Origin of the sequence: Tateyamaria sp. Alg231-49 (assembly GCF_900143535.1) — a bacterium.
Classification (GTDB): Bacteria; Pseudomonadota; Alphaproteobacteria; order Rhodobacterales; family Rhodobacteraceae; genus Tateyamaria.
On the sequence record NZ_FRFA01000005.1, the window covers coordinates 282,231 to 332,179 of the forward strand.

The 49,949-nt window shown below is 57.5% G+C and carries 53 protein-coding genes and 1 pseudogene (1 of these 54 only partly in view); 24 read left to right on the plus strand and 30 right to left on the minus strand.

The window, feature by feature from the left end; all coding sequences use genetic code 11:
- From ccoO to fnrL, 4 genes are all read right to left on the minus strand, one after another.
- Window positions 1-684 carry the 5' portion of a cytochrome-c oxidase, cbb3-type subunit II gene (gene ccoO, locus DHN60_RS10370; protein WP_108837213.1) on the minus strand. The gene continues 42 nt to the left of window position 1, outside the view, so 684 of the gene's 726 nt are visible here — the first part of the coding sequence; the start codon lies at window positions 682-684; the stop codon falls past the left edge of the window.
- A gap of 12 nt (window positions 685-696) precedes the next feature.
- Entirely contained in the window at window positions 697-2,307 is a 1,611-nt protein-coding gene (ccoN, locus tag DHN60_RS10375; protein WP_108837214.1) for a cytochrome-c oxidase, cbb3-type subunit I, read from the minus strand.
- 118 nt (window positions 2,308-2,425) lie between these two features.
- Entirely contained in the window at window positions 2,426-2,833 is a 408-nt protein-coding gene (locus DHN60_RS10380) for a universal stress protein (protein ID WP_108837215.1), read from the minus strand.
- 82 nt (window positions 2,834-2,915) lie between these two features.
- Window positions 2,916-3,656, minus strand: a complete 741-nt coding sequence (gene fnrL / locus DHN60_RS10385; protein WP_108837216.1) for a transcriptional regulator FnrL — start codon at window positions 3,654-3,656, stop codon at window positions 2,916-2,918.
- Between the two features lie 60 nt (window positions 3,657-3,716).
- Here fnrL and hemN point away from each other — a divergent pair, with 60 nt between their 5' ends.
- Window positions 3,717-5,069 carry an oxygen-independent coproporphyrinogen III oxidase gene (gene hemN, locus DHN60_RS10390; protein WP_159089169.1) on the plus strand — a complete coding sequence of 451 codons (1,353 nt, stop codon included), beginning with the start codon at window positions 3,717-3,719 and terminating at the stop codon, window positions 5,067-5,069.
- Window positions 5,070-5,165: 96 nt separating this feature from the next.
- Window positions 5,166-6,089: a kelch repeat-containing protein gene (locus DHN60_RS10395; protein ID WP_159089170.1), complete on the plus strand. Its 924-nt coding sequence runs from the start codon at window positions 5,166-5,168 to the stop codon at window positions 6,087-6,089.
- Window positions 6,090-6,098: 9 nt separating this feature from the next.
- Here DHN60_RS10395 and DHN60_RS10400 read toward each other — a convergent pair whose 3' ends face one another.
- From DHN60_RS10400 to DHN60_RS10420, 5 genes are all read right to left on the minus strand, one after another.
- Window positions 6,099-6,305: a hypothetical protein gene (locus tag DHN60_RS10400; RefSeq protein WP_108837218.1), complete on the minus strand. Its 207-nt coding sequence runs from the start codon at window positions 6,303-6,305 to the stop codon at window positions 6,099-6,101.
- Window positions 6,302-7,549, minus strand: a complete 1,248-nt coding sequence (locus DHN60_RS10405; protein WP_108837219.1) for a Tm-1-like ATP-binding domain-containing protein — start codon at window positions 7,547-7,549, stop codon at window positions 6,302-6,304. The genes DHN60_RS10400 and DHN60_RS10405 overlap by 4 nt, the downstream gene beginning before the upstream one ends.
- Window positions 7,546-9,033 carry an aldehyde dehydrogenase family protein gene (locus DHN60_RS10410; protein ID WP_108837220.1) on the minus strand — a complete coding sequence of 496 codons (1,488 nt, stop codon included), beginning with the start codon at window positions 9,031-9,033 and terminating at the stop codon, window positions 7,546-7,548. Before DHN60_RS10410 ends, DHN60_RS10405 begins: the two co-directional genes overlap by 4 nt.
- A gap of 90 nt (window positions 9,034-9,123) precedes the next feature.
- Window positions 9,124-11,436: a TRAP transporter fused permease subunit gene (locus DHN60_RS10415; RefSeq protein WP_108837221.1), complete on the minus strand. Its 2,313-nt coding sequence runs from the start codon at window positions 11,434-11,436 to the stop codon at window positions 9,124-9,126.
- A gap of 56 nt (window positions 11,437-11,492) precedes the next feature.
- The gene (locus DHN60_RS10420) at window positions 11,493-12,548 is read right to left on the minus strand and encodes a TAXI family TRAP transporter solute-binding subunit (RefSeq protein ID WP_159089171.1); all 1,056 of its coding nucleotides are present in this window, start codon (window positions 12,546-12,548) and stop codon (window positions 11,493-11,495) included.
- 142 nt (window positions 12,549-12,690) lie between these two features.
- Here DHN60_RS10420 and DHN60_RS10425 point away from each other — a divergent pair, with 142 nt between their 5' ends.
- Entirely contained in the window at window positions 12,691-13,200 is a 510-nt protein-coding gene (locus DHN60_RS10425; RefSeq protein WP_108837223.1) for a MarR family winged helix-turn-helix transcriptional regulator, read from the plus strand.
- Window positions 13,197-14,867, plus strand: a complete 1,671-nt coding sequence (locus DHN60_RS10430) for a sulfatase-like hydrolase/transferase (RefSeq protein ID WP_108837224.1) — start codon at window positions 13,197-13,199, stop codon at window positions 14,865-14,867. Before DHN60_RS10425 ends, DHN60_RS10430 begins: the two co-directional genes overlap by 4 nt.
- Window positions 14,868-15,338: 471 nt before the next feature.
- Here the strand turns inward: DHN60_RS10430 and DHN60_RS10440 are convergent, their stop codons facing one another.
- Complete coding sequence (locus DHN60_RS10440; protein WP_108837226.1) at window positions 15,339-16,127, minus strand: hypothetical protein; 789 nt, start codon at window positions 16,125-16,127, stop codon at window positions 15,339-15,341.
- A 12-nt stretch (window positions 16,128-16,139) separates the two neighbouring features.
- On the minus strand, window positions 16,140-17,186 hold the full coding sequence (locus DHN60_RS10445) for a hypothetical protein (RefSeq protein WP_159089172.1): 1,047 nt from the start codon (window positions 17,184-17,186) through the stop codon (window positions 16,140-16,142).
- A gap of 269 nt (window positions 17,187-17,455) precedes the next feature.
- On the opposite strand from DHN60_RS10445, the gene DHN60_RS10450 reads away from it, so the two are divergent.
- From DHN60_RS10450 to murJ, 3 genes are all read left to right on the plus strand, one after another.
- Window positions 17,456-19,066 carry a hypothetical protein gene (locus DHN60_RS10450; RefSeq protein WP_108837228.1) on the plus strand — a complete coding sequence of 537 codons (1,611 nt, stop codon included), beginning with the start codon at window positions 17,456-17,458 and terminating at the stop codon, window positions 19,064-19,066.
- A gap of 15 nt (window positions 19,067-19,081) precedes the next feature.
- Window positions 19,082-19,564, plus strand: coding sequence for a hypothetical protein (locus DHN60_RS10455; protein ID WP_108837229.1), 483 nt, complete (start codon window positions 19,082-19,084; stop codon window positions 19,562-19,564).
- A gap of 85 nt (window positions 19,565-19,649) precedes the next feature.
- Window positions 19,650-21,188: a murein biosynthesis integral membrane protein MurJ gene (gene murJ / locus DHN60_RS10460; protein ID WP_108837230.1), complete on the plus strand. Its 1,539-nt coding sequence runs from the start codon at window positions 19,650-19,652 to the stop codon at window positions 21,186-21,188.
- On the opposite strand, the gene DHN60_RS10465 is transcribed toward murJ, so the two are convergent.
- Together DHN60_RS10465 and DHN60_RS10470 are read right to left on the minus strand one after the other, a co-directional pair.
- Entirely contained in the window at window positions 21,185-21,388 is a 204-nt protein-coding gene (locus DHN60_RS10465) for a DUF6434 domain-containing protein (RefSeq protein WP_108837231.1), read from the minus strand. The genes murJ and DHN60_RS10465 overlap by 4 nt on opposite strands.
- Window positions 21,389-21,391: 3 nt before the next feature.
- Complete coding sequence (locus tag DHN60_RS10470) at window positions 21,392-22,075, minus strand: rhomboid family intramembrane serine protease (RefSeq protein ID WP_108837232.1); 684 nt, start codon at window positions 22,073-22,075, stop codon at window positions 21,392-21,394.
- Window positions 22,076-22,143: 68 nt separating this feature from the next.
- On the opposite strand from DHN60_RS10470, the gene trpS reads away from it, so the two are divergent.
- The 3 genes from trpS (at window position 22,144) to DHN60_RS10485 (ending at window position 24,987) form a co-directional block, all read left to right on the plus strand.
- On the plus strand, window positions 22,144-23,166 hold the full coding sequence (gene trpS, locus DHN60_RS10475) for a tryptophan--tRNA ligase (protein WP_108837299.1): 1,023 nt from the start codon (window positions 22,144-22,146) through the stop codon (window positions 23,164-23,166).
- Between the two features lie 164 nt (window positions 23,167-23,330).
- A complete protein-coding gene (locus DHN60_RS10480; RefSeq protein ID WP_108837233.1) occupies window positions 23,331-24,026 on the plus strand; it encodes a hypothetical protein in 696 nt (231 codons plus the stop codon).
- A gap of 280 nt (window positions 24,027-24,306) precedes the next feature.
- Complete coding sequence (locus DHN60_RS10485; RefSeq protein WP_108837234.1) at window positions 24,307-24,987, plus strand: hypothetical protein; 681 nt, start codon at window positions 24,307-24,309, stop codon at window positions 24,985-24,987.
- A gap of 176 nt (window positions 24,988-25,163) precedes the next feature.
- Here the strand turns inward: DHN60_RS10485 and DHN60_RS10490 are convergent, their stop codons facing one another.
- The gene (locus tag DHN60_RS10490) at window positions 25,164-26,306 is read right to left on the minus strand and encodes a lytic murein transglycosylase (protein ID WP_108837235.1); all 1,143 of its coding nucleotides are present in this window, start codon (window positions 26,304-26,306) and stop codon (window positions 25,164-25,166) included.
- A gap of 95 nt (window positions 26,307-26,401) precedes the next feature.
- Window positions 26,402-26,866, minus strand: a complete 465-nt coding sequence (locus tag DHN60_RS10495) for a cupin domain-containing protein (protein ID WP_108837236.1) — start codon at window positions 26,864-26,866, stop codon at window positions 26,402-26,404.
- Window positions 26,867-27,013: 147 nt separating this feature from the next.
- Here DHN60_RS10495 and DHN60_RS10500 point away from each other — a divergent pair, with 147 nt between their 5' ends.
- The 4 genes from DHN60_RS10500 to DHN60_RS10515 all read left to right on the plus strand — a co-directional run bounded on the left by DHN60_RS10500 (window position 27,014) and on the right by DHN60_RS10515 (window position 30,170).
- A complete protein-coding gene (locus tag DHN60_RS10500) occupies window positions 27,014-27,499 on the plus strand; it encodes a VOC family protein (RefSeq protein ID WP_108837237.1) in 486 nt (161 codons plus the stop codon).
- Window positions 27,500-27,707: 208 nt separating this feature from the next.
- Window positions 27,708-28,814 (plus strand): class II histone deacetylase, encoded by a 1,107-nt coding sequence (locus DHN60_RS10505; protein WP_108837238.1) that lies wholly within the window; start codon window positions 27,708-27,710, stop codon window positions 28,812-28,814.
- Window positions 28,815-28,875: 61 nt separating this feature from the next.
- Entirely contained in the window at window positions 28,876-29,454 is a 579-nt protein-coding gene (locus DHN60_RS10510; protein ID WP_108837239.1) for a nitroreductase, read from the plus strand.
- Window positions 29,451-30,170 carry an EI24 domain-containing protein gene (locus tag DHN60_RS10515; protein WP_108837240.1) on the plus strand — a complete coding sequence of 240 codons (720 nt, stop codon included), beginning with the start codon at window positions 29,451-29,453 and terminating at the stop codon, window positions 30,168-30,170. Before DHN60_RS10510 ends, DHN60_RS10515 begins: the two co-directional genes overlap by 4 nt.
- On the opposite strand, the gene DHN60_RS10520 is transcribed toward DHN60_RS10515, so the two are convergent.
- Window positions 30,127-30,402, minus strand: coding sequence for a DUF1467 family protein (locus DHN60_RS10520; protein ID WP_108837241.1), 276 nt, complete (start codon window positions 30,400-30,402; stop codon window positions 30,127-30,129). The two genes, DHN60_RS10515 and DHN60_RS10520, sit on opposite strands and share 44 nt — an antisense overlap.
- The gene (mce, locus tag DHN60_RS10525; RefSeq protein ID WP_108837242.1) at window positions 30,402-30,806 is read right to left on the minus strand and encodes a methylmalonyl-CoA epimerase; all 405 of its coding nucleotides are present in this window, start codon (window positions 30,804-30,806) and stop codon (window positions 30,402-30,404) included. The genes DHN60_RS10520 and mce overlap by 1 nt, the downstream gene beginning before the upstream one ends.
- Before the next feature lie 133 nt (window positions 30,807-30,939).
- Between mce and DHN60_RS10530 the strand changes: the two genes are divergently transcribed.
- Entirely contained in the window at window positions 30,940-31,659 is a 720-nt protein-coding gene (locus DHN60_RS10530) for a response regulator (protein WP_108837243.1), read from the plus strand.
- Window positions 31,660-31,666: 7 nt separating this feature from the next.
- On the opposite strand, the gene DHN60_RS10535 is transcribed toward DHN60_RS10530, so the two are convergent.
- From DHN60_RS10535 to katG, 3 genes are all read right to left on the minus strand, one after another.
- Window positions 31,667-32,392: a GNAT family N-acetyltransferase gene (locus DHN60_RS10535; protein ID WP_108837244.1), complete on the minus strand. Its 726-nt coding sequence runs from the start codon at window positions 32,390-32,392 to the stop codon at window positions 31,667-31,669.
- 232 nt (window positions 32,393-32,624) lie between these two features.
- On the minus strand, window positions 32,625-34,475 hold the full coding sequence (gene aspS / locus DHN60_RS10540; protein WP_108837245.1) for an aspartate--tRNA ligase: 1,851 nt from the start codon (window positions 34,473-34,475) through the stop codon (window positions 32,625-32,627).
- 147 nt (window positions 34,476-34,622) lie between these two features.
- Window positions 34,623-36,800 carry a catalase/peroxidase HPI gene (gene katG, locus DHN60_RS10545; protein WP_108837246.1) on the minus strand — a complete coding sequence of 726 codons (2,178 nt, stop codon included), beginning with the start codon at window positions 36,798-36,800 and terminating at the stop codon, window positions 34,623-34,625.
- A gap of 216 nt (window positions 36,801-37,016) precedes the next feature.
- Here katG and DHN60_RS10550 point away from each other — a divergent pair, with 216 nt between their 5' ends.
- The 5 genes from DHN60_RS10550 to DHN60_RS10570 all read left to right on the plus strand — a co-directional run bounded on the left by DHN60_RS10550 (window position 37,017) and on the right by DHN60_RS10570 (window position 40,720).
- On the plus strand, window positions 37,017-37,907 hold the full coding sequence (locus DHN60_RS10550; protein WP_108837247.1) for a hydrogen peroxide-inducible genes activator: 891 nt from the start codon (window positions 37,017-37,019) through the stop codon (window positions 37,905-37,907).
- Between the two features lie 557 nt (window positions 37,908-38,464).
- Entirely contained in the window at window positions 38,465-39,103 is a 639-nt protein-coding gene (locus DHN60_RS10555; protein WP_108837248.1) for a hypothetical protein, read from the plus strand.
- On the plus strand, window positions 39,093-39,971 hold the full coding sequence (locus DHN60_RS10560; RefSeq protein ID WP_159089173.1) for a CPBP family intramembrane glutamic endopeptidase: 879 nt from the start codon (window positions 39,093-39,095) through the stop codon (window positions 39,969-39,971). The genes DHN60_RS10555 and DHN60_RS10560 overlap by 11 nt, the downstream gene beginning before the upstream one ends.
- Before the next feature lie 57 nt (window positions 39,972-40,028).
- Entirely contained in the window at window positions 40,029-40,328 is a 300-nt protein-coding gene (locus DHN60_RS22285) for a hypothetical protein (protein ID WP_159089174.1), read from the plus strand.
- Between the two features lie 65 nt (window positions 40,329-40,393).
- Window positions 40,394-40,720, plus strand: a complete 327-nt coding sequence (locus tag DHN60_RS10570; RefSeq protein ID WP_159089175.1) for a hypothetical protein — start codon at window positions 40,394-40,396, stop codon at window positions 40,718-40,720.
- A 251-nt stretch (window positions 40,721-40,971) separates the two neighbouring features.
- Here DHN60_RS10570 and DHN60_RS10575 read toward each other — a convergent pair whose 3' ends face one another.
- From DHN60_RS10575 to DHN60_RS10595, 5 genes are read right to left on the minus strand one after another with little or no spacing between them, the layout of a single operon-like run.
- A complete protein-coding gene (locus tag DHN60_RS10575) occupies window positions 40,972-42,699 on the minus strand; it encodes a SulP family inorganic anion transporter (protein ID WP_108837252.1) in 1,728 nt (575 codons plus the stop codon).
- Window positions 42,700-42,726: 27 nt separating this feature from the next.
- On the minus strand, window positions 42,727-43,155 hold the full coding sequence (locus DHN60_RS10580) for a TIGR01244 family sulfur transferase (protein WP_108837253.1): 429 nt from the start codon (window positions 43,153-43,155) through the stop codon (window positions 42,727-42,729).
- Between the two features lie 21 nt (window positions 43,156-43,176).
- A complete protein-coding gene (locus DHN60_RS10585; RefSeq protein WP_108837254.1) occupies window positions 43,177-44,061 on the minus strand; it encodes an MBL fold metallo-hydrolase in 885 nt (294 codons plus the stop codon).
- Window positions 44,062-44,072: 11 nt separating this feature from the next.
- Entirely contained in the window at window positions 44,073-44,504 is a 432-nt protein-coding gene (locus tag DHN60_RS10590; RefSeq protein ID WP_108837255.1) for a YeeE/YedE family protein, read from the minus strand.
- A 4-nt stretch (window positions 44,505-44,508) separates the two neighbouring features.
- On the minus strand, window positions 44,509-44,943 hold the full coding sequence (locus DHN60_RS10595; protein WP_108837256.1) for a YeeE/YedE family protein: 435 nt from the start codon (window positions 44,941-44,943) through the stop codon (window positions 44,509-44,511).
- 119 nt (window positions 44,944-45,062) lie between these two features.
- Between DHN60_RS10595 and DHN60_RS10600 the strand changes: the two genes are divergently transcribed.
- Both DHN60_RS10600 and DHN60_RS10605 read left to right on the plus strand, forming a co-directional pair.
- Window positions 45,063-45,365: a helix-turn-helix transcriptional regulator gene (locus DHN60_RS10600; RefSeq protein WP_108837257.1), complete on the plus strand. Its 303-nt coding sequence runs from the start codon at window positions 45,063-45,065 to the stop codon at window positions 45,363-45,365.
- Between the two features lie 45 nt (window positions 45,366-45,410).
- The gene (locus DHN60_RS10605; protein WP_234423602.1) at window positions 45,411-45,998 is read left to right on the plus strand and encodes a hypothetical protein; all 588 of its coding nucleotides are present in this window, start codon (window positions 45,411-45,413) and stop codon (window positions 45,996-45,998) included.
- A gap of 403 nt (window positions 45,999-46,401) precedes the next feature.
- Here the strand turns inward: DHN60_RS10605 and DHN60_RS10610 are convergent, their stop codons facing one another.
- The 3 genes from DHN60_RS10610 to DHN60_RS10620 form a co-directional block, all read right to left on the minus strand.
- The gene (locus DHN60_RS10610) at window positions 46,402-46,677 is read right to left on the minus strand and encodes a hypothetical protein (RefSeq protein ID WP_108837258.1); all 276 of its coding nucleotides are present in this window, start codon (window positions 46,675-46,677) and stop codon (window positions 46,402-46,404) included.
- 193 nt (window positions 46,678-46,870) lie between these two features.
- On the minus strand, window positions 46,871-47,077 hold the full coding sequence (locus DHN60_RS10615; protein ID WP_159089176.1) for a hypothetical protein: 207 nt from the start codon (window positions 47,075-47,077) through the stop codon (window positions 46,871-46,873).
- Window positions 47,078-47,290: 213 nt separating this feature from the next.
- The gene (locus DHN60_RS10620; RefSeq protein ID WP_108837260.1) at window positions 47,291-47,947 is read right to left on the minus strand and encodes a Crp/Fnr family transcriptional regulator; all 657 of its coding nucleotides are present in this window, start codon (window positions 47,945-47,947) and stop codon (window positions 47,291-47,293) included.
- Window positions 47,948-48,359: 412 nt separating this feature from the next.
- Here DHN60_RS10620 and DHN60_RS22650 point away from each other — a divergent pair.
- Window positions 48,360-48,692: pseudogene (locus tag DHN60_RS22650) on the plus strand (IS3 family transposase); the annotation flags it as partial.
- 43 nt (window positions 48,693-48,735) lie between these two features.
- On the opposite strand, the gene DHN60_RS10630 reads toward DHN60_RS22650, so the two are convergent.
- The gene (locus DHN60_RS10630; protein WP_108837262.1) at window positions 48,736-48,960 is read right to left on the minus strand and encodes a hypothetical protein; all 225 of its coding nucleotides are present in this window, start codon (window positions 48,958-48,960) and stop codon (window positions 48,736-48,738) included.
- Between the two features lie 273 nt (window positions 48,961-49,233).
- Between DHN60_RS10630 and DHN60_RS10635 the strand changes: the two genes are divergently transcribed.
- Entirely contained in the window at window positions 49,234-49,569 is a 336-nt protein-coding gene (locus DHN60_RS10635; protein WP_159089177.1) for a hypothetical protein, read from the plus strand.
- Between the two features lie 35 nt (window positions 49,570-49,604).
- Here the strand turns inward: DHN60_RS10635 and DHN60_RS10640 are convergent.
- A partial coding sequence (locus tag DHN60_RS10640; RefSeq protein ID WP_159089057.1) for an integrase core domain-containing protein occupies window positions 49,605-49,949 on the minus strand: 345 nt, incomplete at its 5' end.

The following is a 49,949-nucleotide window of genomic DNA, read 5'->3' on the forward strand; positions in this document are numbered from 1 at the left end:
TGTGCCCAGCATTTGCAGGTAAGCGATCAGCGCATCCATCTCGGTCAGTTCAGGCTGACCATCAAAGTTGGACACGACCGCACCGGGATACCGCTCAACAGTAGCATCCCAATCCGAGTCCGGATCACCCTGCGCCTTGAAGTCGAACAGCGCGTTTTCGATCATCTCTTCGGTGTAGGGAACGCCGACGAATGCATGCGTGCGCACCAGATCTTCGATGTGCTCGCCATCGATCCGCGTGCGTCCAAGGAACTCATACTTTGGCATGATCGATTCCGGCACGACGGATTGCGGATCGTTCAGGTGATCCACATGCCATGCGTCCGAATACCGCCCACCCACGCGCGCCAGATCAGGCCCGGTGCGTTTGGATCCCCACTGGTGCGGGTGGTCGTACATCGACTCCGCGGCCAGTGAATAGTGCCCATAGCGTTCCACCTCGTCGCGCATGGGGCGGATCATCTGCGAGTGGCACACATAGCACCCCTCACGGACATAGATGTCCCGTCCCGCCAGCTCCAAGGGGCTGTAAGGGCGCATGCCTTCCACCTCTTCGATTGTGTTTTCGAGGTAGAAGAGGGGCGCGATTTCCACGATCCCCCCGATGGAGACCACCAGAAGCGAACCAACGAACAAGAGCGTTGGGCTGCGTTCAAGGGCTTTGTGTTTGTCCAGAAAGGCCATTTTCGCTCTCCTTTACGCAGCTTGAGGGGTTTGTGCGGGTGGGGTGGCCACTGCGACGGGTTTGCCGCCGCGAATGGTCATCCACATGTTCCACACCATGATGATACCGCCTACGAGATAGAGAACCCCGCCCAGACCACGCACAACATACATCGGGAACTTCGCGCTCACGGTGTCAGCGAAAGAGTTCACGAGGAACCCTTGGGCATCAACTTCACGCCACATCAGGCCTTCCATGATACCGGTGACCCACATGGACGCCGCATAAAGCACGATGCCAATGGTCGCGAGCCAGAAGTGCCAGTCGATGGCCTTCATCGAGTACATCTGTGCCCGGCCCCACAGTCTTGGTGTGAGGAAGTACAGAGCCCCAAAGGTGATCATGCCGTTCCAGCCAAGTGCGCCAGAATGAACGTGACCAATCGTCCAGTCGGTGTAGTGCGACAGCGAGTTCACAGCGCGGATCGACATCATCGGACCTTCAAAGGTGGACATGCCGTAGAACGCGAGGCTGATCACCATCATCCGGATGATCGGATCGGTGCGCAACTTGTCCCACGCGCCTTGCAGCGTCATCAGACCGTTGATCATACCACCCCAGCTCGGCATCCACAGGATGATCGAGAACACCATGCCAAGGGTCGACGCCCAGTCTGGCAGGGCGGTGTAATGCAAGTGGTGCGGACCTGCCCAAATATATAGAAAGATCAGCGCCCAAAAGTGGATGATGCTGAGCTTGTAGCTATAAACAGGACGCTCAGCCTGTTTGGGGATGAAGTAGTACATCATTCCCAGAAACCCGGCTGTCAGGAAGAAACCAACCGCGTTGTGGCCATACCACCACTGTGTCATCGCATCCTGCACACCCGAGAACACTTGCACCGATTTGGAGCCCAGAAGGGAGACCGGAATGCTCAGGTTGTTGACGATGTGCAGCATCGCAACGGTGATGATGAACGACAAAAGGAACCAGTTGGCGACGTATATGTGTTTCTCTCGCCGCTTGAAGATGGTGCCAAGGTAGACCGCCAGAAAAGAGACCCAGACGACAGTCAGCCAGATGTCGACATACCACTCAGGCTCGGCATATTCCTTGGATTGCGTCGCGCCCAGCAGATACCCGGTGGCGGCCAGCACAATGAACAGCTGATAGCCCCAGAACACGAACCACGCGAGGTTGCCGCCCCAAAGGCGCGCACCGCACGTCCGTTGGACGATATAGAACGAGGACATGATCAAAGCGTTGCCCCCAAAAGCAAAAATCACCGCACTGGTGTGCAGTGGGCGCAATCGTCCGAAATTTGTAAAAGGTTGGCCCCAGTCAAAATTGAGCGCCGGAAAGGCCAGCTGGAAGGCGATAAAAACCCCCGCCAGAAACCCGACGACCCCCCAGAACCCCGTGGCGATAACGCCTGCGCGTACAACGCTGTCAAGGTAACCGGTGTCGTCTACAACCGCTTTTGTGTTTCCGATCTGGCGTACCTGCCAGATGAACATTCCGCCGGCGATCACCATAATCAGCGCAGCGTGCACTTTGTAGGCCAGATCATGTCCCCAGTCCGCTGCAATAGCAGCAAGAATGGCAATCAAGCCAAGTGCAATCAGTTTGACATAATCTAACATGAGACTTCCTTTGTCGTTTTGCGCGGCCCCTGAATGAGGGGCTGCACACCTGTTCGCAATTATCGGTGATAAAGCGGTGCAGGAACACCCGCGTTGATCTGGATCAAGGCGGTGTCGATTAACGGATCACATGCACCGCGCAATGTGCATGACGCACGACCCAAGCCGCCGTCGATCCAAGCAGAATGTCGGACATGACAGGTCGGTGCGAGGGGATGACGATGCAGTCGACCCCGGTTTCATCGGCCCAGTTTGTGATGCTGCGCCCTGTGGGTCCGTCAATGACCACAACACGGGCGTTCGCAACATCGCCCAGCAATTCGGTCAGTTTGGCGCGTGCTGCGTCGCGAGTCTCAGACACGAACGTGGCTGGAACATAGTCGGTGACGTAGACGGGCACTTGCTCCATGACGTGCAAAAAGGTGATTGTCGCCCCTTCGCCTGCGATCCGGTTGGCGATGTCGATGGCACCGGCCACGTCCTTTTGTGCGTCAAACGCAACTGGAATCAGAATGTTTTTGTACACGGAAGTCCCCTTCGTCCTTAGCTTTGGTCAAAAGGGATAGAACGTGGTGGGCGCGCTTGCGTTGATGTGAATCAATCAGGGATCAGAACAGCGTTCCGCCATCCCCATCATCGCCAGTTTCAAACAGCAGCCCTTCCAGGTCGGGAATGCGGACAATCCGGTTTCCATCCAGATCGATCACCCCATCTTTGCGCAAACCGGTGAACTGACGGCTGACAGTTTCAATGGTCAAACCCAGAAAGTTCGCCATGGTCTCACGACTGATTGGCAACTCGATCCGGCTGACGTCACCCATCACCTTGCCGTCTTGGTTCATGGTGCGCTTGGCGATCAGCATCAGCAGGCTGGCGATCTTTTCGCGCGCTGTCTTGCGGCCCAAAAGCAGCATCCAATCGCGCGCCGCGTCCAGTTCATCCAGCGCCATTTCCAACAGGCGCTGTTGCACGGCCGGGATCTCCATCAACAGCGTTTCAAACGGTTTGCGCTGAAAACAGCACAACGTCACGTCCGACACAGCCGTCACATCGTACTGCAACGTTTCGCGGCCCGGGCGACCAATAAAGTCCGAGGGCAGCAAAAGGCCCACCATCTGCGTGCGCCCATCCTCGATCACCCGTTCCAGCGTGGCTGTACCCTCCACGACGGAGGCGACGACGTCCAACGCATCACCCCGCATCGCGATAGTTTGGCCCGCGACGTATGATTTGTAGAACTTGATCTCGTTCAGCCGCCCCAATTCATCTTCGTCACAGCGCGCGCAAACCGCCCGATGACGGATCGGACAGGACGAACAATTTTGGGTGGCAATGAGCTCTCCGTTCATTCCTCAGATCCTTTGATCTGCATCAAGGAAAGGTTCGGGATCAACGGTCATCGTACCTCTATGAAACATGTATCCGACCTTTCCCGTCTAGGCTTGTTTGACGCAAAGGTCCCGCGCTTCACCAGCTATCCACCTGCCAACTGGTTCAGTGACAGTGTGGATGCAAGCTGCACGCGAACTTGGCATTCCGATGCCTCTAAGAATGCAGAGATTTCGCTCTATGTCCACATTCCCTTTTGCCGCAGACTCTGCTGGTTCTGCGCATGTCGCACGCAAGGGACCCGCAATGACGCGCCTTTGGCCCCTTACGTGGACCGGGTTTTGGCCGAAGCGCGCGACGTGCGCGCGCAGTTTGTAAATGGAGTTCAGCCACAACGGCTGCACCTTGGCGGGGGAACGCCAACAATCTTGTCGGCCGACCTGCTCGACACATTGCTCAGCGGCCTCGCGGACATTTGGGGGCTCGAAAATCTCCAAGAATTCTCGGTCGAGGTCGATCCGACGGATGTGGGCCCTGCCCGACTTGATATGCTCGCATCACATGGCCTCAGCCGTGCCAGTCTCGGCATTCAGGACTTTGACCCGCAGGTGCAGGACGCAATCGGGCGGGTCCAATCACGTGAGTTGACCCAAAAGGTTGTCGACCAGTTGCGCGACCGTGGGATTGAGGCTCTGAACTTCGATCTTCTCTATGGCCTGCCGTTCCAAACGGCCCGGACATTGGATGCAACGCTCGAGGCCGCGCTTGACATGCAGCCCAGTCGCATTGCCCTGTTCGGCTATGCCCATGTTCCGTGGATGTCCAAACGTCAGGTGCTGATCCCCAGCGATGCCCTGCCCGATCCCGAAACCCGCCTTGCCCTGTTTGATCAGGCGCGGCGCAGGCTTTTGGGACGGGGATACATCCAAATCGGGATCGACCACTTTGCCCTGCCCCACGATCCAATGGCGCAGGCCTATTACGCCAAAACGCTAAAACGCTCGTTTCAGGGATACACAGATGACACCTCACCCTGCCTGATCGGGTTGGGCGCATCCGCGATTTCGACCTACCCAGACGGTTTTGCCCAAAATATCCCGGTGACCGGGCAGTATGCGAACAAGATCGACGCTGGCGAGGCCGCCACGTGGCGCGGTTATACGCTGGATGCGCGCGATCACCTCAAGGCCAATCTGGTCGAACAGCTGATGTGCTATCACAGCGCTGATCTGAGTGCAGCGCAACGTGCCGACGCGGAACTGATGGCAGACATCGACCGTGTTGCCGACCACTTTGACGGAGCGGTCAATTGGGATGGGCAGAGCCTGTCCATAAACCGTTGGGCACACCCGCTGGTGCGCCTGATCGCGGTCCAACTGGTGACCCCAAGTGCGGCCACCTCAGGCGAACGCATCTACAGCGCCGCGATCTAGGCGCGCCTCGGATAATGAGTTAGCCCACCTGCCCCATACGGCTTGCCAAGGCGCGCAATTTCGCGCCTGATGTCGCGCGCGTATGAGGAGTGCGGGATGTCAAACTGGATCACACTGGACTGCAATGGCACCCCACACTGCCGGCACGAAAACGGGTTCGCCTGCTTTGAGGGCAAATTTTACCTTTTTGGCGGGCGACGCGTTCAGCCCGTCGACATCTTTGACCCCGAAACCAGCACTTGGACACACGGTGCGCCGCCACCGCTGGAGATCCATCATTTCCAACCCGTCATCGTCGGCCACCAAATCTGGCTCTTGGGCACGATGACCGGCGTTTTCCCCCGCGAAACCCCTCTGGAAACGGTGTTCATCTACGAACCCGGCACAGATCGCTGGCTGGAAGGTCCGTCCATTCCCCCCGCACGCCGCCGCGGGGCCTCAGGCTGCGCGCTTCACAGCGACGGCTGGATCTATGTGGTAGGCGGCATCGTCGACGGGCATCACGCGGACACACAGGCCTGGTTTGACCGCATCCATCCCGACACCGGCGCATGGGAAATCCTTCCCGATGCACCGAACAAGCGCGATCACGCGCCCTGCGCCATTGTAGGCAACGCCCTCTACTTCTTTGGCGGACGCGAAACCGGGCGGCACAACGGGACGGACTACAACCAACTGTTTTTTGACACGATTGGCGATGTGGACGTGTTCGATTTCACGACACAGACGTGGTCCGTGCACCCCGAACCCCTTCCGATCCAGACAGCGGCAGGGGGCACCGGGGTGCTCGGCGGTAAAATCCATTACGTCGGGGGCGAGGCCGGGCGGATGGAAGCGTTCACCGAAATGCAGATATTCGAACCCAAAAGCGGGCAATGGGCGCTCGGCGCCCCTTTGAACCGGGCGCGCCACGGGACCAATTGCTGTGTGCATGATGGCAAATTATGGATTGCAGCAGGCAGTGGCGCTCGCGGCGGGGAACCCGAACTGACCAGCATAGAAGTCATCGCAATCGAGTAGCGAGGGCTATCAGTGCCCGCCCTCATATTTCGACCAGTCGATTTTGCGGAATTGCCAAAGAGCGATTGCGCCTAACCCTAAAAAGATGGCCGCCCAGCCCAAATTGCCCATCAGCGCCTCGAACCCGCCCCATCCGAAACAGACGGCCAGGGTTAACGTGCGCCGCAAAGGTTGCGCAAAGAATGCGTGGTCCAGATTGATGAACTTGTCGATCATGCGCCCGGCCTCCGATCCAGCGCGCCATCTTCGATCCAGCCATCTAGCACCGACAGCGCCGTCTCGGCAAAAGCGGCATCGTTGATGTGACAGTCCAGCACCGACAATTTGACAGGGTCCGTCACCGCACGTTCCATCTCATCTACCATCGCGGCCAGCGCTTCCGGATCATAGGTGGCACCGCCTTCAATGTCCCATGCCTCGACACCACCGCGCGGCATCAGCACATGCACTGGGCCCTTGGCCGCGTCGAGCCGCGCCACAATATCACGCACCAGCATCCGGCGTTCATCGCCATTCAGGCCCGAGGATTTGATGAGGCGGTTGTGAGCATGAAACGGACGGTCCGAATAGGCGTCCGGAATCTCCTGCCAGCCCGCAAAATCAATCAGATCAGCACAGCCCGGCGCCACGATCTGCGGAATGCCCATGTCCCCTGCCCCGCGCAAACGATCCGGGCCAGAGTTCACGACCGACCCGACCATCAGATTGGCCAGTTCCGGCAGCGCAAAATCCATCACGGCGGCAAAATACCCCTGACGCGCCAGCGCCTCGAACGCCATCCCGCCCATGCCCGTGGCGTGAAACACAGCCACATCAAACCCGCGCTCATCCAATGGGGCGCGCAACAGCTTCATGTAGGACAGGCAGGATGAACCAAGGCTGGTCATCCCGATCACAGGCCGTGTGGACACAGGCGGTTCCACCGCACGCGCAGCCCCCAACACAGCCCCCGCCGCTTGGGACAGCGACGACTTGCAGACCGCGTTCAGCCCATAAAGCCCCCCAGCCCACAAGATCATCTGAATGTCAGGCGACAACCGATCCGGTGGGATCAGTGGAGAAAACGAAACCGTCGAGACGATGTATTTCGGCACCCCCAACGGCAGCGCCTGCGCGCAATCCAGTGCAAGGTCCGTGCCCATCGTGCCGCCCAGCGCGATCATCCCGTCGATCCGCCCTGTACTGTGCAGTTGCGAACACAAAAGCGCCGCACCTCGCGCCATGATCTGCATCGCTGTGTTTTCGTCCTCTGATGCAATAGCTGCTTCAATCGAGGACCCGCCCGCCTCGGCCACATCATGTTTGGAGATGTCGCAAGGCGCGCTCGGGTCCCCCAACACGCTTACATCCATGCTCAGCACGTCACCGCCTTGGGCACGGATGCGCCCCGCGACATAGGCAAGTTCTTCGTCCTTGGTGTCGTAGGTCCCAATCACAAGGATAGTTTTGGAGACACTCATAGCTGGATCCACGCCGTTTTGAGATTGCGGTACTTATCCATCGCATGGGGGGATTTGTCATGCCCATTGCCCGACTGCCCATGTCCACCCAACGGTACGCTGATGTCCGCCCCGCCATAGGTGTTTACATGCACAACCCCAGCCCGCAGCCGCGACACCATGCGATGCGCGCGGCTGATGTCGCGAGTGAACACAGCAGCGGCAAGGCCGTAACTTGTGCCATTCGCCAACGCGACCGCTTCGTCCTCGGTGTCAAAGGGTTGGACGGCCAGCACAGGGCCAAAGATTTCGCTCTGCACCAGAGCGCTGTTTTGAGGGGCGTTATCAAACAGCGTTGGGCCGATGTAGAACCCACCGGTTTCAGCGGCGATACGCGCACCACCCATCCGCAGATCAGCGCCATCAGCGACAGCCCTGTCGCACGCCGCCAGAATGGCGTTCATCTGCACCTCGGACGCGATGGCCCCCGCATTGGTGCGCAAATCCAACGGATCGCCGATACGCATCGCCGAGGCATGGGCCATGACCCGCAAGACAAATTCAGCATGGATCGACCGTTCGATCAGTAGCCGAGAGCCAGCGACGCAGACCTGCCCGCTGTTGCGGAAAATCCCGCCAGCCGCCACTGCCGCCGCACGATCCAGATCAGGCGTGTCGGCAAAGACGACGTTCGGCGATTTGCCCCCAAGCTCCAGATAAACGCGCTTGAGGTTGGAGTGCGCCGCATATTCCAGCAGCTTGCGCCCCACACCGCCGGAGCCCGTGAACGCCAGAACGTCCACATCCATATGGCGCGCCAAAGCCGCCCCCGCAGCCTCCCCCGTGCCGGTCACGACATTCAACACCCCATCAGGCAGACCGGCTTCATGACAAATCTCGACCATCCGCAGCAGAGAAAGAGAGGCCACCTCGGCCGGCTTCAGCACGACAGAGTTGCCCGCCGCCAAGGCCGCCGCAATTTTCCACGCTCCAATCATCAGCGGGAAATTCCACGGAACGATCACGCCGACAACGCCCACAGGTTCATGATGGACAAGGCCCAGCGTGCCGGGGGCGGTCGGGGCGATCTCGCCGTATTCCTTGCCGCAAAGTTCGCCGTAATAGCGGAACGTGCCCGCCGCGCTGCCGGGTTCGGCCTTGCGTGCCATGGAAATTTCGGTGCCGTTGTCGCGCACACCCAGAACGGCCAGCGCATCCGCCTCGGCCTCGATTGCATCCGCGATCTTTTGCAGGACACGCCCGCGCGCCGTTGCGGCCAGACCGGACCAACGCCCATCCTCAAAGGCGGCGCGGGCCGCCGCAACGGCACGGTCAATCTCGGTCTGTCCACCTGCTGCAATCTCAGTCAGGGGCTGGCCGTCAATGGGCGAAACAACGGCCAAGGTCGCCCCATCTGCTGATGGACCTGACGCCCCGCCAATGATGTGCAGTCCTGCCGCCACAGAACGCTGGCGCAGGTCGTCAATTCGGCTTTGATCAATCATCTGAAGGGCCCTTCGCAATGCCAGATGGTTCACTATTTGAACCATTGGTGCAATAATTCTGCCTCAGGCCTTACATCCCTGTCAACGGCATCATTGGGCAGGCACATCCTCGGGCGGAGCGGATCGGATAAAGTGGTGCCAGCCAAGCAAAAGCGCTGCGGCAACAAGACCGACTGTCATGATCAGCGGCGTTTTCCACAGCACCAAAACAGCCAAAAGCAGACGCAACGCCACCTCCCACTGCGCAATGCGCAGCCGGTCGAACCGCGCCAGTGCTGAGGCCACCAAATAAAGACACAAGGCAATCCGGGCGAGCAACAGGGTCAACTGGCCCCAGTCGACCACACCCGTGTATCCCTCGATCAGTTCCCGCTGTCCGGCGTCATTGGTGATGGTCACCGCCTGTTCGATCAACAACAGTTCGGGATACCATGCAAAGACAAAAGGAATGGTGAACATCACAATGCCCACCCGGACCGCCGCCAGCCCTGTGCGCATCGGCTCACCGCCGGTGACAGATGCGGCGGCAAAGGCGGCCACAGCCACAGGGGGCGTGATGGCCGACGCCACGGCGAAGTAAAAGACAAACATGTGGGCCGTGAAAAAGCTGACGCCCAGATTTGCCAAAAGCGGGCCCAGCAACAGGGCCACATTCACATACGCGGGAACGGTCGGCATCCCCATCCCCAGCAGGATTGCGCACAGCATCGCACAGACCAGCGCCAGCATCAGGTAGACGCCACCCACAATCGGAATCTCGAAACCAAACAGCCGCAGCACAGTGACCTTTTCCAGCCACGAGGTGACGGCGCGCGTCAACTCTCCGGTCAGCCCGCTTTCATTAAGAAAGGCAGCAATGATCGACACCGCGAACAGCAGCAGAAACAAGCGGGACAACAAGATGCCGCCCTCGGCCAACGACACCAGCACCCGCGATGGCATGGCCCGCGTCCCCGGATCCAGAAACAGCAGCGGGACAAGCACAGCAACAGCCCACCACCCGGCAGAAATCGCATCACCCGTTGCGTTCACGATTGTCTGCACCAGCACGCTGTCCGCACCAAAAATCCAGCCCAAAGGCCCCTCGGCCACGCCGTCTTTGCTGCCCAGCAAAAGAAACAGGATCGTGAGGATCGGCAAAAAGATGATGACCAGATTGTACCAGTCCTGCCGTTCCATCACCAAGTCCTCAGGCACCTCGCGCATCGCCGCGACCTTTTCGCGACGAGACTGGAACATGACCGCCAAAAAGATCGAGAAAAAGAAACAGATCGCAGGCAGAAACGCTGCCGTAATGACATCTGTATAAGGCACCGCCGTCAGAGCCACGAGAACAAAGGCGGCCACGCCCATGACCGGCGGCATGATCTGCCCACCAGACGAGGCCGCGGCTTCAACCCCGCCTGCAAAATACTTGCTGAACCCATTGCGCAGCATCATCGGAATGGTCAGGCGGCCCGTGGAAAGAACATTGGTGACCGGCCCACCGGTGATGGTGCCAAACATGGCCGACGACACGATGGCCGCATGTGCAGGCCCACCGCGTAAATTTCGGGTCAACCGCACCGCCAGCTTGATCAGGGATGTGCCCCCAGCCGACGTGCCAAAGAGCGCACCAAGGATCACGTAAGGGAAAACCTGATTGACCACGATATCCATGAAACGGCCCATGAACCCATCCGGCGAGATGAACACATTGGTGGCCTTCTGCGTGGCCGCATCCATAACGTTGCCGCCATCAGCCCCCAGCTTGGTCAGCAGGAAATTGTTGTCCGACAGATCGAACATCCAGATCAGCGCAGTGGCCACAGTATAAAACACCACAAGGCTCGCTACGATCACAAGCGGCAGGCCCCACACCCGCACGTTATAAAGGAAAAACAGGGTGATGATGGTGAACAGCAGCGGAATCGTCCAAAGGCCAAAGCGGGCCTGACAAGACGGCACCTCTGCCTCAAACGAGATGCCCGGGATCACGTCAGCCGAATTGGCTGCATCCTCGGCAATCAGACGGGCGCGCTCCCCGGTGATCTGGTCGATCAGGCACACGCTGTCGATCTCCACGAGATAACCAAAAGCACCCAAAAACGCGGCCAGCAACAGACCAAGGTCCAGCAACAGGCCCAGCCACGCGCGTTCGGGTCGCTTTCGTTTCCACGTCCGGTACACGCTGGCGTCAAAGACCACGATGGTCATCATCAGGAAAAATATCGGCGGAAAGAAGTATTCGGTGGCGAACCCCGAAATGCGCAAGAGAGGGATGCCCGTCACCTCACGCGCCCAAGCTTGCAGGCCTGCAATCTCGGGCAGCGTATTGATCATCCCAACAACGACCAGAACCAACGCCAGCCCCATCGCGATGCGTTGGCCTGTCGTACGCACGTTTGGATCGAACTCGGTCATGGGGCGCGTACCAATCGGGGGTTTGGACCCGGCCAAAACAGCCGGGTCCGGATCACTTAGGAACGCAGGCAGTCCGCCACTGTGTGGCCCTTGGCCTCATAGGCGCGGATGGCACCGGGGTGCATCTTGATCTTTACAGCACCGCAAGCACCTTGGCTGACACCATCAATATCGCCAAAGGTCAGGTTCAGGTATGGGCCCATCGGCGCACCCTCTTCAAACCGCGACTGTGCATCCAACATGGCGGTCACGATGTCGAACACCAGATCCTCGTCCATGCTCGCCCGAACAATCTCGGCAAAGGCGGTGGAATAGGTGTCAAAGGTGTCGTCATCGGTCACGATGGTGACGTTATTGCCCTCATAGGCAGCGCGATAAACATCGACAGGGACGGAAAATGGCGCATGGCCCGGCGCTTTGACGATTTGCTGGCCCAACTCGCTGTTCAGCAGATCCGACGGAACGTCAAACAGGGTGATTGCGCCTGCGGCGGAAAACTGAATTTCGCGGCCACCGGGCAGAGCGGATGGAATGCTCCATGCTTCGACTGCGCCACCAGTGATGGTGGATACGGCATCTGGCCAAGGGGTTTGCACGCCCTCATACCCTTCGCCATCTTTTATGCCGCCCAGCAACTGGATCATCGCCCGCCCCGAGGTCAACGCCGCCCCGCGTGGTGGGCCATTCCAGATGCGCAATCCGTCCAGCTTGCGAATGTCGGCCACAGGTTTTGAATCGTAGTACCCAAAGGTTTGGTGCGCTGCGGCATGGAAATAAAGCGCGCGAATTTCAGCCGCCAACTCGGCACCTTTTTCCTTACCGACGCCACTGTATGGGCCAATCCCGCGCGACAGCAGGAAGGGCAGGATCAATGGCGCCGTGGTCACATCCAGACGCCCCTCGGCCACGGCCTGAACCGAATTGGTGAGCGTGGCTCCCTCGGTCATCTGCAAGTTTGCCACGCCCGCACTGTTCAGTGCAGCGGCAAAAGTGGTCGACACATAATGCGCCCCTCCGCCCGGCGATGAAGTTTCTGCGGTTAACGTAACCTGTGCGGCCACGCTCAGCGGTGCAAGCACGCAGGCCACCCCAATCAATGCGGTCTTAAACATGAGTATTCCTCCCGTCAGTGGTGCGCCCCTCCCCGAGGCACCTTGCCCCGTATTCGGGGTCTCATCATTCAGAGTTGCAGACATTATATGACTTGTCACGTAATTTTATTCGGTGTCTACTGAACACAAGGGACGGAACACTATGACAGAGCGGCCAAACACCCAAAAAGACCGGATAGAAAAGCGCCGCGCCTACGAGGCGAAGAACCCGTTTTCCCGCATGGATTCAGCGCATCATGCCTCGCGCCAGCAAGGCCTGCACATCCTTCAACAGTCAGCCGGTCTGACAACGGTAGAGTGGCGTGTGCTGTGGGATCTGCACGAGGCCGGCCCCATGACGATCCGCGATCTGGCTCAAATCCAGCGCTCTGACCCGTCCCTGATCAGCCGCGCGCTTCCCGCAATGGAGCGCAAGGGATTCGTGCGCATGACACGTGGCGAACACGATGGCCGTCAGGTGGTGGTCGAAATGGACACTGCAGGGTACGCCGCACACGCCGCCGCTTCCCCGGCAATGAAACGGCGGCGCGAGGCGCTGCGCAGTACTTTTTCCGAACAAGAGCTTTCAACCCTCGTCGACCTGCTCACTCGGTTCGAAGACGCCTTGCGCGAACCCGTTGACGACATCCTTGAACCGGAGGTGACCCAATGACCAACCGCCCCAACGTCCTTTGGATCATGGCCGACCAACTGCGATTTGATTACCTCAGTTGCTATGGGCACCCGCACCTGCACACGCCGAATATCGATGCGCTTGCCGCGCGCGGTGTGAAGTTCACCAACACTTACGTTCAATCCCCGGTCTGCGGACCGTCGCGGATGTCGGCCTATACGGGACGGTATGTTCGCAGCCACGGTGCCACATGGAATGGCGTGCCCCTTCGCGTCGGCGAACCCACTTTGGGCGATCACCTGAGCGAGGTCGGGGCACGCGCCGTGCTGGTGGGCAAAACTCATATGGTGGCCGACCGTCCGGGCATGGCACGGCTCGGCATTGATCCGAACAGCGACATCGGGATCAAGGTCGCGCAGTGCGGTTTTGAACCCTTCGATCGCGACGACGGGCTGCACCCCAACAGCCATCGACAGGGGTGGTCGGCCTATGACGACTACCTCGTGTCGCACGGCTTTGAATCCGACAACCCGTGGGAAGACTTTGCAAACTCCGGCTACGACAAAGACGGCAACCTAGTCTCTGGCTGGCTGCTCGAAAACTCGCACCTTGAGGCGAACATCCCCGAGGAACACTCAGAAACCGCCTACATGACCAACCGCGCGATGGAGTTCATGGAGGGGGCGATAGAAGATGGCAGGCCCTGGCTGTGCCACCTCAGTTATATCAAGCCGCACTGGCCCTATATCGTACCCGCGCCTTATCACAACATGTACGGGCCCGAACACGTGGTTGCCCCCATCCGTTCGGACACAGAACGACAAGGCGCGCACCCCTTCCTCGCCGCCCATCAGGACATCCGCGTCAGTCGATGCTTTTCCCGCGATCAGGTGCGCGAACACGTCATCCCCGCCTATATGGGCCTGATCAAGCAACTCGATGACAATCTGGGACGTCTGTTCAAATGGATGGACGACAAGGGGCTAAGCGAGAACACGATCATCGCTTTCACCTCCGATCACGGCGACTATCTGGGCGATCACTGGCTGGGGGACAAAGATTTCTACCACGATGTGGCAGCCAAAGTGCCACTGATCATCGCCGATCCAAGGCCCCAAGCCGATGGCACACGCGGCACAGAGTCGGCTGCTCTGATCGAGATGATCGACCTCGCCCCAACCTTCATGAACGCCCTTGGCTGTGCGCCAAAACCGCAAGTGATCGAAGGGCGCGACCTGACCCCCCTCCTGCACGGAACGGACGGCTTCTACCGGCGCTACGTGATCAGCGAATATGACTACTCAGGCTTTGAAATGGCGACCGCCCTGAACGTCGAACAGCAAGATGCGTTCTCCAAGATGATCTTTGATGGACGCTGGAAATACGTGCACCTCAACGGGTTCGACCCGGTTCTGTTCGATCTGGAAACCGACCCGGACGAGGTGCAGGACTTTGGCACCTCAGACGCGCCCGAACATGTGGCCGTGCGCGCGCGCCTGAAGGACGCAATGTTTACATGGTCCATGCGCCACCACACCCGCGTGACCGTCACGCAAGACGTGGCAGAAAGCCTGAAGGTCGCCACAGAAACCGGCATTCTGATCGGGTTTTGGGATGAGGCCGAGTACGAAGCGGACGCGGGCAAAGCCTTTTCCAGCCTGACGCCAGCCGGACCGCCCCGCGCGTCCGTACTGACGGAAAAGTAGACCTTAAGGCGCTGCGCAGCGAAGGGCGGGTTTGAGCCCAAAGTACTGATGCCAAAAACCAGACTTAGCTTGCGTGTTGCAAGGCTGAGGTGGTGGCATGTATAAACTTTGGATGTGCAGGTTACCCTATCAGAGTTGCGCCTTAGTGATGAGAAGAAAAATTCGATGAGTAAGACACAATGGGTTACGTTGCTTGCTTTTGGAGCATATTTTCTTTGGGAATTTGTCTTACTGGCGAGCTGGAAAGCAGAAACGCAAGGACCGCTCATTCGTGTCGATCTATTGATCATCTACCCTGCCTTATTAATTCTGGCAGTTGTATCAGCGTTCCAATTTTTTCGCAGGTAAATTGAAATTTGGTCAATTCCCGTTAACATCGGGCGTTTGCTCAGGGTCGGCTTCGCCCGCACAGCAATTATTCATACAGGCCGCAGCGAACCTCAACTTCTGGTCGCTTAGTCCGTCCAGATCCTAAGAGGCCCGCGCGCTGAACCGCGCCGCCGTGCTGACGGCAACGCGGGCCGTCAGTGCCGCCACCGAACTGCGCTCCAGCACCATCGGCCCGTCAAGGCTTGCGGGCGGGAAAATCGTCCATGTCTGTTTGTCGGCATTGGTCATAACGCTGATCGGGTCGGCGTCCTGAACGGCGTTGCCCGCGCAGTACAACACAGACAACATGCCCGCCGCCGCCGGATCGGAAAAGGCACGCGCAGCTGACTCCGCCTCTGTCTTGGACAGGCCCAGACGCACCATCCCACCAACCACATCATCGGGGCGTTTTGCGGCAGAGCCATGCAAAGTGCTCAGCACTTTCTGAGTGGTCTCAACACGCGCTTCACTCCGCAACGGCTCAAGGGTTGCGCCCACAAATCCGGCGCAAGCCCCCGCCGCCGCCATCAGATCGGCATAGCTGGTCACCTCGAACATGCCATCACCGCGCTGGATCAGACCAACAAAATGAATACCAGCCGCATGCACGGACAGACGCTGAACACGATTGCCGGACCGGCGCTCGCTCAGCAAAACAAGGGTTGGGTTCACAAGGGCAAGGATGGCCGCCGTGATTGCAGGGGTAAAGTTCAGCCCGGTTTCAGGATCGCCCACAAGACGACCCGCCGCGCGCAAACGCTCTTCCCCCTCTTTGGCCCAGTTTGCGGCATCGCCATCTTCAGGCTGGAACGGGGTGTCGCCCCATCCAATGATGCTGTCCACCTTGGCATAGGAAAAGGCGTAGGCGAGTTCGGAGGGATGAATTTCCATTGAACTCATCGCTTAATTCCAGACAAAGCTGGACATAGCGTCGAGCTTTTTCTTGGCCTCAGCCGCCATCGCCGGACCGGGAACTACCGAGTCATATGCCTGCTCGACGGCTTTGGCGGCCTTGTTCACCGCATCTTCAATGGCATTGGCGGTATCCAGCGCCTCGTCTTCTCCAGGGGCCGTGCCGTCCGGTTCGCTGCGGAACATGGTCATCATCTTGTCCACTGTGTTGGCCACCGCATCACGTACAGATTTGAGGGCATTTTCAACCTCAAGAACGGCGGCATCCGTCCGATTGACAAAGTACTCATCGCCCGCCTCCATCGTCCAGTGTGCAATGCCACTGATCTGCCCGGCCAGCGGATTGTCGGTACTGAAAAACTCGATATCACTGTCGAGATAGTCATATCCCGGTCCGTCATCGTGGTACGTGTTCAGATACCCGGCGGCATCATGCACCACACCGTGCAACGCAATCGGGTTGTCGATATCAAGGTGGAGTGCCATGTTGCCCGGCCCCACAAGCCCCCCCGTCGGGTTGAGCATCGACCCAAATACTTCGTGAATACCAAAACTGTCACCCAGCACCTTGCCGCACAACAACTGTGCACGGGAGGCCATGAAATCCTCATGCATGCCTTCCTTCAAATCGGGTGCCGCGTCTTTCTTTTTCTCCTTCGCCACGGTTTCCTGCTGCTTTTTAACAATCAGGAACCGGTCAAAATCTAAGTTCAACCTCTTGGCGTCGGGGGGGATGCCAACAACGCCTTCAAGGTCTTCCATCACCTCCTGGCGGGGTCTCTTGGGGAACCCCTTGGTGATCTCCTGCATCAGCTCTTTCATCTTGGGCGTGCCCTCGCCCTTGATCTCAACGCCACGCAGGTCGTCCATAGCGTCTTTACCGAATAGAGTATCGACATCGACTTTGGTCAGGTCGGTCTTGGCCAGTTCCTCAGGGGACAGTTTGGCAAGCGCTTCATTCTCGGCGGCACTCACCGGCGGACAACACCCCAAATGCGTCTTTAAGAACTCTGATTGCCGGTCGGAAAGCTGAGGCAAGAATTTCTCCGGTTGAAAACAAAGGCGACGCCGCGTGGCACAATGCCAGCACTAAAGGATACCCAAGGCCTGTACGCAACCGGTTTCACGACCCGACACAAGCGCATCCGAAGGCAAAGGCAAAGGCAAATGATCCCTCAACAACACATCTGAGCTTTCGAATTCAACCAGTTGGTGTATTCTGTGCCATATGCACGCGACCATTGAAGCATCCAAAGCCATCGTCAAAACCCGCTAACTGCAGGCAATCCCGACAGAAAACACCCAGCATGAGCAGCGATCCAGATCCACAAGCCTCCGCACCCCCCGCAATTCCAGACGAGGAGATGGACCGGTTCACGCGGCGTTTTCTCAACTTCGCGCTTAAAAGAAATGAAACGGAAACAAACCAAGGCGTCGTCGACAGGCGTTTGGCAATCCGCGAACAAGCGACCGAAGACATCCGGCAATTGCGCGCGGAATTTACCGCCCACGAGATGAAAAACTACGACGCGATGACCGAAGGGGAACGGGCCGCCGAGTTGGACAGGATATTCTCCGACGTCACCATCACCGCCGTGCCCGGCGCCAAAACGATTTCGATCAACGGTGTGCTCGAAATGGACCCGGCCAGCCTGCGCCAACTGGCCCCCCACAAGCGCAACGTGCTGTTTGCTGCCGCCAATGAAGCGGACGAGGACAAGCGGGCGACCGCACTTCAATATGTTTCGGGCAAATTTCGCCTGCGTTCCAAGGCAGATGCGGCAAGCGGCAAGACCCACCTCGAAGGCATCGTCGAAGGCGAGCGCGCCGATACGCTGCGCGAACTTTATGAGGCCGACAGCGCGGACAAATCAGGCGCATACCGTGCCTTCGACATCTCCAACAAACTCAACGCGCTGAAAAAACGAAGCATCGATCCCGGTGGGGCAAAAAACATCCAGGCCTATGACGACGCCGTCCAGAAACAACGTGCAATGCTGGCAATGGCGCTGGACGCAGGTCCTGACAACCTGTCGGACATGGTGGTCAATTTCGAGTTCGCCGAAATGACGTTTGATGCAAGTGTAAAGGAAAAGGCTCAGGCGCAGGCCGAGGCCAGAGCAGCCAGAGAGCACGCGGAAAAAGTCGAAGAAATGCGCGCCGCCGCGCTGACGGTAGAGGCGCAAGAAGCCGAGATTGAAAAAAACGCCGCAGCGCTCGCCGAAAGCGCAACACAGCTGGGCGCTCTGCTGCAAAAGGACTTTAAACAACTGGAAGCAGAGAAAAAGCCGCTCGTCATCGCCCACGGGAAGGCAGCTGCCGCTCTCAAGAAACAAAGAGCAGTGGTCGCGGCACTGACGCCCGAAGCCATCGACCGCTTTGCCGCCACAGCCCACACGGTCTCCGTCACACCTGCGGACACGGCAGCGGCCACCACGAACCTGATCGCCAACATGACCGCAGGGACGGATGCCGGCGCGCAGAGAGAAACACTCGAAGCGATGAAAGCCACGCTGACAGAATACACCAACGCCGTCACCGAAACCGGCAATGGTGCGGCCAAGGTCGGCGTTGAACTGGAAGTGGCCGATATCTCCCTGAATGCAGCCGAGGCTCGCAAGGTCGCGCGCAGTTTGCGCTTTTCTGACAACAAGGCCGCAGGCTATCACACCCTCAAACACCACAATGAAATGAAAAAACCGTCAGATGCCGAAGGGTACGAATTCGACACGGAAGTGAAAAAGAAAGTGGCGCACTACCACGATTGCGCACGTGGCGCGGTGGAAAATGGCGACGTGGTCCTGTCACAACTGGAACAGAACGGCGGCGAAGGACACCATTTCAAATATGAAGGAATCACCGCGATCATCAAGATGGCCAAGAACGAGGCCAGCATGGCCACATATTTCAAGAAGTAAGGGCAAGAGGCAGGTATGGACGACAAACTCGACACGGTATTGGAAGACTTGCGCGCCCGCCTGGACGGCTTGCAGTCACAAGACACGGTTGGCGACCATGCCGAACGGTTTTGCGACGACTTTTACAAACTCTATGCGCTGTCACGGGCAGACATGTCCGCCGCGGAGTCCACGAGGCTGCTCAAGTTTCTCAGCGAAAGCGCCCCGACCATGGATATTTCCATCGGCTATCTGCTTCAGGATCTGCTCAACCGCATCACCGCTCTGGTGAACACCAGCTTCCAAAGCCTTGAATGGATACAAATCTGCGAAATGCGATCGACCTTCGAGGCGCTGATCGAGCTTTACAGCGACCACATGCCCGTCGGCCTTCACCTGATCGACACCGACAACGTAGATGGATTGATCATGGCAAAGGGTGAAAACGAGGCGCAATTTCACCCCACGCTCACGCCGGACAACTTTCCCCAAGACCACTGGTGGTGGATGATGGAGTAGGCACGCGAAGGCTTTTTGCCACAGCCGTCACGCCCTGATAGCCCGCCCCATTGCACGACCCAAGCCCAACCGCTACGCCACTCCCATGAAACCGATCCGCCTCATGTCCGGGTTTCTGACCGTGGGCTTCTGGACGTTGGCCAGCCGTGTGCTGGGCTTCGTGCGCGAGGTCATGCTGTTGTCGCTCATCGGCCCCGGCCCGCTGATGGACGCCTTTGTGGCCGCCTTCCGGCTGCCAAACATGTTTCGCCGTTTCTTTGCCGAGGGCGCGTTCAACGCCGCCTTCGTGCCGATGTTTTCGAGCAAGGTCGAGGGGGGCGAGGATGCCGCAACCTTCGGGCGCGACGCGCTCAACGGGCTGGCTTTGGTCACGTTGTTGCTGACGGCCCTTGCGATGATCTTCATGCCTGCGCTGGTTTGGGCCACGGCTGGGGGGTTTGGCCCCGAACGCTTTGATTTGACGGTTGGCTTTGGACGGATCGTTTTTCCCTACATCTTCTTCATGTCGCTGTCGGCGCTCTTTTCCGGCGTACTGAACGCCACCGGGCGCTTTGCGGCTGCTGCCGCAGCCCCTGTTCTGCTGAACATCTTTGTGATCGCAGCCATGGGCACAGCTTGGGCCATCGGGGCCGAGATCATCACCTGGCTTATCTGGGTGATCCCACTGGCGGGCATTGCACAACTGGCACTCACATGGGGCGCGGCGGCGCGCGCGGGCTTTGCACTGAAACCCGCCCTGCCCCGCTGGACCCCGGATATGAGCCTGATGGTCCGCACTGCCATTCCTGCAGCCCTTGCCACGGGGGTAATGCAGATCAACCTCGTCGTTGGGCAACTGGTGGCCAGCCAATATGACAGTGCAGTCAGCTGGCTCTTTGCCGCTGATCGCCTTTACCAACTGCCTCTCGGAGTGGTCGGCATCGCAGTTGGGATCGTGCTGCTGCCCGACCTCGCCCGTCGCCTGAAGGCCGACGACCTGACCGGCGCGCGTGACGCCTATTCGCGGGCGGGTGAGTTTGCCATGGCCCTGACCGTGCCCAGCGCAGTGGCGCTGATGGTCATCCCGCTGCCTCTGGTCTCGGTCCTGTTCGGACGGGGTGCGACGGGCACCGATGACGTGGCCGCAATCGCCGTTGCCGTCGCCATTTACGGCGCCGGCCTGCCCGCATTCGTGCTGCAAAAAGTGGTGCAGCCCCAGTATTTCGCACGTGGTGACACGACCAGCCCCTTCCGCTTTGCGCTTGTCGCCATGGCGATCAACGCCGCCGTCGCGGTGGGCCTGTCTCCTCTGGTGGGCTGGATCGCACCTGCGTTGGCCACCACCATTGCCGGCTGGGCCATGCTGGGTCTGCTCTATTGGGGGCTGCGGGGCATGGGCGGCACGGTCAAAGTCGATGACCGCTATCGCGCCCGCCTGCCGCGGATATTTGCAGCGTCTTGCGCAATGGGTGTGGCGCTGTGGGTTGCAGCGATCCTGCTCAAACCGGCGCTCGGGACGGACTATGTCCGCTTTATCGCCTTGCTTGTCCTGATCGCGGTAGGGGCAGCCACCTATCTTGGGGCCGCACAAGTGCTCGGTGCACTCAAACTGTCAGAGATCAAAGGGGCCGTGCGTCGTCGCTAGGGTCGGGCCAGCCACTCATCGGCCACGTCACCCATGGTGCGCGGGCCACCTGACGTGATCCACGACATAAACGGGCGGACAAACTTGCCCCCACCCCCGAACCAAGTGGTCAAAAACCGGCGCACATTCTGCGTGTCGCGATAACCCGAATCCAGCGGCGTCTGGCGGATGATCTCGCCGCCACGCCAGTCAACCGCCACCGCTCAACGGCGCCGCAGAGCTGCCCGCACCCGCGTCATACCACCAGGCACAACAATGGCCGTGATGGCAAAACCAGCAACAAAACCCGCCAACTCGCCAACCCAATCATACCCAACCTGAAAGAATGCGCCAAAAACCAACTGGATCCCCATCAGAACCCCAATCAGCATAAACGCCTGCCCCTGTGGGCCACCACTGACCACCTGCCGCTGCCAGTAAAGGAAGGTGTACGTGCCAATCAGCCCGTACACACTCGGGTACGCACCCACCAACCAGGATTCATTGGTGATCAAACCAAACATCAGCGCCCCAAAGATACCGCATAGGAAAAACACCAGCGCCACAGCCCAGCCGCCCAGCACCTCGCCCACCATCTTGCCCATGGCCAACAGGATCACGCCCGCAAACAGGAACGAGGTAAAGCTGCCAAAAACAAACGGATACGTCACAAAGCGAAGCATGTGTTCAGGCAACAAGCGCCCGTTCTCAACCATGAAATCAAAGGCAACCCCGGAAAACGCATAGTCGTTCAACGCATTGAGACGCCAGCCCACGGCGCCTGCACCACCGATCAGCCCCGCCTCGGCCAGACTAAAGGCCAGTTCCGGCAAGGCAAGAGCCAGAAACAGCAGCCACACAGCGGGGGGCAACGGGTTAACGGGGCTGGGTTCTTTATAATCTGACATCCGGGGCCTGCTTGACGAAGGAACACCCCATGGGTAAGCCAGCAACGCTGATTTGCCCAGAGGTTCTCATGACAAATACCACGTTCACACCCCGCGTCTTTTCGGGGATGCAACCTTCGGGCGGACTGACCTTGGGCAACTACCTTGGGGCACTCAAACGCTATGTAGAAATGCAGGATCAGGGCGGGTTCGAAACGATCTATTGCATGGTCGACCTGCACGCGATCACCACATGGCAGGACCCGGCCGATCTACGGGCCAAAACGCGTGAACTGGCCGCCGGTTACATCGCCGCCGGGATCGATTGCGAAAAATCAATACTGATCAACCAATCCGCTGTACCAGAACACGCCCAACTGGGTTGGGTGTTCAACTGCGTGGCGCGCATGGGCTGGATGCAACGGATGACACAGTTCAAGGACAAGGCAGGCAAGAACGCCCAAAACGCCTCGCTTGGCCTGTTTGCCTACCCGGCCCTGATGGCCGCTGACATCCTGATATATCATGCCACCCACGTGCCCGTCGGCGAGGACCAGAAACAGCACCTTGAACTGACACGCGACATCGCGGCCAAGTTCAATCACGACTACGGCGTCGATTTCTTTCCCATCACCGAACCGGTGATCGAAGGGGTGGCGACGCGCGTTATGTCCTTGCGGGACGGGTCCAAAAAGATGTCCAAATCTGACCCTTCCGATGCGTCCCGGATCAACATGACCGACGATGCAGACACGATTGCGAAAAAGATCCGCAAGGCAAAAACCGACCCCGACGCCCTGCCAAGTGAAGCCAAGGGGCTAGAAAACCGCCCCGAAGCGCGCAACCTCGTCAACATCTACGCAGCACTAGGTGATATGACCGTGGAACAGGTACTGGCAGAATATGGCGGCGCCCAGTTCGGAACGTTCAAACCGGCGCTGGCCGACCTCGCGGTGTCAAAACTCGCGCCAATCTCTGGCGAAATGGCCCGGCTCATGGATGATATCCCCGAAATCGACCGCATCCTTGCACGCGGCGCAGAACAGGCCCGTAAGATCACAGCGCCGATCCTGAAAAAAACGTATGAGATTGTGGGGATGGTCGGGGCCTGATTGCGCCGCAGCCGTCTCTTGCCCAAAAAAGAAGCACAAAAAGCACCCAGATCGCCCCTCGGGAAAAAAACTTGCTCGCGTGGGTTGAGCGCCGTTGTCGCCTTCAAAAAAACGCGTTATCGCCACATTTAGTAAAGTGTAAATAGTAGCAAGCCGTGCAAAAAATGCGTTCAACGATCAAAACCTTGATGACGGCCATTGCGGCAGTGGCGGCCATGTCCGCTATGTCGCAAGCGTCAACAGTTTCCCCGGCAGAAGTTCTTCCCACGAGCCTAGAACTCGGCGTGACACAAGGGCCACAGGCACGGCTGTTTGCCGAACAGACAGGCGTTACAGTGGAAGACGCCGACGTTATTGTGGACTACCTCGCCACAAATCTGACCATTGGCGTGATCAACAATGGCGTGACAGACTTTGAATCCGGCTTTGGCTTGGGCGCCGGCACTTATGACAGCTTTCTTATCCACTTTGACCCAATCGGGGCTGGCTCGACAACAGGGTCCTTCACCTTTGCAGGCGATATCGTTGCAATCATTCTGTCTAACGGCACCGGCAACACGGACCCAGAGTCGCCAAGAGGCCTGCTGAACGTCAGCAACGACGTCTTCGGTGTCGCGACGACAACCTACGAAACCCATGTGGGCCGTCGCGCCGAAGGGACACCCAGTGGCAACACAGGCGACACCTTCACACTGATCAGCGCGACAGAGATTTCCTTCGACCTGACGACCAACAGCACTCACATCGACAACATCCGTGTGATTACCAAAGTGGCCCCGGTGCCGCTGCCTGGCGGTGGTCTTTTGCTTGTGGCGGGCCTCGGCGCGCTGGCCCTTCAGCGACGACGCCGCGCGGCCTGAACCCATCCAGAAACATATCGACGTTTTTACCGCCTGCCCTTCCGGGCGGGCGTTTTTCGTTTACTCTGGCGTGCGCGATAGGGCCACACGCAAGGGCGCCTTCCGCACCCTTTTGCAGGCGACGACCAAACCGGCCTTGTCGACGTTTCAACAAAACCACACACCTGCAAGATCAAGATAACCTCCGCTCGCCACGTAAACACCTAAGGCGTAAAGGTTATTTGATAACGCCGCTGAATAGGTTAATAATTTTGCCTATCAAACCTCCGGGAAACACGTGATGGGACAAGATCAACCGTTGGAAAAAGACGTACAGAACCCGTCCAAAGCGGCTTCACAATCCCCAGATGGCCTGCCAACCGTGCGCCGCATCGTCACAGAGTTCGGCATTCTCGTGCTTATGGCGATCATTGTCCCCGTCATCGTGTTGATCGATGTCAAAGCCCTTTCTGGGCAGGTCTCCGAAACGTCTGTGACCGAACTGGCGCAGGCCGGGCTGATCCTTTTGACAGCTGTTCTGTTCTTTATCGGCGCGCGCAGGTTTCCTGATGCCGTCGGATATCTGATGAGCGTGGCAGTCCTGTGCACATGGATGTTCATCCGCGAAAACGACGTCTATTTCGACTTGATCCGGCACGGCTTCTGGGTTGTCCCGAACACGATACTTCTCGCGATTGGCGCTCTTTTCGCCTATCGCAACCGGGACACTCTGAAAGACCCGTTCAGGCGCCACGCCGCAAGCCGCGAGGCCGCATTTGGGATGGTCGGCTTCGTTGTGCTGATCATCTTTAGCCGGGTGTTCGGCTCGGGCGAATTATGGCGGCCGATTATGGGGGCATCCTACGATCCCGCGGTCAAGGCCATGGTGCAAGAAGGTCTGGAGCTTTTTGGCTACGCTCTGTTCGCGTTCGGGGCGGTGTTGTCCTTCCGGTCCGGGTTTGGTCAGTCAAAAGCGGCCTAGGACACTTAAAGGCACGGCGCGCCCGATTTTCCGAAACGGGAATACAGGTCTCCCCGGATGGCCCGCATCGCCACAAAAATCCGGCCAACACCGATGGTCCATCTTAACAGATGGTTAAACCGCCTCTGTAACCCATTGAAACTCCTACACGCGCAAGATGTCCCAGCGTGGGACACTCACCCCCCAAGACTTTGCAAGAGCGCCTCAGACGGGTCTCCCGTCGCCTCAACCCCAATGCTGGTCTGATAGGCCGAAATCGCCGTCCGGCTTTTCGGCCCGATCACCCCATCCGCCCCACCGGTGTCAAACCCGCGGGCCGTCAGCCTCTCTTGCAAGGAAATCCGCTGATCCTTGACCAGCCCATATTTATCCGGCGGGAAAGACGCCCGGATCGGCCCGCCACCCGCAATCCGGTCCGCCAGATGGCCAACACCGATGGCGTATGAATCCGAGTTATTGTACCGCTTGATAACGTTGAAATTCGACGTCACGCTGAACGTCGGCCCGCCCGGCTGCGGCGTTAGAGACCGGCCCGGCCCTGGCCCTTCAGTTCCCCACTTCAAACCGCGCGTCCACCCGTTGCGCGACAGATACGCAGCGGTCGAGGCCAGCGAATCCGATGGGTCGTCCGACCAGATATCGCGCCGACCATCGCCTGTGAAATCCACAGCAAAAGCCTGATAAGAGGTCGGGATAAACTGCGTGTGCCCCATCGCCCCGGCCCATGACCCCTTGAGGTCAGACGCGGCCACGTCGCCCGATTGCAGGATCTTCAGCGCCGCCACCAGTTGCTTTTCAAAAAACGCGCCGCGCCGCCCGTCAAAAGCAAGTGTAGAGGTCGCCGACACGACCGGAACATTACCCCGCCGCTCGCCAAAAAAGCTCTCCAAACCCCAAATCGCCGTCACGATTTCGGGCGCAACGCCATAGCGTTGCTCGACTGCCGCCAAGGTGTCGCGATGCCGGGAATAGGCCGCGCGCCCCTTGCTCACCCGTTCGTCCGAGGCCGCGATGGACAAGTAGTCTTCAAGCGTGCGCGAAAATTCGACCTGGTTTCGGTCCCGTTTGACGACGCCGGGCAAATACCCCGTACCGCGAAACCCTGCCGCCAGTGTAGAATCGGACAACCCCTGCGCTCCGGCGCGCCCACGAAAACTACGCACCCACGCATCATAGGCCGCATTTGGCGTGGGCCGTAAATCAGCAGGGAGCGCGCCCCCGGTGGAATTGGCAGGAGCCCCGGATCCGCCCCCCGTGCTACACGCGGCAAGGCCAAAGGCGCCCAAAGTCAAAAGGGCCGTTCTGCGGGTTAGGATCATGGGTCTGCTCACCTCATTGTTTGAGGCAGTCTAACGCGCATACGATCAAGCGCAAAGCGGGTTTCACACACATCAGCGCACCTACGCGCAATCCATCACGCCTCTGGCAAAACCTGCGTCCCGTCCCCACGGAAATAGCGCCGCCCGTCCGGATCATATCGCAGAACAACATCGTGGTCGGGGTAGTGAACGGTATCCGCCGCAACGCGTGTCCCCACCACCAGAAAAATGGCCTCCTGATCGGATCGGTTCTCAAGGCAATGGCCGACGGGCACTCCAGCCTTCCATCCAGCAACGTCACCTGCACCCAGCGGCGTCTCGCCCTCCTCCATCAACACCAATGTGCCCGATAGTACACATATCAACTCATCCTCCCGCTCGTGCCAATGGCGATGGGATGAACGTGACCCGGGCGGCAGTTTTTCTAACCGAGCGCCAAATTGCGTAAGCCCGATGACATCGCCCAGCGCGATGTCGGCACTCGGCCCATCGTCCTGACCGGAAATGGGATGCGGGCCGCCTGCGTGCAGCCTCCACTGATCCGTTTTGATCTTTGGCATGTTTGCTCCCGATATCCTCTGTCCGACAGGCCCAAAACAAACCGCATCTCTGCAACTGCGCACCAATGCTGCGCAAGGCTGCGGCTTGTTCGACCGGTCCTGCCCACCCTATCTCTTTGTTACTCGTTCTAAAGGAAAGGAACGCTCATGTCTGGAAAAGCACCGGCTGACACGCGCGTCGGCCACATCCATCTCAAGGTCAGCGATCTTGACCGTGCCATCCACTTCTATGGCGACGTACTCGGTTTTACGCTCACTCAGCGCTATGGAGATCGGGCAGCGTTTCTCGGGGCGGGCGGATATCACCACCATATCGGTCTGAATACATGGCATTCTCTCGGGGCCGGGCCAGCGCCGGAACGCGCCGCAGGCCTCTATCACTCCGCGTTTCTCTATCCCGACCGCGCCTCGCTTGGGGCGGCATTGCAACGCGTGATAGATCACGGAACCCCGCTGGATGGAGCCGCAGACCATGGTGTGTCCGAGGCCGTCTATTTCCGCGACCCGGATGGCAACGGAGTCGAGCTTTATCGGGACCGCGACCGCGCCGATTGGCCCGTGGATGCCAATGGTGATCTTACCATGGTCAACGCACCACTTGACGTTGACGCTTTGCTGGCAGAAGCACGTTAGGGCATTGGCAACCGCTGTCGGCGCGCGCACTGTGAAACCGGTATGCGTGCACAAAGCGGTGCACGAGGTGTGCACGCTCAGTGCATCGCAATTTTCCTGTTTTTGTGCGCGTTAACCTTAATTCGCTCGGCTTCAGGGATTTCCAGCAGCGCGCGTTGCGCCGGGGTGCGATTTCGGCCACTTTGCGCGGGCAAGAAAAGGGGACGATATGAGCACAGGGTTTTACTGGGACGAACGCAGCATGTGGCATGCGGGTGGGAACTATGCCTTCACAGTCCCACTGGGCGGGCTGGTGCAACCACTCGCCGCCGGGGGCCTGCCCGAAAGCCCTGAAACCAAGCGCCGCCTCAAGAACCTGATGGACGCCACGGGGCTGATCCACGATCTGTCTGTCGCCTCCGCGTCGCCCGTTACAGAGACTCAGATATTGGCGGTTCATGATCCGGAATACATAAATACATTCAAAGCGTTGTCGGATGAAAATGGCGGCGAAATTGGCCATCATGCCCCTTTCGCCAAAGGCGGCTATGACCTCGCCGCTCTCTCCGCCGGGCTCGTGACCACCGCCGTGTCAGATGTGTTGGCAGGCACCCACGCAAATGCCTACGCCCTCAGCCGTCCTCCGGGCCATCACTGCCGCGCAGACGGCCCCATGGGCTTTTGCCTGCTGGCCAACATTGCCATCGCGATCGAAGCGGCTAAATCCGCGCAGCCCGGCCTAAGAGTGGCCGTGCTAGACTGGGATGTGCATCACGGCAACGGCACCGAAAGCATCTTCTATGACCGAGACGACGTCCTTTCGATATCGTTTCATCAGGAAGGGAATTATCCTTTAGATACCGGTCACATCAGTGATCGCGGCGTGGGTCTGGGAGAGGATCACAACTTCAACCTGCCCCTGCCCGCCGGCACCGGGCACAGCGGCTATTTGCACGCCATCGACCGGGTTGCGATACCGGCCATTGAACAGTTCAACCCTGACCTGATCATCGTCGCCTGCGGGTTTGACGCTGCCGCCCCGGACCCACTGGCCAGCATGCTGTGTATGGCCGAGACATTTCGCGAAATGACATTGAAGGTCAAAGCCTTGGCGGAACGCCTCTGCGACGGAAAACTGGTGCTGGCTCATGAGGGCGGCTATTCGGAAATTTACGTCCCCTTCTGCGGACATGCTACGATCGAGGCTCTGTCGGGCAGCGCCATCACCGCGCCCGACCCCCTCGCCCGCGCATTCTCCTCGCGCCAACCAAGTGCGCGGCTTGAGGCGTTCCAGTTTGGCGAAATCGACCGTATGGCCACAGAATTAGGCCTCTAACCCCTTGACGTCGCAGCCCTTCGCCACGACATGACCCTCAACATGTAAAAAGGCGTAACATATGCCCACCCCAAACCCTGCCGCCCTCGACTTTCTTCTGACACGACGGTCCCGCCCGGCCAAAACGCTTGCCGAACCAGTGCCGGATCGCGCGACATTGGAAACCTTGCTGACGGCCGCCGCGCGCACGCCCGATCATGGCAAGCTGGAGCCGTGGCGTTTCATCGTGCTGGGCAAGGGTGCGATGCCCCGTCTGGCCACCGCTGTTCAAGCACGTGGTGAGGCTCTTGGCTTGGACGCCGAACAGATCACCAAAGGACGTAACCAGTTCGATCAGGGCCACCTCGCGGTGGCGGTGATCGAGATGCAAAAACCGTCTGAGAAAACCCCGGCGTTGGAACAAACCTACTCTGTCGGAGCGGTATGTCTGGCCTTGCTGAACGCTGCACTCGCGGCAGGTTGGGGGGCCAACTGGTTGAGCGGATGGCCCAGCCACGATCGCGGGTTTATGCAGTCAGAACTGGGGCTTGAGGCGCATGAGCGCATCGCCGGATTGATCCACATCGGCACCGAAACCAGCACACCGCCTGACCGCCCGCGCCCCGATATGTCCAAGATCACAACATGGGTAGACACATGATCCTGTCGTCTTTCTTTGCAGCGCTCGGTCAGATGGGCGATCCCCGGTTTCGCCGGGTGCTCTTTCTTGGTCTCGCCCTAACAATCGCACTTTTGATCGGGGCCACATCGGGACTTGTCTGGCTGATCGGCTGGCTGACAGCGGACAGTGTTTCGGTCCCTTGGTTTGGGGAAATCACCTGGTTGGATGATGTCGTCAGCTGGGGGTCATTCTTTTTGTTTTTTGGGCTGTCGATCTTCCTGATGATGCCTGTGGCCTCCGCGATCACCTCCATGTTTCTGGACGAAGTGGCCGCAGCAGTCGAAGAGCGCAATTACCCCCACCTGCCCCCCGCAACGCCTGTGCCTTTTGGCGATGCGCTGGTTGATACCGTCAACTTTCTGGGGGTGCTGATCGGAGCCAACATCCTAGCGCTGATCCTCTATGCGATGTTCCCGCCCACGGCAGTTTTTATCTTTTGGGGGCTGAACGGGTTTTTGCTGGGACGGGAGTATTTCACGCTCGCCGCTATGCGTCGCGTCGGACGCGTGCGGGCCAAAGAACTGAGGCGCGCGCATTCCGGCACCGTGTGGATGGCGGGCACACTGATGGCGATCCCGCTGTCTATCCCATTGATAAACCTACTGATCCCGATCATCGGGGCAGCGACGTTCACGCACCTGTATCACCGCCTTACAGAGGCTCAAGCGCCCGATCAAACCAGCTCATATCGCTAAGGGAAATCCAACCCGACAAGATGATACCGGCGATGATGACCCACAGGACGAACGCAACCCCTGTGACGATCCACGCCTTGCGCTTTGTGTGATGATGCTCGGGCGCGCCTGCGTGGGTGCCCGGCTCGATCTTGCCCAAATCTCCTTGGGTTTGCACCTTGATCGGCAGCGCGATCAGGAAACACATCCACCAGATCACCGCATAAAGGACGAGGGCCGAGGTGATTCCCATCAGACCTGCTCCAATTCGACCAGACAGCCATTGAAGTCTTTGGGATGCAGGAACAAGACGGGTTTGCCATGGGCCCCAATCTTGGGTTCGCCAGTGCCCAGCACCCGTGCACCGGTTGATTTCAGGTGATCACGCGCAGCAATAATGTCATCGACCTCGTAGCAGACGTGATGCATGCCCCCCGATGGGTTCTTTTCCAGAAAGGCGGTGATCGGGCTGTTTTCACCCAAGGGATACAGCAGTTCGATCTTGGTGTTGGGCAGTTCGATAAACACCACCGTCACCCCGTGATCAGGCTCGTCCTGTGGCGCGCCGACATTCGCACCCAGGGCATCGCGATACTGGGCTGCGGCGACCTCGAGGTCGGGCACGGCGATTGCAACGTGATTGAGGCGTCCAATCATACATAGCTCCTGAAGTGGTGTTGAATTTGTGCCCTTATCGCCAAGCTTGTGGGCGCACGCAAGCGCGGCGTTAACTTGCAGTTAGGCAACGGTACGTAACGATGAGTCGCGATAGCTGCCTGGAGATCAAAAAATGGATAACACTGACCCGTTTGCGCCAAACTACCCGGCCCCCACCGCAATGCGCCCGCTGCTGGGCCTGACCGTACTTGTGATTGAAGACAGCCGATATGCCTGTGAGGCCCTACGCCTGCTTTGTCTGCGTAGCGGGGCGCGGATCAGGCGGGCCGATACGCTGCGCGCCGCGCGACGCCATTTGCAGGTCTACCGCCCCTCGGTTGCAGTCATTGATGTGGGCCTACCCGATGGAAATGGTGCCGATCTGATCCGCGAACTGTCCACGTCCAATCGGCGCCCGGATGTCATCCTTGGCACCTCTGGCGACGACGACAACGAGGCCCTCGTAACAAAAGCGGGTGCCGATGGGTACCTCAGCAAGCCCGTCATTTCTCTGGCAACATTTCAGGACCAAATTCTGTCGAATCTGCCCAGGGACCGGCATCCTACTGGCCCCCGTGCCGTGCCCGAAGAAATCATACAGCCCGACCCAATCGCATTCCGTGATGACATGGCCCATGTCGCAGACGTGATGGAGGAGGCCGGCGACACGCGAACACTGGACTATGTCGCCCAGTTCCTTGGCGGAGTGGCGCGCAGTGCGGATGATAGCGAATTGGCACTGGCCACTGAATTGCTGGCCGCCAGGCGGGCACGCGGGGGTTCTGCTGCGTCCGAAGCGGCAACTGTCGCTGGGCTTGTCCAACGCAGGTTGGCCAGCAAGATCGCGATCTGAGGCGCCTCTAGCCGATCAAAGACGGGTCTTCAGCCGCACGGACAAGTTGGGTCAGATCTGAAAGACGTTCTTTTTGCGTCCCATCACTGTCAAAGTTGGAAGGGTCCAGCCAAACGCGAAACGCCTCTTTCAAACTGGGCCATTCACGATCGATGGCGGCAAACCAGGCCGTATCCCGGTTGCGCCCCTTGACCACGGCCGCCTGCCGGAAAACCCCCTCGTAACTCAGGCCAAGGCGCTGTGCGGCGCGGCGCGACCCTTGGTTCAGTGCATCACATTTCCACTCGAACCGCCGGTATCCGGCATCAAAGGCCCATGCCATCATCTGGTAAAGAGCCTCGGTTGCGGCCCGGGTTTGCTGCAAAGCAGGGCTGAAATTGATGTGCCCTACCTCGATACTGCCTGCGCCGGGTGCAATGCGCAGATAACTGGCAACCCCCTCATAATCGCCGCTTGCCTTGTTCTTGATCGCATAGAATTCAACCGTGTCGTCAGTTTCCGTCTCGCGCATCCAGCGATGGTATTGAGAAGAGGATGAAAATGGACCGTAGGGCAGATATGCCCAGACGTGATCCTGCCCCACGTAGGCGCGATAAAGCAAGGCTGCGTGCTTTTCCGCGACCAGCGGTTCTAGCCGGCAATATGTACCGTCCAGTATCAGCGTGTCATTTGGCGCAGGCGGCGGTGTCCAATCAGGAACAGGATCATGGTGTGGGCGATAAAGTACAAACATACCGTGTAGTTAGGCGCAGTCGAGCACAACACCAAGTAAATTCATTCAAGCAACTACGACAACGGCCTAAATCCGGACCAAGCTCGACGTCGGGAAACGCCAATTGCTCAAAAGCTGCCCAATTGATGCCCGTCAAGAGGTACAGGTTGTCGGCCCTGCCAATCAACTTGCGGGGCCCCCTAACCTTGCGCGGCTCACCTGCCCGCACGACATCGCGCGAGCGAAGGTTCGACTACTCCTGCGGAATGACGCGCAAGCCCAGTTCCATCAGCTGATCGCTTGTCGGTTCGCTTGGCGCATTCATCATCAGGTCTTCGGCCCGTTGGTTCATCGGGAACAGGATGACCTCGCGGATGTTCTGTTCACCCGCCAGCAGCATCACGATCCGGTCGATACCCGCCGCACAGCCCCCGTGGGGCGGCGCGCCATACTGGAACGCGTTGACCATCCCACCGAACCGCTTGCGCACCTCGGCCTCATCATAGCCTGCAATTTCAAACGCTTTGAACATGATCTCGGGGCGGTGGTTCCGGATCGCGCCGGACACCAGTTCATAGCCGTTGCAGGCCAGATCGTACTGGTACCCGAGAACATTCAGTGGGTCGCCTTGCAACGCTTCCATACCGCCCTGCGGCATGGAAAACGGGTTGTGTTCAAAGTCGACCTTGCCGCTTTCTTCATCGCGCTCATAGATCGGGAAATCGACAATCCACGCAAAGGCATAGCGGTCTTGGTCCGTCAGCCCCAACTCGTCCCCAATGACATTACGCGCGCGGCCCGCAATAGCCTCGAACGCCTTAGGTTTGCCACCAAGGAAGAACGCTGCATCACCCACACTCAGGCCCAGTTGCTGGCGAATGGCTTCGGTGCGCTCTGGCCCGATGTTCTTGGCAAGCGGACCCGCGGCTTCCATGCCGCCTTCGACCTCGCCGGACTTCAGCTTGGCCTGCGCTTCTTTGACCGGAATGCCCAGTTCTTGCGCGACAGAGTCAGCTGTCTTTTCGCGCCAGAAGATGTAACCCATCCCCGGCAGCCCTTCTTTCTGGGCGTAGGCATTCATGCGGTCACAGAACTTGCGCGACCCGCCTTTGGGCGCGGGGATAGCGCGGATTTCTGTGCCTTCTTGCTCAAGAAGCTTGGCAAAGATTGCAAAACCGGAGCCAGCAAAATGCTCGCTCACCACCTGCATTTTAATCGGGTTACGCAGGTCGGGTTTGTCCGATCCATACCACAGGGCCGCATCGCGGTAGCTGATCTGCTCCCACGTCTCATCCACTTTTTTGCCGCCGCCGAACTCTTCGAATACGCCGGCCAGCACGGGTTGGATCGTGTCGAACACGTCCTGCTGGGTGACAAAGGACATCTCGAGGTCGAGTTGGTAAAAATCGGTGGGCGAGCGATCTGCGCGTGGGTCTTCGTCGCGGAAACAAGGCGCGATCTGGAAATACTTGTCAAAGCCCGAGACCATCAGCAACTGCTTGAACTGCTGCGGCGCCTGCGGCAGGGCGTAGAATTTGCCCGGATGCAAACGCGACGGCACCAAGAAGTCACGCGCGCCTTCAGGTGAAGATGCTGTGATGATCGGCGTCTGATATTCGCGGAACTCCTGATCCCACATGCGCTTGCGGATCGACGACACAACGTCACTGCGCAGCTTCATGTTCGCCTGCATCTTTTCACGACGCAGATCGAGATAGCGATAGGTCAGCCGTGTTTCCTCGGGATATTCCTGCTCACCAAAGACCATCAGCGGCAACTCATCCGAGGCCCCCAATACTTCCAAATCGCGCACAAACACCTCGATCTCGCCAGTCGGGATCTTTGGGTTCACAAGAGACGCATCGCGCGCCTTCACTTCACCGTCGATACGGATGCACCATTCGCTGCGCAGCTTTTCGACCTCGCCAAAGACGGGGCTGTCTGGGTCGCACAGCACCTGCGTCATCCCGTAGTGGTCGCGCAAGTCGATAAACAGCACGCCACCGTGGTCGCGCACCCGGTGCACCCAACCCGACAGGCGGACGGTATTGCCCACATCCGCCGAAGTCAGCGCGGCGCAGGAGTGAGAGCGGTATGCATGCATGGGTTTGGTCCCTTCGGGGGTGGTCAATTGATCGGCGCAGATACACCGGGCATGGGGTGGAAAGTCAAGGCGGCAAGCGACGCCTGCCCAACGCAAAACGCGGGCCCTGTGACAGGCCCGCGTTTGTCTGTGTGTTTGTGGTCCCGATCAGGCCAGAAGGTCGAACCGGTCGGCGTTCATCACCTTGGTCCAGGCCGCGACGAAATCCTTCACGAACTTGGCCGCGTTGTCGTCTTGCGCATAGACCTCGGCATACGCCCGCAGGATCGAGTTTGAACCAAAGACAAGGTCTGCCCGGGTGGCCGTGAACTTGGTCTCGCCTGTCGCGCGATCCACGATCTCATACGTCCCACCTTCGGCTGGCTTCCAGCTGTAGGCCATGTCGGTCAGGTTGACGAAAAAGTCGTTCGTCAGCTGGCCCACGCGGTCGGTGAAGACACCATGCGCGGTTCCGCCGTGGTTGGTGCCCAGTACGCGCATCCCGCCCAGCAAAACTGTCATTTCCTGACCGTTCAGACCAAGCAGTTGCGCGCGATCTACCAGCATGTCCTCGGGGCTCTTGGCCACTTTGTCCATGTGCCAGTTGCGGAACCCGTCAGAGAAGGGCTCAAGCACGTCAAAGCTGGGCCCGTCTGTCATCTCGTCCGTGGCATCGCCACGACCGGGTGTGAAGGGCACGGTGATGTCGAACCCAGCGGCCTTTGCCGCCGCTTCAACCGCAACGTTGCCCGCCAGAACGATCACGTCAGCGATGGATGCGCCGGTTTCTGCTGCAATCGGCTCAAGTGCGGCCAACACTGCGTCCAAACGAGCCGGTTCGTTGCCTTCCCAGCCGCGTTGTGGTGCCAGACGGATGCGCGCGCCATTGGCCCCGCCCCGCTTGTCAGATCCGCGGAAGGTGCGTGCGCTGTCCCATGCTGTCGCGATAAGGTTGGCGTGGGACACGCCTGCGTCGGCGATCTTTGCCTTGACTGCCGCCACATCGTAATCGGTGCTTCCTGCGGGGATCGGGTCTTGCCAGATCAGGTCCTCGGCGGGCACATCGGGTCCGATGTAGTTGGCTTTGGAGCCCATATCGCGGTGCGTCAGCTTGAACCAAGCGCGCGCAAACGTGTCGCGGAAATAAGCTTCGTCCGCCATGAACTTTTCACAGATTTCACGGTAGATCGGATCGACCTTCATCGCCATGTCCGCGTCCGTCATCATAGGCATGCGACGGATCGACGGATCAGAGGCATCAACCGGCATATCCTCTTCCTTGATGTCGATGGGTTCCCACTGGTTTGCGCCTGCTGGGGATTTGGTCAACTGCCACTCATAACCGAACAGCAGCTTGAAATAGCCCATGTCGAACTTGGTTGGCTCCGTCGTCCAGGCACCCTCGATGCCGGAAGTGACAAGCGAGCTTGCTTTGTCGGTCTGGTTGGGGTTGGTCCAGCCAAAGCCTTGGGTTTCGTAACCTGCGCCTTCGGGTTCCGCACCCATCGCGCCGGCGTCGCCGTTACCGTGCGCCTTGCCGACGGTGTGACCACCTGCGGCGAGAGCAGCGGTTTCTTCGTCGTTCATCGCCATCCGCGCGAATGTTTCACGGACGTGCAGCGCTGTGCGCGCTGGATCAGGATTGCCGTTCACACCTTCGGGGTTCACATAGATCAGGCCCATGTGCACAGAGGCCAGCGGGTTCGCCATGGTGGACGGGTCTTCCAGATCTTCATAACGGTTTTCGCTGGGTGCGAGCCACTCGGCCTCTTCCCCCCAGTTGATGTCGATGCCGGGCGCCCATGTGTCCGCGCGACCAAAGCCAAAGCCGAAGGTTTTGAACCCCATGGATTCATAAGCGATGTTACCAGCCAGCAGCATCAGGTCAGCCCAGGACAGCGCATTGCCGTATTTCTTTTTGATCGGCCACAGCAGGCGACGTGCCTTATCAAGGCTCGCGTTGTCAGGCCACGAGTTCAGGGGGGCGAACCGCTGATCGCCTGCGGACCCGCCGCCGCGACCGTCTTGCATCCGGTATGTGCCCGCAGCGTGCCACGCCATGCGGATCATCAGGCCACCATAGTGCCCCCAGTCCGCCGGCCACCAAGGCTGGCTGTCTGTCATCAGCGCGTGCAAATCAGCCTTGACCGCGTCGTAATCTAGACCCTTCACAGCCTCGCGATAGTCAAAGTCGGGGTCCATCGGATCAACGCGCGCGCCGTGTTGGTGCAGAACATCAATGCTCAGAGTTTCCGGCCACCAATCCTTGTTCGTGCGACCGCCAAAGGTGCTGTGCAAGGTCGCCCCGTGCATCACCGGGCATTTGCCAACGTCGTTTCCGTCCATGTCTGTCTCCGATCAAAGGTTTCTGGTGGCGAGTTAAGCCAAAACCACGGTGGGTCTAGGCTCGATTGCCTATTTGTTTGTCTGGGTCACAAAAGGAATTTGGCCGCAGCGCGATTCGCGTTTGGCTGACTATCCCTCCTGTGGCTGAGAGACGCATAGCAAGATCGCGCCATAGATTTAAGTTGCATTTTTTTATTGCTGTCATAATTTTTAATTATGAATAATCTCACCCTCCGTCAGCTGACATATTTCGAAGCACTTGCCCATGAGGGACATTTCGGACGTGCCGCTGAACGCTGCGCAATTTCGCAGCCCGCCCTTTCAGTACAGATCAAGGACCTTGAAGAAAGCCTTGGCTTTGCCCTGTTCGAACGCGGGCCACGGCACGTCCGCCTGACTGCGTTAGGAGAAGCGTTTGCGAGACGCGCCGGCGACATCCTGCGGGCTGTTGCCGATATGAACGATTGGGCTGAAACCGCAAAAGGCGGGCGGATTGAACGGTTGCGGCTTGGGGTAATCCCAACAATCGCGCCCTACCTGTTACCGCGCTTTATCAGCAACGTGACCCAAGCCTACCCCACCATAGACCTTCATGTGCGTGAAACCGTTACGCCGCGGCTGATCACAGAGTTGCTTGATGGGCGCCTTGATGCAGCCATTGTAGCGCTGCCAACGGATGAACCTGCCCTTGCGGAAATGTCCCTATTTACCGAAGAAATGGTGCTGGTGCGTCCCGAAAAGGACTCTGGTGCACCTCTCGTTCCGCCCAATGCTCTGGATGAAATGCGCCTGTTGCTGCTAGAGGAAGGCCACTGTTTTCGTGACCAGGCCCTGTCCTTTTGCAACATCAGCCCGGCACGGCCGCGTGACGGGCTGGATGGCAGTTCGCTGTCGACACTGGTTCAAATGGTTGGCGCGGGCATCGGCGTGACGCTGATTCCGGACATGGCCGTCGATGTCGAAACCCGCTCTGCTCCGGTCTGCATAACGCGGTTTGACACCCCTCCGCCGACACGCACCGTGGGCCTTGTCTGGCGCAAGTCCAATCCGATGACAGACGCGCTGCGCGAGATTGGGCATATTGTGCGTGGTGCGGCACAGGCCTGACCTGTCTTTTAACCTCACACACAACACGCAGAAATGACCGCTATGCTGTCCGCATTCGGCCGCGCGACTAACCGGGTGGAGAACAACCAGCTGAGTGGGGTGGAGACAGTGATAAAACCAACTGGGTGCGGATCACGGTATCGGCCTGAAAGCTTTGCACCACGCGACGTTGCTCAATGCCAGAACCGCCTTTCCTAAGTTCCCACACGCAAACGACTATCCGATGGGTGGCCATTTTTTTAACGCATTGCGCTGACGAACGGACATCCGACAGAAACAGTCGGATGACCGCGTTGAGCCCGGTGCGGCGGATGCAACGCTTTGCCTGAATGGCGGCACAGCCGTTTCGCCCCCTATCCGGCCCGTGGAAGCAAGCCAGCAGACATCGAATGCTCGAGACCAATAGAAGCCCAGACAGAGAGAAGATGGCAGCTTGATCTGATCGTAAAACTGTCCAGACTAAAAAAGCATGCTCAAGGCCGCACAGTTGGTGCTGTTTCCGGCACCTCTGGCACTGCTGGACTGTGCCAAAGGCAAAACGAAAGGACTGCACTTAAATGAAGTTACTTGCAGGTGTTGTTCTAGGCATTTTTGTCGGAGCTTTGGGAACCACGGTATTCATTGTCAATCGGGTGAACGCCCTTGCCAAAGTCGATTTCTCAGTTGTGACGCCATCTGTATCATCAACAGTCTTGTCGGCGGTCCGCGAAGCTGAAACTGATTTCTACGCCCAACAACCAGCACTGCGCCGACTGATCGAATACGGGCAAGATGTCGCCGCGTTCTTGTCTCCATCGCTTGTCTACAAGTTTGATTTTTCAGTGGGACCGTTCCGCCTAAAAGGGCACACTCTAAATGAGACCATCCCTTGGGCCCTTGAGAATGGATATCTCGAACTGCAGAGGAGTCCCGTGGCAGACTTTCACTGGCTGTACGTGTATTTGGCGGAACAGCCAGGCTTGGCAGATTGGGGCGCCGCTGTTCTTCTCGAGCGTTTGCGTCAAAGGCATCCTCAACTGTCGAAACTATCGTGGCAGGAGATTTCTGCTGACCCAAGTCTGATCGCAAAGGTCTATTCCGGCTACATCGGAGCCGGTGGTGATTGGGAAGCTTGGAAAGCCGATTTGATACCTGGTCGGGTGGCGGCAGAGCGCATGAAATTGGATATACAAGGGAATTTAGCCAGTGACGAGTAAGGAAAACCCGAAGTTCTTCATGGATCGTCTAAGACGCGCACCTCTATTGGTCACCTTTGGTGCCATATTGTTGTACTTTTTTATCTTGGCAGCGCCGTCTCTCCTGTCTTCAACGTCATTTGGCGGTGACGTATCCAAAACGCCGCAATCTCTGCCCAAGAACCAGCTGCCGCTAGAAATCGGCCTCGCAACTTCAGCTCTTTTTATCGTCTTCCTTTTGGGTTGGGGGCGTGACGCTAGGGTTACGTCGAAACCTTCCTGGAGCGGTTTTTGGTACGCTGTGCCACCTGCGGCGATCACCCTACTCATATTGGGGATTGGTGTAGCAACGGCCAGCCTACAGGGAATAGACGCCACGCTCCTGCTGACAAGCGAATTGGTGATGGCAACACTGTTACTGGTTATTTTTGTCGGGGTTTTCGAAGAAACACTCTTTCGAGGCATTGTTTTGCACGGCCTTGAGATCCGCTTTGGTCCAATCATTGCTCTTTTGGGTTCGTCAGTTCTGTTTGGATCTATGCATTATGTAAATTGGGTCGGGGGCCAAGACCTTCTATCGACACATCAGCAAGTAATCCACGCTGCGCTAAGCGGAGTTCTTTATGGAGCGATCGCACTTCGGTGCCGTTCAATTTGGCCGGGAGTTTTTCTACACAGCCTTTGGGATTTTACCGTATTTGTGAATGGTGCCTTGGGGGCCGGCAACCCAGTGCAAGGTGATCAGGTGACCACCTCCGAAGGTTTTGGTGCCATGGTCTTCCTGTTTCTGTTGCGCTATTTCGAGCCGATCCTTGGTCTCATCGCGCTCCTTGGCTGGTTCAGGTGGTCCAAAAAACAGAATACGACCAGATCAGATAATGAATATTGACGGGCTCTGCTCAAATCCTGACAATCTACGTACGTTAATCAATTGGGAGCCAGAGCGATGAAGAAACGAGTTTTACTAGGTTTTATCAGTCTGTGCTTTAGCGCCTCCGCAGTTTCCGCCTTCGACCGAGAGACAACAGATGCGTTAAAGGCGTGTCACGATTATGCGTGGAGCGTGGATGAATACGCGGATTTGCCCAATGCGGCAGTATCCGTCTATCCACTGATGACTGATGGCAAGGTGATCACAACCGTTTGGCACATTATGTGGGATGATCCGGTCGTTCGGGCCGCTGGCAATTGCACAGTGATCGAGGGAAACGTTGAGGGCTTTGAAGACTACACCAAGCAAAATTGAGCGAGAGAAATGCTTACGCATCAAAATTCTCGCAAGAAGTGAACTGCGGCGGGAGGACAAACCAAATGATTAGAGCGATAACTTGGCCAACGACGTTCATGGTGGCTGCATCCCTGTTTCTAGGCGTGGCCGGTTGCGATGTCGCCGCACCAGCTACTGCCGTGGACGACCCGGATCCTGATTTCAATTTCGTACGAAGCTATCGAAGCCCTTCTGACGAATGCCAACTGGTTGGCGAAAGCGCGTTCACGGTTGATTTCCTGGACGATGCGGCGGACCTTGTCGCTTGCCCTACGGGGTCCGAAGATCTGACGTCCCTGATTGCCGAAACAGAAACGGCGATCCTCACTCAGACACAAAGCTATTCTTTAGTGAGCGTGCCGCGTCGTTAGACCCATTTGCGGATTACAGGCGGCTTTGCACATTTCAGCCAATGCACCTCGGTTTCGCGGCGTTTAAGCCACCCTTCAAGAACAGGACCGCAGTCCAACAACCGCTGAGACTGCTCCATAAACAAAACCGAACGTTGGTTAGAATTCTGGACTACGACAGCCATGCGGGACAAAGTTACCGTTCGCGGCACGCCCTCCAATGGCAGATCCTATGATATTGCTTTCCATCATCGCATTTGAATACGCGGTGATCACAGTTCTGATTTAGCACGTAGAGCGGTTTGAGCCCCGTGTTGGCTCAGGAACACTTCGCCGCTCAATACCTCCAGAAATCCGGTCGCGCTTAGCTGATCCATAACTGGGCCCTTCACTTCGGAAAAGTGAAACGTGACGCCGCCAGCCCTGAGCCGCGCGTTAATCGCCTCAAGCGATTCCAGTGCGGACATATCGATCGTGTTTACCGCCGAGCACATCAGCACGACATGTTGAAGCGCGGGGTGTTTGGCAACTTCGTCATAGATGCGGTCTTCCAAGAAGCGCGTGTTCGCAAAGTACAGGCTTTCATCGACGCGTATCGTCAGGATCGTTGGATCGGTCAAAACATCATGGCGCAAGACGTTGCGATAATGTTCGGTCTCGGGCACTTGACCGACAATTGCCATGTGGGGGCGTGATGTTTTGTAGAGGTGAATGAGGATCGAAATCGAAACGCCAGCTGTGACGCCCAATTCAACACCCATCAAAAGTGTAATGCTCATCGTCGCCGCGACGGCCGCGAAATCCGCTTTTGAATGGCGCCAAGTCTTTTTTAGGATTGAGAAATCAACAAGCGAGAGGACAGCAACAATGATCGTGGCTGCAAGCGTCGCTTTCGGCAGATGGTAAATTAGAGACGTCAAAAATAGCGAGGCTGCAGCGAGGCCAATCGCGGTGTATGCCCCCGCCGCAGGTGTATCCGCACCCGCGTCATAGTTCACAACAGACCGAGAGAAACCTCCCGTTACCGGGAATCCGCTTGTAAAAGACGCGCCTAAATTGGCCGCACCTAATCCAATCAGTTCTTGATCAGGATCAATCCTTTGGCGCTTTTTCGCGGCCAAAGTTTGGGCCACAGAAACGGATTCGACGAACCCGATAACAGAGATCAACACAGCAGCGCCAATCAGATTAGACCACATATCCATCGAGAAGGATGGCAAGGTGAGCGGTGGCAGGCTCTGGGGCACATCCCCAACAACTTGCACTCCATTTGCGGCAAGATCAAAGAACCAAACAACCAAAGTTGTGGCCACAATCGCGGCGACAGGTCCGGCTTTCGCAACGATCCCAGCAATACGTGGGGCAACCCCTAGGCTGACAAGCAGTGGCAGTAATCCTTTGCGCACCCAAAACAGGAACCATGTGGCCCCTGCGCCAATAATTGCGGTGATCCAGTTTACTTGTGACGCATTATGCACAAGCGATCCGACAAGATCAGGCAACGTATGCCCATGAGCGTCGATGCCTAGAATATTCTTCAGCTGACTTGCCGCGATGATGATGCCTGTTGCGGTCATAAAACCAGCGATCACGGGGTGGGACAAAAAGTTCGCCAAAAAGCCCAATCGAAACAAGCCAAGGGCGAGTAATATCAGGCCAGACAGAAACGCCAGCGTGATCGCAGCCGCAATATATTCAGCCGTTCCGGGCACAGCGATTTTGCTGACGGCGGCCACTGTCATTAGCGACACAACCGCGACAGGCCCCACAGCCAACGCCCGGCTTGTTCCAAAGATCGCATATAGGACAATCGGGACCATCGACGCATAGAGCCCCATTTCCGGCGGTAGACCCGCAAGTAGGGCATAGGCCAGGGATTGGGGGATCAGCATGATCGTCACGATCACTGCGGCCACCAGATCGTTGGTCAGTGTGCCACGGTCATATGTGCGGCCCCAGTCGAGGATGGGCAGGTATTTCGCCATTTGCATCGTATTCATGACCCGCGACCCATTTTCCGCTTTCAGTTATGCAGCCCGTGCAGCAAGCCGGTCCGCCAGAGCGGAAAGATCAAAACCTGCGGCTTTTGCCTTGCGCAGGATCTCGTCAGGTGACTGTCCATGCTCGACCGCGGTTAGCGCCCAAAGCGACGTCGCGCGCAGCCCGCTTCGGCAATAGGCCAAGACCGGGCCATTCGTTCCCGAATTGATCGCGCTGTATGCATGCACGTCGTCATCCGTGATATTGCCCGATATGACTGGAATCTGATGAACCGTGACGCCCAATGCACCCGCAGCGTCACGCAGCGAGGAAATGGCGGGCTGATCGGCTGTCTCGCCCTCGGGGCGAAGAGCGATGACAGTCCTGATGTTCAAACGTTTCAGATCGTCCAGATCGGCAACAGAAATTTGCGGCCCGACATATGTCCGGGCATCAAGTTGTTTGATTTGCATCATCTTTTTCCTAATGAAACAGGTTCAGAGTTGGTTCAAAGGCACCTTCAATACAGGTCGACCATCTGCATCTTCGGGCAGTTCACCAGCACGCATATTGACCTGCAAGGACGGAAGGATCAGCTTGGGCATGGCCAGCGTTGCATCACGTTCAGAGCGCAGTTTGACAAAAGCCTCACGGCTCATGCCACCACCAACGTGGATGTTGTTTGCCTTCTCCTCGGCGACTGTTGTTTCCCATGCAATCTCGCGACCGTTTGGTCCGTAATCATGGCACATGAACAACCGCAACTCATCAGGCAGGGCGAGAACTTTCTGAATCGAGTCGTAAAGTTCGCCTGCGTCCCCACCCGGGAAATCAGCGCGCGCCGACCCGCCGTCAGGCATGAACAACGTGTCACCCACAAAGGCCGTGTTCCCCATGACATGCACCATGCAAGCCGGCGTATGGCCCGGCGTTGCCATAGCAAAGGCGTCAATCTCGCCGATCTTGTAGCGGTCGCCATCTTGGAAAAGCGCATCAAACTGCGACCCGTCCCGTTGGAAATCAGTCCCTTCATTGAAGATTTTCCCGAACGTTTCTTGGACCTCCATGATCCGCGCACTGATGCCGATTTTGCCGCCCAGCTTTTCCTGCAAATAGGGTGCGCCAGACAGATGGTCCGCATGGACATGGGTTTCAATGATCCATTCCAATGTCAGCCCATGTGTTGTGATATGATCTACGATCCGATCCGCATGGTCATGGGTGATGCGACCAGATGCGTAGTCAATGTCCAGCACGGAATCCACAACCGCGCAGGCCTTGGTGTTCGGGTCGGAGATGACATAGCTGATCGTGTTAGTGGCTGCGTCAAAGAAAGCTTCGACGTCTGGTTTCATCGACATATCAACGGGATAAGTTTGCATTGTCTTTCCTTTCAAACGGCAAGGGTTTTGCGTTGTGATGTTGTCGCGTACTTGGCGACGACTATGCCAACCAGCATTGCAGGAACGAACCAAAGCGTGCCGATGGCGCCCAATGGCAGTGCCGTCACTGCCGGACCGGGGCAGAATCCGCCCAAGCCCCAGCCTACGCCAAACGTGGCGGCCCCAACGATAAGCCTTGCATCAAAATCAGTGCGTGTTGGCAGATGAAATGCGTCATGAAACAGAGGCTTTGCGCGTTTCTGAACAAACCAGAACCCTGGCGCCGTCACCATGATCGCGCCGCCCATAACAAAAGCAAGACTGGGGTCCCAAGTGCCGAATAGATCAAGGAAGTTTTGGACTTTGGCGGGGTTTGCCATGCCAGAAAGGATCAATCCGGTCCCAAACAAAAGCCCTGCAAAGAGAGTGCTGAGGATACGCATGATCTTAGCCCCCCACGACATGGCGCAGAACAAAGACGGTCACGAAGGCCGTGGCCATGAACGTCAGCGTCGCAGCAATTGAGCGCGCTGATCCGCGCGAGATGCCACATACACCGTGACCACTTGTGCAGCCATTCCCCATGACCGAACCAAACCCGACCAGCAGACCAGCGATCCCAAGCAGTAGCGCATTGTTTGACACCACTTGGACAGGTGCAGCGCCGGTTAACAGAAACCAAAGCGGTGCCGCGAGCAGGAGGCCAATTAGAAATATGATGCTTTGTGGCAATCCGGCCTTATCAACCATAGGCGGCAATATGCGTGACAAGATGCCACTGATGCCTGCGATCCGTCCGTGGGCCGCCATTAACACAATAGCTGACAAGCCAATGAGCACGCCGCCAAGCAATGATGCAAAGGGGGTAAAATCTGTTTCCATCTAGTAACTCCTTATCGTGTTGCATAGTTTTTTTGCGCGCGTTCATACCGACTCGCTTGCTCTTATATACGCAATCATTTATATAAGCATTAATCGATATACAAGAGGTAATTTGCCCAATGCTGGACATCACAGCTCTCGAGCCAAAAATTGCAGAAGCAGCCAAACTGATGGAAATGCTGTCACAACCGGTGCGCCTGCGCCTGATGTGTATTTTGCTGGACGGCGAGCAAAGCGTTCTAAGCCTCGCCGACAGTGCCGGTCTTTCCCAACCCGCGATGTCGCATCATCTTAAAAAACTTCGAGACGCTGAATTGGTTGAAACCAGACGGGATGGTCAAACCATCTATTATTCGGTGAAGGGTGTTGAGGTTGTGGAAGTCATCTCGGTTTTGCACCGCCTCTACTGTCCACAAGATTAAATGTGAAATAGCCCTGCACCGCTTGGAGACAAAATGGAGTTTGCGATGACAAAATCAAAGATCGTTATCGGCGTTGCGGTCGTGGCAGTTGCCCTTGGCTTCGCCTTCAAAGACACAATCCAGACCCAAGTGTACGCGTTCATGCACAGTAGCATGCACGACCGGCACGGAGCGGATGGCATGGGGCACGACATGCAGAATATGCCCGGCCTTCGCGGCGCGAATGCATCACAAGCTGAGACCGACGAGCTCGCAGTTATGTTCGAAAACTTCGATACCATCACGCGGGAAGTCATCAATCTGCCGAACGGAATACGCACAGTCACGCGTTCGTCTAACGAAGATGTTATGGCCGTGCTGGTCAGCCACGTTGTCGGAATGGTTGACCGCGTCGCGCGCGGCGATGACCCCCAGGTTTTCATCCAAAGCCCAACACTGGATATTCTGTTTGCAAACGGAGCCGAGATGAAATCGGAGATAGAAGTAACTGAAGAAGGCATTGTAGTCGTCCGGACGTCAGCTAATCCTGACGTCGTCGCAGGGCTGCATATCCACGCAGCAGAAGTCTCGGACATGGCCGAACGCGGCATGCAAGCGGTCCATGACGCGATGATGCGACGCGCCGGCAACTGATCCTGTGAAAGGGATTTTGAAGCATTCAAGACTTTGGATCGGCGCTACTTGGACAATTCTGTCCGCATCCCAAAAGCGGACTTTCGCTGCGGTATAGAAGATCGGTAACGGCTCGAAGCCGACGTCCGCTGCAGTTTTAACAATTGACTACATTGGGCTCAGAGCGGACATGCGGCGGCGCAGCTGCCCAGTTGGTTGGTCAGTCGCGTCTTGGATTGGCCTCTCCCAAGGATCACGGTACGTTCACCAGCCGGCGGCTGAGGAGGCTTGCAAGCTGCAAATTGGTCGTTGTGTATCCCAATGACTTCACCTCGGGTCGGAGCAACTCCTTTCCACTAACACCAAATAACCAAAAACGCTGAATGGCGGCTTTGCTCCAAGACTTGAAGAGTCCCCTTGGAACCTATTCTTCAATAAGTTCTTCTACAGCGTCGATTTCCTTAACTTTCTTACCGAGTTCGCTTTCTCTCACTGCATAGTATCGCTCTTGAAAGTCCAAATCATCTGGCCCGATCGAGCAACCGGGCATCTTAATGCAACGCTCGATAAGTTCAATTTTTCCTTTGGACCCGAATTGAATCTGGACTGCCCTCACAAATTTGGGGCCGCCCATACTGATGCAGAGAAACAGGCCTACTGTGACGGCAACGAGAACTAGATTTTTGGTCTTTTTTGACACTTGGGCCCCTTTTTTGCATCGTTACTTATGAAAGCCATTACTACTTCAGCAAATCTCTGACGATCCCCACAGCATCGACGACTGTTGAAAGATCTTCGGAAACTTCAAGAATTTCATCGTCCACACGAATGTAGCGATTTCCGTTTCCAGGCGCTTTCAGGTTCCACTTCGACAGATCCCCGATATCCGTGTACTATAGATCACCAGAGAGTTTCGCCCCGCGTGTGTACTTTTTGACCTGTCCGGGTGGAATTGTCTTTGGCCCTTTGCCTGGCTTGCCCTCCACTTGAACTTTGTTGCCCTTGGGCTTTCCGCCCTTGTCTTTGGCAAGTGCCGGATCGGCATACCCGAGCGTTAGAACAAGACAAAACGCGGAAACAATAGCTGTGAAGTATCTCATATGTTGTGTCCCGTTTTTGAAAAAAGCCTGAGCGTTGATCAATTGCGATTGGGGCCTGAGGAGTACCTTCACCCAGGCGTGAAAACAAGCGACATCGCGTTACAGGGTGTCTCTATGTCCAGAAGCCATGCAGTTCGAAGTCATGCTGGGTTGCTTGAAAGACTGGCCGAGTAACTGACGCGGTTTACCGACAACACACAATCGTTGGCCGACTTAAATCCCAGCAATCTTTCGCAAAGTCACTTCGTTTTTCACTTCTACAAACCCGCGGCCGGTCTGCAGAGTGCCTTGCTTTTTCCAACCTGACAGCACCTTAGACACTGCTTCCCGCGAAGCACCGGCCAATTCTGCTAACTCGGAGTGTGATAGCATCAGGCGGGCGCGCCCTTCACCATCCCTCGATGCAAACTGCAACACCTTGCGCGCCAGTCTTTGCGGCAATGGCATAAAAACATATTCATGCAGCTGTAGGTTCATATAGCGCATGCGTTGTCCCATAAGGCGAAGAAGGTCAAACGCAAGTCCGGGACTGCCCGCAATCGCACGTTTGAGGTCTCCATGACGCAGCATAAGAAGTTGGCACTGTTCCAGTGCAACTGCTGTTGCGGTCCGTGGGCCAGGATCGAATAGCGCGATCTCGCCAAACACAGCACCCCGAGACAAGACATCAAGGCCAAGCCTTCGCCCGTCTTCACAGGCAATCGAAATCTCTACGCGACCCGAAAGCACCACGTAGAGCGCGTCACCTTGGTCGTCTTCGCTAAAGACAGTTTCGCTGGCTGCTAGCCTGATGGGTCTGGCAGCGCCCAGAAGCGCCGAGCGCAGGTCCTGCGACCCGACGTCGTTCAGAATGTCATCTTCAAGCAACATAGCAAGCCTCAGCTACACTAACCGTCGCACTATATCACAATTGCTGCGCCAGTGGGACGCGGCACTCTTGGCGCGCTCCTGATGGCGTTCAACCTATGTGTCCTAGTTCACAGACCAGACATACGACTCAGGGTAGTTTGAGTTTATTCACAGGAGGCAAAAATGACTTACCCAAAATCATTCCGTAGCGTCGCAGAACGCGCCCACTTCGCCAGCATTTTTAATTCCCTGCTGCGAGGATGTCAGCGTTGTTCAGAAATGCAGTCCCGAGTGAACCGGTACCATTAACTGAAAGTAACCTAAGACCGCTTTCAGACCAGAGAACCTGTCTGACGTCAGCGCTTGTGGGTCCAAATAGGGTCGCTGTTTAAGAGAGTTTTTGTTGCTCATCCTAGCCACCGAGAAGTGGAAGATGAGAAAGACAACGAAGAGCCAAGGCGAGAAGATTGTCAAAGATATCAGGCGTGCGGCGCGCAAGCATTATTCATCTGAAGAAAAGATCAGGATCGTCTTTGATGGTCTGCGTCTGGAGGACAGCAAAGCTGAGCTTTGCCGTCGTGAGGGGATGTCTGAGGGCATCTATTACAAGTGATCCAAAGGCTTCATGGAAGCCGGGAAGTAGCGCCTGGCTGCGGCCACAGCGCGCGCCTCAAACACGGACGACGTGAAGGAAATGCGCCGTAAAGCGAAGGATCTCAAAGAGGTGGTCGCGGAACAGACGCTTGAACTTCGCCTTCTCAACAAAGCATGGCAGCGACAGAGGGTCCGGATCATGCTTGCTCACCCATTCAATCTTCTCTTGTCGCCAATGCCGCGGCGATATCTTCGGCGGCGATCTGTTGCGCCGCGGCTTGCAGATAGGCTGGAAAGAGCGGGTGCGCTCTGGCAGCGGCGTCTTGACCGAGGCTGTCTGACAGCTCCCCATCAAAGGTGAATTTGATGGCTGTCACGGCAATGTTGTCGGCCGCCATCAGCGTGTCCACCCGGCGGAGGTGTTTCAACTGTTCACTCATTTGGTCTACTCCCTGATTGCCAAATTCGGAGGCTTTTCGCACTTTGCGCTGTTCGGCGCACTTACTTTTTTCAGGTGCGCACTTGCGGTTCGCAGACGAGCAAAACGAGCTTCGCCCGCCCCCACACGCGCGAGGCCCCCCAAACTTCAAAAGCTGATGTTGCAGCCATAATTTGCAGTTCTAATTCTCGGCCTTGAAAGTCGTCTCCTTCCAAGTCAATTCTAGTGACCACAATATATAGGGGACGTAACCTTGGGAGTACCAAACGTGGTGATGACTATTCGAGCAGGCTTGCTAACTGCATTACTGTTCCTCTCAACCAGCTTGGCGGCTGGCCCCGTTGAAGACGAAATCGAAAGGCTATCGACCACTTTCAGTGGAGGGGATGACGTTCTGTTCGCAGATGCAAAGCTGGATACAGCCGTGCTGATCCCCCAGTTCTATGCAAATCGCGACTATGTTCTGGGTTGGTACGGCTCGGCCAACGTGGACCAGCTTTTTGCAGAACTGAACCGTGGTCTTGAACAGGGCTTTCGCCCAACAGATTTTAACCTTCCGTTGCTCTACGAATGTCCGTCGTCAGGGTTTTTGGAACCAATGGCGGCTTGAACTAAGAGAGAGTTTGGCTCATCTGGTTGGTTGCATTATGCGGCGCGTTGTCCGTGATGCAAGCGCCGCGCTTCGAGTGTCTTTCGTTTGATCCTTTCTCTTTCCTGTAGAATGGCTTTGTCCCTGCCGAAGTAGACGTTGGCGGGCGTGACGTTGTTCAAGCTTTCATGGTAGCGTTGGTGATTGTAATGATCGACGAAGGTTTCGATCTGGGCTTCGAGATCACCCGGTAAGAAGTAGTTTTCTAGCAGGATGCGGTTCTTCAGGGTCTGATGCCACCTTTCGATCTTGCCTTGGGTTTGAGGATGATATGGAGCGCCGCGAGAGTGCTTCATGCCTTTGTCCTGCAACCATTCAGCCAGTTCTCCAGAGACGTAGCT

Excerpts from the sequence above, each read along its gene's own strand:
- DHN60_RS10585 (WP_108837254.1), bottom strand. The coding sequence starts at position 44,061 with ATGCAAACTTATCCCGTTGATATGTCGATGAAACCAGACGTCGAAGCT.
- DHN60_RS10520 (WP_108837241.1), bottom strand. The coding sequence starts at position 30,402 with ATGGGAATCACCTCGGCCCTCGTCCTTTATGCGGTGATCTGGTGGATG.
- DHN60_RS10395 (WP_159089170.1), top strand. The coding sequence starts at position 5,166 with ATGTCAAACTGGATCACACTGGACTGCAATGGCACCCCACACTGCCGG.
- DHN60_RS10550 (WP_108837247.1), top strand. The coding sequence starts at position 37,017 with ATGAATAATCTCACCCTCCGTCAGCTGACATATTTCGAAGCACTTGCC.
- DHN60_RS10490 (WP_108837235.1), bottom strand. The coding sequence starts at position 26,306 with ATGATCCTAACCCGCAGAACGGCCCTTTTGACTTTGGGCGCCTTTGGC.
- DHN60_RS10405 (WP_108837219.1), bottom strand. The coding sequence starts at position 7,549 with ATGAGTGTCTCCAAAACTATCCTTGTGATTGGGACCTACGACACCAAG.
- aspS (WP_108837245.1), bottom strand. The coding sequence starts at position 34,475 with ATGCATGCATACCGCTCTCACTCCTGCGCCGCGCTGACTTCGGCGGAT.
- DHN60_RS10635 (WP_159089177.1), top strand. The coding sequence starts at position 49,234 with ATGACTATTCGAGCAGGCTTGCTAACTGCATTACTGTTCCTCTCAACC.
- DHN60_RS10590 (WP_108837255.1), bottom strand. The coding sequence starts at position 44,504 with ATGCGTATCCTCAGCACTCTCTTTGCAGGGCTTTTGTTTGGGACCGGA.
- DHN60_RS10615 (WP_159089176.1), bottom strand. The coding sequence starts at position 47,077 with ATGAGATACTTCACAGCTATTGTTTCCGCGTTTTGTCTTGTTCTAACG.
- DHN60_RS10595 (WP_108837256.1), bottom strand. The coding sequence starts at position 44,943 with ATGGAAACAGATTTTACCCCCTTTGCATCATTGCTTGGCGGCGTGCTC.
- DHN60_RS22285 (WP_159089174.1), top strand. The coding sequence starts at position 40,029 with ATGAAGAAACGAGTTTTACTAGGTTTTATCAGTCTGTGCTTTAGCGCC.
- DHN60_RS10410 (WP_108837220.1), bottom strand. The coding sequence starts at position 9,033 with ATGATTGATCAAAGCCGAATTGACGACCTGCGCCAGCGTTCTGTGGCG.
- DHN60_RS10495 (WP_108837236.1), bottom strand. The coding sequence starts at position 26,866 with ATGCCAAAGATCAAAACGGATCAGTGGAGGCTGCACGCAGGCGGCCCG.
- DHN60_RS10515 (WP_108837240.1), top strand. The coding sequence starts at position 29,451 with ATGATCCTGTCGTCTTTCTTTGCAGCGCTCGGTCAGATGGGCGATCCC.
- DHN60_RS10500 (WP_108837237.1), top strand. The coding sequence starts at position 27,014 with ATGTCTGGAAAAGCACCGGCTGACACGCGCGTCGGCCACATCCATCTC.
- DHN60_RS10530 (WP_108837243.1), top strand. The coding sequence starts at position 30,940 with ATGGATAACACTGACCCGTTTGCGCCAAACTACCCGGCCCCCACCGCA.
- DHN60_RS10455 (WP_108837229.1), top strand. The coding sequence starts at position 19,082 with ATGGACGACAAACTCGACACGGTATTGGAAGACTTGCGCGCCCGCCTG.
- DHN60_RS10400 (WP_108837218.1), bottom strand. The coding sequence starts at position 6,305 with ATGATCGACAAGTTCATCAATCTGGACCACGCATTCTTTGCGCAACCT.
- hemN (WP_159089169.1), top strand. The coding sequence starts at position 3,717 with ATGAAACATGTATCCGACCTTTCCCGTCTAGGCTTGTTTGACGCAAAG.
- DHN60_RS10570 (WP_159089175.1), top strand. The coding sequence starts at position 40,394 with ATGATTAGAGCGATAACTTGGCCAACGACGTTCATGGTGGCTGCATCC.
- DHN60_RS10425 (WP_108837223.1), top strand. The coding sequence starts at position 12,691 with ATGACAGAGCGGCCAAACACCCAAAAAGACCGGATAGAAAAGCGCCGC.
- DHN60_RS10555 (WP_108837248.1), top strand. The coding sequence starts at position 38,465 with ATGAAGTTACTTGCAGGTGTTGTTCTAGGCATTTTTGTCGGAGCTTTG.
- mce (WP_108837242.1), bottom strand. The coding sequence starts at position 30,806 with ATGATTGGACGCCTCAATCACGTTGCAATCGCCGTGCCCGACCTCGAG.
- DHN60_RS10535 (WP_108837244.1), bottom strand. The coding sequence starts at position 32,392 with ATGTTTGTACTTTATCGCCCACACCATGATCCTGTTCCTGATTGGACA.
- DHN60_RS10605 (WP_234423602.1), top strand. The coding sequence starts at position 45,411 with ATGACAAAATCAAAGATCGTTATCGGCGTTGCGGTCGTGGCAGTTGCC.
- DHN60_RS10575 (WP_108837252.1), bottom strand. The coding sequence starts at position 42,699 with ATGAATACGATGCAAATGGCGAAATACCTGCCCATCCTCGACTGGGGC.
- katG (WP_108837246.1), bottom strand. The coding sequence starts at position 36,800 with ATGGACGGAAACGACGTTGGCAAATGCCCGGTGATGCACGGGGCGACC.
- DHN60_RS10480 (WP_108837233.1), top strand. The coding sequence starts at position 23,331 with ATGCGTTCAACGATCAAAACCTTGATGACGGCCATTGCGGCAGTGGCG.
- DHN60_RS10510 (WP_108837239.1), top strand. The coding sequence starts at position 28,876 with ATGCCCACCCCAAACCCTGCCGCCCTCGACTTTCTTCTGACACGACGG.
- DHN60_RS10470 (WP_108837232.1), bottom strand. The coding sequence starts at position 22,075 with ATGTCAGATTATAAAGAACCCAGCCCCGTTAACCCGTTGCCCCCCGCT.
- DHN60_RS10415 (WP_108837221.1), bottom strand. The coding sequence starts at position 11,436 with ATGACCGAGTTCGATCCAAACGTGCGTACGACAGGCCAACGCATCGCG.
- DHN60_RS10580 (WP_108837253.1), bottom strand. The coding sequence starts at position 43,155 with ATGATGCAAATCAAACAACTTGATGCCCGGACATATGTCGGGCCGCAA.
- DHN60_RS10505 (WP_108837238.1), top strand. The coding sequence starts at position 27,708 with ATGAGCACAGGGTTTTACTGGGACGAACGCAGCATGTGGCATGCGGGT.
- DHN60_RS10620 (WP_108837260.1), bottom strand. The coding sequence starts at position 47,947 with ATGTTGCTTGAAGATGACATTCTGAACGACGTCGGGTCGCAGGACCTG.
- fnrL (WP_108837216.1), bottom strand. The coding sequence starts at position 3,656 with ATGAACGGAGAGCTCATTGCCACCCAAAATTGTTCGTCCTGTCCGATC.
- DHN60_RS10420 (WP_159089171.1), bottom strand. The coding sequence starts at position 12,548 with ATGTTTAAGACCGCATTGATTGGGGTGGCCTGCGTGCTTGCACCGCTG.
- DHN60_RS10430 (WP_108837224.1), top strand. The coding sequence starts at position 13,197 with ATGACCAACCGCCCCAACGTCCTTTGGATCATGGCCGACCAACTGCGA.
- trpS (WP_108837299.1), top strand. The coding sequence starts at position 22,144 with ATGACAAATACCACGTTCACACCCCGCGTCTTTTCGGGGATGCAACCT.
- DHN60_RS10630 (WP_108837262.1), bottom strand. The coding sequence starts at position 48,960 with ATGAGTGAACAGTTGAAACACCTCCGCCGGGTGGACACGCTGATGGCG.
- DHN60_RS10450 (WP_108837228.1), top strand. The coding sequence starts at position 17,456 with ATGAGCAGCGATCCAGATCCACAAGCCTCCGCACCCCCCGCAATTCCA.
- DHN60_RS10485 (WP_108837234.1), top strand. The coding sequence starts at position 24,307 with ATGGGACAAGATCAACCGTTGGAAAAAGACGTACAGAACCCGTCCAAA.
- murJ (WP_108837230.1), top strand. The coding sequence starts at position 19,650 with ATGAAACCGATCCGCCTCATGTCCGGGTTTCTGACCGTGGGCTTCTGG.
- DHN60_RS10440 (WP_108837226.1), bottom strand. The coding sequence starts at position 16,127 with ATGGAAATTCATCCCTCCGAACTCGCCTACGCCTTTTCCTATGCCAAG.
- ccoN (WP_108837214.1), bottom strand. The coding sequence starts at position 2,307 with ATGTTAGATTATGTCAAACTGATTGCACTTGGCTTGATTGCCATTCTT.
- DHN60_RS10600 (WP_108837257.1), top strand. The coding sequence starts at position 45,063 with ATGCTGGACATCACAGCTCTCGAGCCAAAAATTGCAGAAGCAGCCAAA.